General features: G+C 47.4%; 48 protein-coding genes and 1 pseudogene (2 of these 49 cut by a window edge). 33 read left to right on the forward strand and 16 right to left on the reverse strand.

Annotation, left to right across the window (positions count from 1 at the left end; genetic code table 11):
• The 10 genes from BACSA_RS14130 to BACSA_RS18965 form a co-directional block, all read right to left on the reverse strand.
• Window positions 1–3,677, reverse strand: the 5' portion of a protein-coding gene (locus BACSA_RS14130; RefSeq protein ID WP_013618715.1) for a hybrid sensor histidine kinase/response regulator transcription factor. 424 nt of this gene lie to the left of the window's left edge; the window shows 3,677 of its 4,101 coding nt (coding positions 1–3,677); the start codon lies at window positions 3,675–3,677; the stop codon falls past the left edge of the window.
• Window positions 3,678–4,114: 437 nt separating this feature from the next.
• Window positions 4,115–5,149, reverse strand: a complete 1,035-nt coding sequence (galE, locus tag BACSA_RS14135; protein ID WP_013618716.1) for a UDP-glucose 4-epimerase GalE — start codon at window positions 5,147–5,149, stop codon at window positions 4,115–4,117.
• Window positions 5,150–5,285: 136 nt separating this feature from the next.
• Window positions 5,286–5,888 carry an electron transport complex subunit RsxA gene (rsxA, locus tag BACSA_RS14140; protein ID WP_013618717.1) on the reverse strand — a complete coding sequence of 201 codons (603 nt, stop codon included), beginning with the start codon at window positions 5,886–5,888 and terminating at the stop codon, window positions 5,286–5,288.
• 19 nt (window positions 5,889–5,907) lie between these two features.
• The gene (rsxE, locus tag BACSA_RS14145) at window positions 5,908–6,492 is read right to left on the reverse strand and encodes an electron transport complex subunit RsxE (RefSeq protein ID WP_013618718.1); all 585 of its coding nucleotides are present in this window, start codon (window positions 6,490–6,492) and stop codon (window positions 5,908–5,910) included.
• Between the two features lie 18 nt (window positions 6,493–6,510).
• Window positions 6,511–7,143 carry an RnfABCDGE type electron transport complex subunit G gene (locus tag BACSA_RS14150; protein ID WP_013618719.1) on the reverse strand — a complete coding sequence of 211 codons (633 nt, stop codon included), beginning with the start codon at window positions 7,141–7,143 and terminating at the stop codon, window positions 6,511–6,513.
• A complete protein-coding gene (locus BACSA_RS14155; RefSeq protein WP_013618720.1) occupies window positions 7,140–8,147 on the reverse strand; it encodes an RnfABCDGE type electron transport complex subunit D in 1,008 nt (335 codons plus the stop codon). Before BACSA_RS14155 ends, BACSA_RS14150 begins: the two co-directional genes overlap by 4 nt.
• A 12-nt stretch (window positions 8,148–8,159) precedes the next feature.
• Entirely contained in the window at window positions 8,160–9,497 is a 1,338-nt protein-coding gene (gene rsxC / locus BACSA_RS14160; protein WP_013618721.1) for an electron transport complex subunit RsxC, read from the reverse strand.
• 5 nt (window positions 9,498–9,502) lie between these two features.
• Window positions 9,503–10,396 carry a Fe-S cluster domain-containing protein gene (locus BACSA_RS14165; protein WP_013618722.1) on the reverse strand — a complete coding sequence of 298 codons (894 nt, stop codon included), beginning with the start codon at window positions 10,394–10,396 and terminating at the stop codon, window positions 9,503–9,505.
• 24 nt (window positions 10,397–10,420) lie between these two features.
• Complete coding sequence (locus tag BACSA_RS14170; protein ID WP_013618723.1) at window positions 10,421–10,840, reverse strand: SoxR reducing system RseC family protein; 420 nt, start codon at window positions 10,838–10,840, stop codon at window positions 10,421–10,423.
• A 101-nt stretch (window positions 10,841–10,941) separates the two neighbouring features.
• Window positions 10,942–11,514: an RNA polymerase sigma factor gene (locus BACSA_RS18965; RefSeq protein WP_013618724.1), complete on the reverse strand. Its 573-nt coding sequence runs from the start codon at window positions 11,512–11,514 to the stop codon at window positions 10,942–10,944.
• Window positions 11,515–11,838: 324 nt separating this feature from the next.
• On the opposite strand from BACSA_RS18965, the gene BACSA_RS14180 reads away from it, so the two are divergent.
• Complete coding sequence (locus BACSA_RS14180; protein WP_013618725.1) at window positions 11,839–12,483, forward strand: DUF3256 family protein; 645 nt, start codon at window positions 11,839–11,841, stop codon at window positions 12,481–12,483.
• Window positions 12,484–12,661: 178 nt separating this feature from the next.
• Complete coding sequence (locus BACSA_RS14185; protein ID WP_013618726.1) at window positions 12,662–13,582, forward strand: peptidoglycan DD-metalloendopeptidase family protein; 921 nt, start codon at window positions 12,662–12,664, stop codon at window positions 13,580–13,582.
• A gap of 158 nt (window positions 13,583–13,740) precedes the next feature.
• Here the strand turns inward: BACSA_RS14185 and dnaG are convergent, their stop codons facing one another.
• Window positions 13,741–15,837 (reverse strand): DNA primase, encoded by a 2,097-nt coding sequence (dnaG, locus tag BACSA_RS14190; RefSeq protein WP_013618727.1) that lies wholly within the window; start codon window positions 15,835–15,837, stop codon window positions 13,741–13,743.
• A 61-nt stretch (window positions 15,838–15,898) separates the two neighbouring features.
• Between dnaG and BACSA_RS14195 the strand changes: the two genes are divergently transcribed.
• Window positions 15,899–16,960, forward strand: a complete 1,062-nt coding sequence (locus tag BACSA_RS14195; RefSeq protein WP_013618728.1) for a carbohydrate porin — start codon at window positions 15,899–15,901, stop codon at window positions 16,958–16,960.
• Between the two features lie 382 nt (window positions 16,961–17,342).
• Here the strand turns inward: BACSA_RS14195 and BACSA_RS14205 are convergent, their stop codons facing one another.
• The gene (locus tag BACSA_RS14205) at window positions 17,343–18,344 is read right to left on the reverse strand and encodes a malate dehydrogenase (protein ID WP_013618729.1); all 1,002 of its coding nucleotides are present in this window, start codon (window positions 18,342–18,344) and stop codon (window positions 17,343–17,345) included.
• Window positions 18,345–18,769: 425 nt separating this feature from the next.
• On the opposite strand from BACSA_RS14205, the gene uxuA reads away from it, so the two are divergent.
• The 26 genes from uxuA to BACSA_RS14340 all read left to right on the forward strand — a co-directional run bounded on the left by uxuA (window position 18,770) and on the right by BACSA_RS14340 (window position 48,370).
• On the forward strand, window positions 18,770–19,963 hold the full coding sequence (uxuA, locus tag BACSA_RS14210; RefSeq protein ID WP_013618730.1) for a mannonate dehydratase: 1,194 nt from the start codon (window positions 18,770–18,772) through the stop codon (window positions 19,961–19,963).
• Window positions 19,964–20,065: 102 nt separating this feature from the next.
• Window positions 20,066–20,584 (forward strand): hypothetical protein, encoded by a 519-nt coding sequence (locus BACSA_RS18970; protein ID WP_013618731.1) that lies wholly within the window; start codon window positions 20,066–20,068, stop codon window positions 20,582–20,584.
• Window positions 20,581–21,537, forward strand: coding sequence for a biotin synthase BioB (gene bioB, locus BACSA_RS14220; protein ID WP_013618732.1), 957 nt, complete (start codon window positions 20,581–20,583; stop codon window positions 21,535–21,537). The genes BACSA_RS18970 and bioB overlap by 4 nt, the downstream gene beginning before the upstream one ends.
• Window positions 21,527–22,852 (forward strand): adenosylmethionine--8-amino-7-oxononanoate transaminase, encoded by a 1,326-nt coding sequence (gene bioA / locus BACSA_RS14225; RefSeq protein WP_013618733.1) that lies wholly within the window; start codon window positions 21,527–21,529, stop codon window positions 22,850–22,852. Before bioB ends, bioA begins: the two co-directional genes overlap by 11 nt.
• 105 nt (window positions 22,853–22,957) lie before the next feature.
• Window positions 22,958–24,130, forward strand: coding sequence for an 8-amino-7-oxononanoate synthase (locus BACSA_RS14230; RefSeq protein ID WP_013618734.1), 1,173 nt, complete (start codon window positions 22,958–22,960; stop codon window positions 24,128–24,130).
• 208 nt (window positions 24,131–24,338) lie between these two features.
• Window positions 24,339–25,004, forward strand: a complete 666-nt coding sequence (locus BACSA_RS14235) for a DUF452 family protein (protein WP_013618735.1) — start codon at window positions 24,339–24,341, stop codon at window positions 25,002–25,004.
• On the forward strand, window positions 24,989–25,741 hold the full coding sequence (gene bioC / locus BACSA_RS14240) for a malonyl-ACP O-methyltransferase BioC (RefSeq protein WP_013618736.1): 753 nt from the start codon (window positions 24,989–24,991) through the stop codon (window positions 25,739–25,741). The genes BACSA_RS14235 and bioC overlap by 16 nt, the downstream gene beginning before the upstream one ends.
• A 101-nt stretch (window positions 25,742–25,842) precedes the next feature.
• Window positions 25,843–26,484, forward strand: a complete 642-nt coding sequence (bioD, locus tag BACSA_RS14245; protein WP_013618737.1) for a dethiobiotin synthase — start codon at window positions 25,843–25,845, stop codon at window positions 26,482–26,484.
• A 92-nt stretch (window positions 26,485–26,576) separates the two neighbouring features.
• On the forward strand, window positions 26,577–26,831 hold the full coding sequence (locus BACSA_RS14250; protein WP_013618738.1) for a prevent-host-death family protein: 255 nt from the start codon (window positions 26,577–26,579) through the stop codon (window positions 26,829–26,831).
• Window positions 26,821–27,159 carry a hypothetical protein gene (locus BACSA_RS14255; protein WP_013618739.1) on the forward strand — a complete coding sequence of 113 codons (339 nt, stop codon included), beginning with the start codon at window positions 26,821–26,823 and terminating at the stop codon, window positions 27,157–27,159. Before BACSA_RS14250 ends, BACSA_RS14255 begins: the two co-directional genes overlap by 11 nt.
• 414 nt (window positions 27,160–27,573) lie before the next feature.
• Entirely contained in the window at window positions 27,574–29,367 is a 1,794-nt protein-coding gene (locus BACSA_RS14265) for an AAA family ATPase (RefSeq protein ID WP_013618740.1), read from the forward strand.
• Between the two features lie 376 nt (window positions 29,368–29,743).
• Window positions 29,744–32,089 carry a TonB-dependent receptor gene (locus tag BACSA_RS14270; RefSeq protein ID WP_013618741.1) on the forward strand — a complete coding sequence of 782 codons (2,346 nt, stop codon included), beginning with the start codon at window positions 29,744–29,746 and terminating at the stop codon, window positions 32,087–32,089.
• Between the two features lie 30 nt (window positions 32,090–32,119).
• Window positions 32,120–33,988, forward strand: coding sequence for a GH32 C-terminal domain-containing protein (locus BACSA_RS14275; RefSeq protein ID WP_013618742.1), 1,869 nt, complete (start codon window positions 32,120–32,122; stop codon window positions 33,986–33,988).
• A 143-nt stretch (window positions 33,989–34,131) separates the two neighbouring features.
• Complete coding sequence (locus tag BACSA_RS14280; protein WP_013618743.1) at window positions 34,132–36,327, forward strand: alpha-galactosidase; 2,196 nt, start codon at window positions 34,132–34,134, stop codon at window positions 36,325–36,327.
• Window positions 36,328–36,339: 12 nt separating this feature from the next.
• Complete coding sequence (locus BACSA_RS14285; RefSeq protein WP_013618744.1) at window positions 36,340–37,503, forward strand: MFS transporter; 1,164 nt, start codon at window positions 36,340–36,342, stop codon at window positions 37,501–37,503.
• A gap of 197 nt (window positions 37,504–37,700) precedes the next feature.
• Window positions 37,701–38,597, forward strand: coding sequence for a carbohydrate kinase family protein (locus BACSA_RS14290; protein ID WP_013618745.1), 897 nt, complete (start codon window positions 37,701–37,703; stop codon window positions 38,595–38,597).
• Between the two features lie 221 nt (window positions 38,598–38,818).
• Entirely contained in the window at window positions 38,819–39,322 is a 504-nt protein-coding gene (locus BACSA_RS14295) for an energy transducer TonB (RefSeq protein WP_013618746.1), read from the forward strand.
• Window positions 39,323–39,461: 139 nt separating this feature from the next.
• Window positions 39,462–42,209, forward strand: coding sequence for a hybrid sensor histidine kinase/response regulator transcription factor (locus tag BACSA_RS14300; RefSeq protein WP_013618747.1), 2,748 nt, complete (start codon window positions 39,462–39,464; stop codon window positions 42,207–42,209).
• Between the two features lie 113 nt (window positions 42,210–42,322).
• Window positions 42,323–43,063, forward strand: a complete 741-nt coding sequence (locus BACSA_RS14305; protein ID WP_041584059.1) for a class I SAM-dependent methyltransferase — start codon at window positions 42,323–42,325, stop codon at window positions 43,061–43,063.
• 114 nt (window positions 43,064–43,177) lie between these two features.
• Window positions 43,178–43,657, forward strand: coding sequence for an arginine repressor (gene argR, locus BACSA_RS14310; protein WP_013618749.1), 480 nt, complete (start codon window positions 43,178–43,180; stop codon window positions 43,655–43,657).
• Window positions 43,658–43,683: 26 nt separating this feature from the next.
• Window positions 43,684–44,250, forward strand: coding sequence for a GNAT family N-acetyltransferase (locus BACSA_RS14315; protein ID WP_013618750.1), 567 nt, complete (start codon window positions 43,684–43,686; stop codon window positions 44,248–44,250).
• Window positions 44,251–44,298: 48 nt separating this feature from the next.
• Window positions 44,299–45,504 (forward strand): argininosuccinate synthase, encoded by a 1,206-nt coding sequence (locus BACSA_RS14320; protein ID WP_013618751.1) that lies wholly within the window; start codon window positions 44,299–44,301, stop codon window positions 45,502–45,504.
• 11 nt (window positions 45,505–45,515) lie between these two features.
• The gene (locus BACSA_RS14325; protein ID WP_013618752.1) at window positions 45,516–45,707 is read left to right on the forward strand and encodes a PspC domain-containing protein; all 192 of its coding nucleotides are present in this window, start codon (window positions 45,516–45,518) and stop codon (window positions 45,705–45,707) included.
• Window positions 45,708–45,715: 8 nt separating this feature from the next.
• Window positions 45,716–46,684 carry an N-acetyl-gamma-glutamyl-phosphate reductase gene (argC, locus tag BACSA_RS14330; RefSeq protein ID WP_013618753.1) on the forward strand — a complete coding sequence of 323 codons (969 nt, stop codon included), beginning with the start codon at window positions 45,716–45,718 and terminating at the stop codon, window positions 46,682–46,684.
• A 223-nt stretch (window positions 46,685–46,907) separates the two neighbouring features.
• Complete coding sequence (locus BACSA_RS14335; RefSeq protein ID WP_013618754.1) at window positions 46,908–47,210, forward strand: GIY-YIG nuclease family protein; 303 nt, start codon at window positions 46,908–46,910, stop codon at window positions 47,208–47,210.
• Window positions 47,211–47,236: 26 nt separating this feature from the next.
• Complete coding sequence (locus BACSA_RS14340) at window positions 47,237–48,370, forward strand: aspartate aminotransferase family protein (RefSeq protein WP_013618755.1); 1,134 nt, start codon at window positions 47,237–47,239, stop codon at window positions 48,368–48,370.
• A 1,351-nt stretch (window positions 48,371–49,721) separates the two neighbouring features.
• Here BACSA_RS14340 and BACSA_RS14345 read toward each other — a convergent pair.
• Window positions 49,722–51,197, reverse strand: a complete 1,476-nt coding sequence (locus BACSA_RS14345) for a RagB/SusD family nutrient uptake outer membrane protein (protein ID WP_013618757.1) — start codon at window positions 51,195–51,197, stop codon at window positions 49,722–49,724.
• 33 nt (window positions 51,198–51,230) lie between these two features.
• On the reverse strand, window positions 51,231–54,026 hold the full coding sequence (locus BACSA_RS14350) for a SusC/RagA family TonB-linked outer membrane protein (protein ID WP_013618758.1): 2,796 nt from the start codon (window positions 54,024–54,026) through the stop codon (window positions 51,231–51,233).
• A 207-nt stretch (window positions 54,027–54,233) separates the two neighbouring features.
• Between BACSA_RS14350 and BACSA_RS14355 the strand changes: the two genes are divergently transcribed.
• The 4 genes and pseudogenes from BACSA_RS14355 to BACSA_RS14370 form a co-directional block, all read left to right on the forward strand.
• Window positions 54,234–54,452 carry a DUF3791 domain-containing protein gene (locus tag BACSA_RS14355; RefSeq protein WP_013618759.1) on the forward strand — a complete coding sequence of 73 codons (219 nt, stop codon included), beginning with the start codon at window positions 54,234–54,236 and terminating at the stop codon, window positions 54,450–54,452.
• The gene (locus BACSA_RS14360; protein WP_013618760.1) at window positions 54,449–54,922 is read left to right on the forward strand and encodes a DUF3990 domain-containing protein; all 474 of its coding nucleotides are present in this window, start codon (window positions 54,449–54,451) and stop codon (window positions 54,920–54,922) included. The genes BACSA_RS14355 and BACSA_RS14360 overlap by 4 nt, the downstream gene beginning before the upstream one ends.
• Window positions 54,919–55,182: a hypothetical protein gene (locus BACSA_RS14365; protein ID WP_013618761.1), complete on the forward strand. Its 264-nt coding sequence runs from the start codon at window positions 54,919–54,921 to the stop codon at window positions 55,180–55,182. The genes BACSA_RS14360 and BACSA_RS14365 overlap by 4 nt, the downstream gene beginning before the upstream one ends.
• 410 nt (window positions 55,183–55,592) lie before the next feature.
• Window positions 55,593–56,042: pseudogene (locus tag BACSA_RS14370) on the forward strand (transposase); the annotation flags it as partial.
• Between the two features lie 334 nt (window positions 56,043–56,376).
• Here the strand turns inward: BACSA_RS14370 and BACSA_RS14375 are convergent.
• Window positions 56,377–57,174 (reverse strand): hypothetical protein, encoded by a 798-nt coding sequence (locus BACSA_RS14375; protein ID WP_013618763.1) that lies wholly within the window; start codon window positions 57,172–57,174, stop codon window positions 56,377–56,379.
• 30 nt (window positions 57,175–57,204) lie between these two features.
• Window positions 57,205–57,671 carry the end of a RagB/SusD family nutrient uptake outer membrane protein gene (locus BACSA_RS14380; RefSeq protein WP_013618764.1) on the reverse strand. It continues 1,075 nt past the right edge of the window, so only the last 467 of its 1,542 coding nucleotides appear in the window; its start codon lies beyond the right edge, outside the window; its stop codon occupies window positions 57,205–57,207.

A 57,671-nucleotide genomic window follows, 5' to 3' on the forward strand; every position in this document is an offset into this window, starting at 1 on the left:
GCAGGAGTGACATTCCGCAGATATTCACGGCTATGTATCAGATTTTCGACTGTATGGCGCAGAATTTTCATATTGAAAGGTTTGGTCAGGTAAGCGTCGGCTCCAGTTTCCAGCCCCTCAATGTTGTCTTCATCGCGCGTCTTGGCAGTAAGCAGAATAATAGGAATATGCCTCTTGTGGAGATTCTGCTTCACCATACGGCATAGTGTCAGGCCATCCATTTCGGGCATCATGACATCACTGATAATAAGGGCAGGCTCCTGCTTGAAAATCACTTCCAACGCTTCTTTTCCATTGCTGCAAGTACCCACATGGTAGTCGGCGGCAAGTTCGCGGCTAATGTAATTGCGTATCTCTTCATCATCTTCCACGACAAGAATGTAATGCTTGACACGGGCATTTACCCGTCCAGCCGGCTGTTTATCCTCTGCAAGAGCTGTCGCAGGCAACTGAACGTATGAATTACTTACCTCGTGAATGGTCTCGTCCGGAAGTGGCAAAGCCGCCATTTCATCTTTATGCAGATGTTCGTTACCGGCAGGGATGCGTACGATGAAACGGCTTCCTTTTTCCCCATCGGGCTTGTTCTCGGCATGAATATGGCCGTGATGCAACTCGACCAGCGAACGGGTAAGATGCAGTCCGATGCCGGTACCTTTGTACGAGTCTTCCGTACTCGCTTGATAGAAACGTTCGAATATCCGTTCCAAGTCCGAAGGGGTAATGCCCTTACCGGTATCGGCAACCACAATCTCTACATAGCGATGCAGCGGTCCGTTCGTAGCGTTGTCTTCGCCATAGGATGCTGAAATTTCTACATGCCCGCCTTCGGGAGTGAACTTAAACGCATTCGAAAGTAGATTGAGAATGACTTTATCAAAGTTGGCGATATCCAACCAGACTTTCATCTCTGTCAGGTCGTTATGACGAAAATCCAACGTAATGTGTTTTTGTGCAGCCACCTCGGCAAACATGTCACATAAATCTCTGATGAATCCTAACAACTCCACTTCCTGATAGGTGAGTTTCATTTGATTCTTCTCGATTTTACGTATATCCATCAATTGATTGATCAGGCGCAAAATACGTTCGGAGTTTCGGTAAATGACGCGGTATATTTTCTGCCGTCCCTCATCCCTGTCATTGTGCATCAGTTGCTGCAAGGGGCTGATGATGAGTGTCATCGGTGTGCGTATCTCGTGCGAGATGTTAATAAAGAAACGTTGCCTGGTCTCGTTGATTTCTTCGCGATGAATATGTTCCAACATTTTTTGCTGGGTACGGTAGTGGTTGCGTAAGAGCAGATAGGCACAGATAAGCGCTGCGATGGCAATCAGCACATAACCTGTTTTAGCCCAAACGGAAGCCCACCAGGCCGGACTGATGTGAATCGTAATCTCCCGGGAATCAGACTCGGTCAGGTAATCTTTCGCTTTGATGCGAAAATGGTAGGTTCCTGCCGGCAAGTCCACAAATGAAATGCGGTTGGCATCGGCAGGCAATTCGTTCCATACCGTATCGTTCATGGCATAGTAGTAAGTAAGCCTGCGGGCTGTATTCAGTTCGACGGTAGAAAACTCAATGCTGAACGAGTTGTCGCGGTAAGACAGATAAAAATCATCGGCTTTGTGCACAGGGACACTGATGACTTCGTGCCTGCCCGAACGGGTTCCCACCCGCACAGGCTGGTCATGCAGATAGAAATCAGTGATACGAAGCTGCCATTTCTTATCTGGGACAATGATATCTTGCGGATTGAAATAAGTGACACCGTTGATACCCCCGAACCAGAGAGAACCGTCCTTACTGCGGAAAACGGCATTCTTGCAGAATTCATTGCCTTGAAGCCCGTCGTGAACCGTATAATTGACAAAGCGCCGTTGGGGCAGGAAGAAGCGTGACAATCCCCGGTTAGTACTTATCCAAAGGCAATCACGGCCATCGAACAAAATACCATAGACCGAATTATGCGGCAAACCATTGGCTGTGGTATAAGTGGTCTGTTCCTGCTTCTTCCGGTTCCAACAAATAAGTCCGTCCGAAGTGCCCACCCAAAGATTGCCTTCCCGATCTTCGCAAAGCGTGTAGATAATATGCGTCCCAAGCGTAAAAGAGACATTCAGGTCCTCTGTTTTTAAATCCACGCAGTAAAGCCCGTTATAGGTTCCTACATAGAGGCAGTTGTCCGTAGCCGAGTAAAGCAGACTACACGCCCAGTCATTGGTGATTTTCCCCTCCAGTTGAGGATAATTACGCAGTTTCCGGTTGCGCAGGTCATAACAAAACAGACTTCCGCCCATGGTGGCTATCCATACCCGCTTGTCGCCATCCTCGGCAAAAGCATAAACATTGCGTACTGCCTCCCACTTCTTATTTCCCGGTTCCCGCAAATAGGTGCAACGTCCGCTTTGGGTATCCAGAAAGGCTGCGCCATTCACAAATGAACCTAACCAAAGATTGTGTTCGGAATCTTCATAGATGCTCATGAGAATAGGGGGGACAGAATGGGGCGTATTATTCGGAACATAATGCCGTCCCTGCTTGCCAGACTGTGTAAGTGCATAGAGGCCATCGTTATCCGTTCCTACGTACATTGTCCCATCACTGCTCTGATAAAGTGAAGTCACACAATGGGATCCGATCAGATTCCGGCTGACAGACTTGTAACCCAAGTATTTGAATCCGTTAGGGTGGGTAGGAATCATCATCACCCCTTTCTGATAAATGGCCAGCCAGTAATTTCCGGTACGGTCTTGAAACATGAAATGCACTTTTGCCCGATGGGAGTCAATCCGGTCATCTTCTATCAGAAAGTCGGACAGCTGGTTGCCTTGAATGTCGAGTTGCTTTAATCCTTCCCCGTCCGTGCATATGTATAAGGTGTTCTGATCTGTACAGTAGATAGAACGTACCGATAACTTTTCGTCTGACAAATAAGAGAGGGAAACAAAGGTGTCCTGTTTTTTGTCATAACGGAACAAACCGTTACGCGGGCTTCCTCCATAGATGTTGCCCCATTTGTCTTCACATAGGGTCAAAATGGCGAAAGCGTGCTGGCCTTCATCGTAATGCCTTACCTGATTATCCGGTGACACCCGGTATATGCCGTCGCCTTCCTTGACCAGCCACAGATTGCCTGATTTATCTTCAAGGGCATATTCTAACATCTCGGTAGGTACGCCTGCGGGCAATTTAGCCCATTGTATATGGAGTTCACCATCGGGTGTGATGTCCAGTTTGACCAAACGATTACCGGTCGCCCATATTTCCCCGTTCTTCCGCTGTAAGATATGAGTAATGAAGCTTGTGAATGGGGCTCCGCTTTCATCAGTAGCCAATCGGGAGAACGTATCTGTCGCTTCATCATACAATTGCAAGCCGGCATAGGTTCCTACAATCAGCCTTCCTTTGTCATCTTCGAATATAACTTTCACATAGTTGTGTGCCAACGAATGCTCATTGCCCGGTTCATGGCGGTAGACCGTGAATTTGACACCATCATAACGGTTGAGCCCGTCTTCCGTGGCAATCCATATCATGTTGTTGTGATCCTGATAGATAAAATTAATCAGGCTGCTTGACAATTCCTCATCGGTCGTAAACAGACGGTGCGACTGAGCAAAGGAAGCGACCAGACTACTTAAAAGAAAAAGTAGGGTTAACACGATGTTTTTCATTCTGTTATCATTTAAGGTGCTTACTTAATAAAAATTATCCAAGCACAAAAATAATGAAAATACAGGAATCAGTCTCTATAATTTCTCTCTAATTTCAAGTTTCCGAGAACAGCTAAAGCATTTGCTGTCTCCATATCCCGACAAAAGGCAATGCACGTGCAACTTCTTCCTGTGGCAACCGGCAGGAGACATCAGTTTCCGGCAAGCAAAGCTGCAAAAAAACGCTTCGGGAATGAGGATAAAAAAGACAGCATATATACTGCATCAATGGTACGATTAGTAATCGTAATGCTGCACGATTAGTAATCGTCATGCTGTACGATTAGTAATCGTACCACCAACGCAGCTATATCTATCGTGTGAGTCTGTCTAAAAGATATAGGTTCTGACTTCTTTTAACTCCCGACTCACCTCCATAGTCAACGGTTAATCGGCTATTATTGGATTCCGTTCTCACGCAATTTCAATTGCCAATCCCATGCCGAACGCAGGGTAGCCTCCAACGAAGTTTCGGCTTTCCAGCCTAATTCCTGGTTTGCGTAAGTCGGGTCTGCCCATACCTGTTCGATGTCTCCGGCACGGCGCTTGCCTATCTGATAATTCAGCTTCACTCCTGTAGAAGCCTCGAAGGCATGAATCAGTTCCAAAACCGAAACACCTTTTCCGGTACCGATGTTAAATACTTCTACCTTGTCTTTTTGCTTGTTGTCCAGAATACGGTGCATAGCTGTTACGTGAGCCTTCGCCAAGTCTACTACATAAATGTAATCACGGATACAAGAGCCGTCGGGCGTATTGTAGTCATCACCGAAGACGGTCAGCTTCTCGCGGATACCGATAGCGGTCTGGGTCAGGTAAGGAATCAGGTTCTGCGGAACACCATTGGGCAATTCACCGATAAGGGCTGTCGGGTGTGCACCAATCGGGTTGAAGTAGCGCAACAGGATGGCATGGATGGGAGAACCGGAAGCAATCGTGTCACGAATGATTTCCTCGTTGATTTGTTTGGTGTTGCCATAAGGAGATTCAGCTTTCTTGATAGGAGCTTCTTCTGTAACAGGAAGTTTGTCCGGCTGTCCGTATACCGTGCAAGAAGAAGAGAAAATAATACCTTCTACATTATATTTCGGCATCAGTTCCAACAGATTGATGAGCGATACGATGTTGTTGCGATAATACAATAAAGGCTTCTGAACCGATTCGCCTACCGCTTTGCTTGCTGCAAAATGGATAATACCTTTGATACCCGGATATTTGGCAAATACAGCTTCCAATTTTGCATAATCCAAACAATCCACTTCCTCAAATGCCGGGCGGATTCCTGTAATTTTTTCGATATTATCCACCACATCAGCACGTGAATTTGATAGATTGTCTACGATTACTACATCATACCCATTGTTTTGGAGTTCGACTACGGTGTGCGAGCCTATGTATCCCGTACCACCTGTAACTAAAATTCTTTCTTTCATTTTTATAAGGTATTAATATTAGGTTATTGTTCTCTATTGGCAAAAATAACAAGAAATCTTGAAAAAGAGATGCATTAAAAACAAAAAAAGACGCAGATGAACGATCTGCGTCTCCTTTATTCTCTATGTGTTATCTTTATTCCACTCCAAAAAGAACAGCGAGGCCTTTATCTACTCCGGAAAAGCCCATGAACGCCATGGCAAGAAGCCCGGCAGTTACAAGCGCAATGGACATGCCTTGCATGCCTTTCGGAATATTGACCAAACTAAGCTGTTCGCGAATGCCTGCAAAGACAATCAATGCAAGCGCAAAGCCCAATGCCGTGGCAAAAGCGTATACAACGCCTGTCAGCAAATCAAAGTTCTTTTGGATAACCAGAATAGCAACGCCAAGGATACAGCAGTTCGTGGTAATTAACGGCAAAAACACGCCCAAAGCCTGATACAAAGCAGGAGAAACCTTCTTCAGGATAATTTCCACCATCTGCACCAATGCGGCAATCACCAGAATGAAAGCGATTGTCTGCAGGTAAGCCAACCCGAAAGGGTCAAGCACGAATTTCTGAATGACGTAAGTCACAATCGTAGCCAAAGTCAAGACAAAAGCAACTGCCGCTCCCATACCCATAGCGGTATCTACCTTTTTGGATACGCCTAAAAAAGGGCAAATACCTAAGAATTGTGACAACACAATGTTGTTCACAAAGATGGCAGTGATAAATATCAATATATATTCCATATTCCTGTCTATTTAAAAGTTATGCTTTTTTAAAGCGGTTTACAATAGCAATCAGATACCCCAATGCGATAAAAGCACCCGGTGCCAGCACGAAGACCAACATACCGTATTGCTCAGGCATAATGGTGATATTAAACAACTTGCCTGTTCCCAAGAATTCACGGACTCCACCCAACAGAGTCAGTGCAATCGTAAATCCAAGTCCGATGCCTAATCCGTCGAAGAAAGAGGCTATCGGCGTATTTTTACAGGCAAAAGCCTCCGCGCGTCCCAACAGGATACAGTTCACTACAATCAAAGGGATAAACAACCCCAATGTCGCATAAAGAGCAGGCACATAGGCTTGCATAACCATTTGCAAAATCGTAACGAACGAAGCGATAACCACCACAAAGATAGGAATACGTACCATGTCAGGCACTAAATTCTTAATGGCAGATATCACAAAATTCGAACAAATCAACACAAACATTGTGGCAAGCCCCATTCCCATACCGTTAATGGCAGAAGAGGTGGTTCCCAATGTCGGACACATACCCAAAAGGAGTACAAACGTAGGATTCTCTTTTACAATCCCGTTTATCAAAATCTTCAAATTACTCATAGTCTGCTCCTTTCCTCACTATTTTTCATTACTTGTTTGATTATCGCCTGCCTGCTGTGTCGCACCGCTTGTGGCATCTACTTGCTGGTTCTTATAAACAGCATAAGCATTGTTTACAGCCAGAAGGAATGCGCGCGAAGTGATGGTAGAAGCGGTAATGGCATCTATTTCGCCTCCGTCTTTACTTACGCTCAGCGGAGCGGCTCCCGGGTTCTTTCCGGTTATATCTCCTTTTCCTCCTTTTTTAAACCAATCAGCCGCTTTCGAGCCCAATCCCGGAGTTTCGGCATGGCTTAACAAAGAATAGTCAATGATATTCCCTTCCTTATCGAAACCGACAAGAACCGTTAATGCTCCTCCAAATCCGTTGGCAGAAGCCTCTACAGCCGCTCCGATAGGTTCTCCTCCCTTGGTCGCTTTATAAATTTTATAAGAAGCCCCGTTCAGTTCCACGGTCTCGGGCGCCTCGGCTGGATTATTGTCAAATCCGGGCACAACTACCGCAATAGCGTCACTCAAGGCTTTCGCATTGGCCTGTGCTATCGGCTCTGCCGTAGCATCGTTGACCCATCCTAACAAACCTCCTGCAACGACAGAGAAGCCTGTAAGCGCCAACGCCATATTCTTTAAAGATGATTCAAGCTTTTTCATTTCTTTACTACCTCCCCATAACGTTTAGGTTTACAATAAGTATTAATCAACGGCGTGAACGCATTCATAATCAGAATAGCGAACGACATGCCTTCGGGATAAGCGCCGAACGTACGGATCAATACGGTAAGGAAACCTATCGCAATGCCGTAAATAATCATACCCTTATGGGTCATAGGTGATGTGACATAATCGGTAGCCATAAAGATTGCGCCTAACATCAAACCGCCGGTAAAGAGATGATGTACCGGAGAAGCATAAATAGGATTAGCCAAATGCATCAATCCGGAGAATACAAATACCGTAGCAAGAATCGAAATGGGGATATGCCATGTGATAATCTTTTTCCATAACATATAGATAAGCCCCAAAAGCAAGGCTCCGGCACTGATTTCGCCTAAACATCCCACGCCCATCTGACAACTGTCCGGAATGCCGATTAAGAGGTTAAAGCTACTTGGCAAGTCACTCAGCACAGACGGGTCGCCCGACTTAATGGCTTGCTTCATCAGCGCCAATGGAGTAGCTCCGGTCTCGGCGTCCAAATAAGAAGCCAATTGACCTGTCTGAGGCCAAGAGGTCATCTGTACCGGGAACGAAATAAGCAGGAATACACGTCCCACCAAAGCCGGATTAAACGGATTGCAGCCCAATCCGCCAAAGGTCATCTTACCAATACCGATAGCCACCAACGCACCGATAATGATAATCCATACAGGCAGGTTCGAAGGCAAGTTGAATGCCAGCAATACACCCGTCAGAGCGGCAGAGCCATCCATAATGGTGGTCTGCTCACGTTTCAGAATGTATTTCGTAATAGCCCATTCAAAGAAGACACACGCCGCAACCGAGGTCAGCGTGACGATAAGAGCCCCTAAACCAAAAACGATTAATGATACAAGCAAGGCAGGTATCAATGCAATCAAGACACCGTACATGTTTTTCTGCACGCTGTCGTTGTTATGCACGTGGGGCGATAATGATACGATTAATTTATTAGCCATAATAGTCTACAATTATTTTTTAGCATTGCGTGCACGGATGATTCCGCCCACCTTACCTTTTCCTAAACGAATATAATCCAACATCGGGCGATGTGAAGGACATGTAAACTGGCATGAACCGCATTCGATGCATGACATAATCATTTCATGTTCCACACGTTCCCAGTCGCCATGAGCCGAGCACGTGGCAAGCAAATAAGGCTCCAGTCCCATCGGACAAACGCTCACACACTTGGCACAACGGATACACGGTTGGGGTGCGCCCCGACGTGCTTCCTTATCGTTCATAATCAAGACGCCCGAGCTTCCTTTGCAGATAGGGACTTCGATGTTCATCAGAGCCTTGCCCATCATCGGTCCGCCGCCGATTACCTTGCCGGTATCTTCCGGAAGCCCTCCGGCTGCTTCTATCAGCTGGCTCATCGGAGTTCCCATGCGGGTAAGGAAGTTAGACGGATTCTTCAAGGATTTTCCGGTTACGGTCACGATACGCTCGAAAAGCGGCTTGTTCTTTTGTACGGCTTCATATACGGCATATACCGTACCTACGTTCTGTACGATAGCTCCTACATTGATAGGTATTGCAGGAGGAGCAGGCACCTGCCGCCCGATAATCGCATCAATCAATTGCTTCTCGCCGCCTTGCGGATATTTCACTTTCAAGGGTACCACTTCGATGCCCGGATATCCGGCAGCTTTTTCAGTCAACAACCGAATTGCATCCGGCTTGTTGTTCTCTATGCCGATATAAGCCTGATTTACCTTAGCCGCTTTCATCAAGATGCTCACTCCCACCAAGATCTCATCCGGTTTCTCAAGCATCAGCCGATGGTCGGCGGTCAGATAAGGTTCACATTCTACGGCATTAATAATCACACACTCGGCTTTGCATCCCGGGGGAGGAGTAAGTTTTACATGTGTGGGGAAACAGGCTCCACCCATGCCGACGACTCCCGCGTTCTTGATCTTCGTTACAATTTCTTCGGGAGTCAGGTTGCATTCTTTCACTAACGTCGTGCTGCGGTCGATGGATGCTTCCCATTCGTCACCTTCCACATCAATGAAAATGGCAGGTTTGCGGTATCCGCTCGCATCAACAACATTGTCTATCTTATTCACTTTCCCAGATACAGAAGAGAAGATTGCAGCCGAAACAAAGCCTCCCGCCTCTGCAATCTTGGTTCCGACCTTTACGCTATCACCTTTCTTTACGACAGGGGTAGCTGGGGCACCGATATGTTGGGACAAAGGGAACACTGCCTGCTTCGGAAGTGCAAGCGTTTCTATGGCTTTACCGGCCGACAATTTATTTTCTGCTGGATGAACTCCACCAATTCTAAACGTCTTCACTTTATCTATTGTTTTATGGGTTCTACTTCGTTTGGATTAAGCTCGGCTTTCGGTGCCTCAGGCTCTGCCGGTTTCGCCTTGCGTGGAGGGAAGTTTACGGCAATGATGGCACCCTGCGGGCATTCCGTTTCACATTTGCGGCACGACTTACACTTAGCCGGATCGATGTATGCCAAATTGTTTTCCAACGTAATCGCTTCAAACGGACACACTTTCACACACTTGCCGCACCCGATACATGCAGCGGTACAAGCCTTACGGGCAACCGCACCTTTGTCCTTGTTTACACATTGTACATACACACGGCGGCTGTTCTTGCCTTTCGGACGAATCTCGATAATGTTTCGCGGACAAGCCTTGGCGCAAGCACCGCATGCCGTACATTTTTCTTCATCCACTTCTGGCAAACCTGTTTCCGGATTCATGCGGATGGCTCCGAACTGGCATGCCGATACACAATCGCCGCATCCCAAGCATCCGAAGAAACATCCCGTTTCGCCTCCGCTGGTAGAGTTGGCCACCACACATGAGCGCACGCCGTCGTATTGCGTAAGCCTCGGACGGTTGGCACATGTACCGTTACATCTCACTACAGCTACCTTAGGTTCAGAAGCGGAAACTTCCAACCCTAAAATGCCAGCTACTTTCTCCATAGTAGGCTGCCCGCCTACCGGACATAGTTTCCCTTCCAATGAACCGGCTTTCACACATGCTGCCGCAAAGCCTGAACATCCAGGATACCCACATCCACCGCAATTGGCTTGAGGAAGCACAGCCGCCACTTGCGCAATTCGCGGATCTTCATACACAGCAAACTTCTTTGAAGCGGCATACAGGATTACGGCAGATACCAACCCGATGGCTCCCAATGAAATTACTGCAACCAAAATTAGATTCATAGATATAAAGTTAGTTTATTAATATTATGCAACCGTTTCCAACGTAAAAACAAATGTACGGTCCAGCTTATGCCGGCACATATATATAATAAGGTAATAAGGAATCAAGGCACAAAGGCAAATCAATGCTGACCCGGCTTCATTCCCAGTCAGACGCAAAGCAATGACAAGGGATAAAACCACCACCAGGAACGGAATTACAAAAGCCAGCAATACGGCCTTCATGCTCATAGAAGATGTGCCTACTACCCACACCTTTTCCCCGATTGTGCATGAGAGTCCTTGCTTATTATACACGTCAATCATCTTTTCTTTTGACTCTGACACATGGCAATGGCTTTTCGCACTACATGCCGCGCAAGCTGACGCCTGAACGATTCTCACCTTCAGACGAGAACCGTTAATGCTTTCCACAATACCTAGATGTTTTATGTTATTTGTCATGTTTTGCAAACTGAACTTTACAATACGGGGCAAAAATACTATAAAATTTTGTTTATTGGTAACGCAAACGGTAAAATTTCATGCTAAAAAAAGTAAAAAAGTCAGATTAATGCATCATCATATCCTTTATGCTGCATGCTTTTCTCCAATTTCCGATAAGCTGAGTTCAGCTTTGCTGCTACGGTCGTCTTTTTCATGCCTAGCTTATCCGCAATCGCCTGAAGAGTCATTTTCTCTTTGAACTTCATTTCCACCAATTTTTTCAACTCATCCGGAAGTTCCTCGACCGACCTTTGCAAGTCGAAAAGTTTCTGTTCCCTTGCAAAGGTAGGAAGCATATATTCCGACTCGATGACTTTTACTGCCTCCAAGTCTACAAAAGAAAAAGTGATTTTCTTTTTCCGGCAATAGCTGCACATGTAATTTGCCACTACGCAAGTAAGCCACCCCGAGAATTTCCCGTTTTCATTGTATGTGTTTTTCAATTTCGTACCTACATGGATACAGATATCTTGGAGAACATCGTTTATGTCTTCAGAGTTAGAGAGAAAGCGCCGGACGGCTTGTCGGATTTTAGGAATGTATCGGATTAAAAGTGTGTTAAATGCGGAAACATTTCCGTCGCGATAAAGCGAGACCAGCTGCTCGTCTTCATCAGGTGTTTTCTGTTTCATCGGTGTTAATTGTTTAGTTATTAGATTCAAAAACCCTTTTAAGAAGAAAGCGCCTTTGAAAAGCATAGTCACGCTTCAATCAGTGACATGTCACCCCAAAGAAAACATTTTCTTTATAAATTTACAAAAAAACAAGCTCTTTTTTTACTATTTTACACAATTTCCTCCTTAAAAAGAGAAAAATCGACAAGTTTTATCCCCAAACGGAGCTGTTGTATGTGGATGTGTCAAAATAAAAATCAACATTCATTTTTGCTTAACTATCGTTTTGTCCGGTCGGAAGAAATCCCTATCTTTGGCGGGAAATAAAAAACGACAGTTAAAATGAAGTGGATTATAGGACTTGTGTGCATGCTTTGCAGCGTGAGCATGCAAGCGCAGGATTTAAAATCATTATACATCGCTTTGCCCGATTCGCTTTCCCCTTTGTTGACTAAAGTGAACCGGGAAGATTTCGGCGATTTTCTTGCCAGCAACATGAAAGCGGAAGTGAAAAACCGCTTCGGGCAGACTTCGGAGATGTTGAAGCTGACCGATGATTACCTGTTGGTGCGCATCAGTAAGTCGAGCAAGGAGGAAATGAAATTCTTGCCACTGAACGATTCGGTGAAAGTGGTATGTGTGGTTCGTACGTATGAAGGACCGGTGGCAGACAGCGACATCCGTTTTTATGACACTGCTTGGAAAGAACTTCCGGCAAGCCGATTTTTCACTTTACCTCCTGAAGAGCAATTTTACCGGCAGCCTTTGACGGAAACGGCGGCGGATTCGTTGCGCAATTTACGCTTGTATGCCGATATGTACCTGAAAGAATTGCGTTTGTCCGAGAAAGACCAAAGCCTGACGGTTACTTACACGACTCCTGATTACGTGGATAAAGAGACGGCGGAGAAGCTCAAGGCTTACGTGCTTGAGAAGCCAGTTGTTTATCAATGGTGTAATGGAAAATTCCGGCAGACAGCGCAATAGTGGGAGTAAAATACATGTTTTAAAGCAGAAAACCGCCTATTCTCTTTCTTTTTGGTATAAAAATACCTGAAAAATAGTTAATCGCCTGTGCCCGATTCAGCCAAAAAAGCTATATTTGAAACGCTTTTTTGAAAAATCGCAAGCATTCGTTTGAACAGGTGAATAAATAAGGTATGTAATGATTTTAAAATGTATTAGAACAGTTGCGGTAGCGGCATTGGCATTAGTAAGCGTAAATGTAGCAGGGCAGGACTTGCTGGCACGCCAGGCACCTATCGACAGAAAGCTGAAAGCTGTAGACTCATTGGCGCTGATCCGCCAAATCAAGGCTGAGCAAGCCGTTTATCCTGCTTATAGTTTGTATCCTAATTGGCGGAACGACCGTGTACACGCATACGGCAATACGGTTCAGATTCCCGATACCTTCCGAATTGATTTAACCGGTTTCTGCATGCCCACTACGCATACGAAGATTACCTCAAAGTGCGGTCCGCGCTGGCGCCGTATGCATAATGGGTTGGATATTAAGGTATATATCGGTGATACCATTCGGGCGGCTTTCGACGGGAAAGTACGTATGGTGAAGTATGAGCGCCGCGGTTATGGCAAATATGTGGTTATTCGTCACGACAACGGGTTGGAGACCATTTATGGTCATCTTTCCAAGCAACTGGTGAAAGAAGACGAATACGTAAAGGCTGGCGATGTGATAGGCTTGGGTGGCAATACGGGACGTTCTACCGGTTCGCACCTGCATTTCGAAACCCGTTTCTTGGGTGAGGTAATCAATCCTGAATTCATGTTCGATTTCCCGAAACAGGATATTGTTGCAGACAGTTACCTGTTTATCCGTAATGCAAACCGTTATCCGTACCAGCGTACGCGTGCATTGGCAAATTTGAAGAGCGGAAAGAAAATCGAGAACACAGAATCTTCGCCCTCAGAAAGCGGTGCTATACGCTATCACAAGATACGCAAAGGCGATACATTGGGACGTATATCTCGGATTTACCACGTATCTATCGATCGCCTGTGCAAGATGAACGGCATTAAGCGTACTACAACCTTGCGCATCGGTCAGGTATTGCGTTGTTCATAAATCATTTCGGTGAGAAAAAATATAAAAAGGGGGATTATCCTTGTCTGACAGAGAGGGTAATCCTCTTTTTAAGTGTCCATCTGTGTCTGTCCTGTGTTTTATTAACATGCAAAGTTAATGCCGCGAAAGGTATAATCTGTTTTACCGGACAAGTTCTTTTACAATTTCAGCACCACCCGGTCGCCGGCGTGTTGTGCCATGACGCTTTGGGTTTCTTGCAACTCTTTGTAACGCTTCATGATTTCCAGACACCGTTGCGGGTCGTTGGCTATTTCCGGATTAGCCAGTGCCTGAATGGTATGTTTCATTTCTTCCTCTACGATTGAGAGTTTGAAGTCGAGCAGCAGACGGGGAACCAGTTCGTAGAGCCTTTCTTCATCGCTTACGATTTTTTGTCCTTTCGAATGATATTTGCTCAGTTGATAGCGGTCGCTTACGAGGTCTACAGCCAACTTGCTTACCGCAGGGTCAGGGTGAGCAATGAAATATCGCTCGGGATTGAAATTCGGGTCATTCAGATGTGCTTCACACTCTTGTAAAACCAGACGGTGCAGCGGGTCATAGAATTGTAATTCGTCTTCTTTCAGCCCAGATGCGATGCATTCTGTCACGGTAAACGGTATTTGCTCGCCCGTTTCATTCTCTACGTAACACATCACTTTTTCGCCGTAGCGGATAAGCATCCGTACCAAGTCTTCTTCTTTGGCATAGAATACCTTTTGTTCGTTTCCTTCAGACGGGATGTACGAGGTATAGGGTTCTGTCGGAAAGGGAGCCGGTTCGGAAGGAAAAGGAGCATTTCCGGTTTCGGATGTGGAATCGGCTGCAGGTGTTTCATTTGTCTGGGCTTCGGGAGAAGATTCCGGTACAGAAGCCTGAGGTGTTGCCGTTAACCGCTGTTCGCGTTCTTTTTTGCGCTGTTGTTCTTTAAATTTGGCTTCGCGTGCTTGTTCGATAAGTTTGGCGGTGGCTTCAATCAGCACTTTTTCTTCCATTTGAAGCAGTTGGCTGCATTCGCGGATATAAACCGAGCGGACAATGGCATCAGGGATGACTGAAATGCTTTTTACAATACTTGATATGAGCGAAGCCCGTTTGATTGGGTCTTTTCCCGCTTCTTCCATCAACAGATCGGTTTTGAAGCGGATGAAGTCCACTTCATGGTCGTTGATATATGCCTGATAATCGGTGGCGTTGTGTTTGCGTGCAAAGCTGTCAGGGTCATCCCCGTCAGGAAGCAGGCATACTTTTACGTTCATGCCTTCTTCCAGCAGCATGTCAATTCCTCGGATGCTGGCTTTGATGCCGGCTCCGTCACCGTCATAGAGTACCGTGATGTTATTGGTGAACCGGTGAATCAGGCGGATTTGCTCGGAAGTCAGTGCGGTTCCCGATGAAGCTACTACGTTTTCAATGCCGCTTTGATGCATGGAGATGACATCGGTATAGCCTTCTACCAAAAAACAACGGTCTTGCCGTACAATGGCTTGCTTGGCAAAGTAAATGCCATACAACTCCCGGCTTTTGTGATAGATTTCCGATTCGGGCGAATTGACATACTTCATCTGTACATTCTTGGTGGCTGCGCTTAATACACGTCCGCCAAAAGCAACGACTTTTCCCGAAATGGTATGCACCGGAAAGATGACACGTCCCCAAAAGCGGTCGCGCAACGTTCCGTCTTCTTTCCGGTAACATAATCCGGTTTTTACAAGAAATTCTTCTTTGTACCCTTTCTGAAGGGCGGCACGTGCCAATGCGTCATGATTGTCTGTGCTGTATCCTAACTGGAATTTCTTGATGATATCGTCACGGAAACCACGTCCGCGCAGATAAGTCATGCCGATGCGTTGTCCGTCTATGTTATTATATAAGATATTTTGGAAGTATTCGGAAGCGAACTGGTTTACCACAAACAGGCTTTCCCGTAAACTATGTGCCTGCTTTTCTTCATCGGTCAGTTCGCGCTCCTTTATTTCGATGTTGTATTTCTTGGCAAGCCATTTCAGGGCTTCGTAGTAGGAAAGCTGTTCGTGCTCCATGATGAAATGCACCACGTTTCCTCCCTTGCCGCAACTGAAACATTTGCATACCCCTTTGCTGGGCGATACACTGAATGAAGGGGTCTTTTCGTTGTGGAAAGGGCATAACCCGATATAGTTCACTCCTCTTTTCCGGAGAGTGACAAATTCGGATACCACATCTACAATCTGTGCGGCATCCATGATTCTGTCTATGGTGGCTTGGTCTATCATGATGCGGCAAATTTACAAATAAATTCATTACCTTTGCACCGCAAGTAAATACAAAGATTAAATGATGCGTCGAATTTTAATGGGGCTTGCCGCTTGCTTATGTGGAGCGGTGGCATGGTCGCAAGAAGCTTCTTCCCGTGTGGGATGGAGTTTGACGGCAATGACCGAAGGCGAGTGGAATATGACGAACGGGAATACGTCGTGGGTTAATTATTTGGAAGCCGATGTAAATGTCGGTTTATGGAAGGGAGCCACTTTCGAAGGGATGGCGATTGCTACGTATCAGGCTGGAGGGGCAGTAGATAATGATAATTTAGGATTGTCGAACATCTATGCCGATGAGAACAAACCGTTCCGGCTGATACAGGCTTCGCTGCGTCAGTCATTCGGCGACCGCTTTTTTGTGTCATTGGGGTTGCGCAACGTGGATGTAGATTATTTTACGACTCCGGCAACGGGGCTTTTTACAGGAGCTTCGGATGCCGATTACCCCATTCTTTCTTTGAATTATCCGTTAGCTACCTTTCCGCTTTCGGCAATGGGCATCCATTTGGAATACCTTCCGGCAGAGGGGCTTACATTGAAGGCGAGTGTGTATAACGGGGTGGCAAATGATGATTTCAACCGCCAGTTCCGTTTTTGCCCTGCGAGCGATGGGGTGTTTACGTTGGGGTGCATTTCCTATGAAATTCCTACGAAAGGCGAACAGGCGGCAAGTTATACGTTAGGGTATGTTTATGGGAAAACACCTTCTGATGATGGGAGTGTCCATGAAAAAGAAACCGGTTTTTGGGGTTTGGTAGAGCAGCCGTTAGTTATGTTCGGTAAATCTCAGCTGGTCTTGTTGGGGCAGGGTGCCGCTATGACCAGCCGTGATACGCCATGTAACGGATATTGGGGAGCTGGTCTGGTGATGAACCGCATCGCTCGAAATAATATGACGGCTGGTATTGTGTGTAACCGTTTGCTATTTGCAGACGGAGATGAAACCGACATCGAGTGTACGATTCATTGTCATCTGACTTCGTGGCTTTCCCTGCAGCCGGCCTTACATATTATTCATCACAACAAGCATAATTTTGTAGCCGGGCTGTTACGTTTGTCTTTGGAGTTGGGGAATTAAAAAAATTGAATATCCGCAAACATCCCATGTAGGGGCGTATCGCATGCGCCCGAATGCGTCCCACTTATCCACGCGGATGTCTTCAGGGCGTATGTGATACGCCCCTACAGTCAATTAGGTAAAATGCGGACATTCAGAGCCTGTTTAAATTTTGCTCAGGTTAATTTTGCGAATTGTTTTCGAGGATGTTTTTCTGATTTTATGAGGAGGATAGCGGGCTATCTGACGAATAAAATCGGGAAAACAGACCGGAAACAAACGCAAAAGAACCTGATAGAATATTACTTTATTGGAAAATTTAAACAGGCTCTCATATTAAAAAAATATCCCGCCAGCTTCCGCCGGCGGGATATACTTCTCTTTTCAGAGACTCATCGACTTATTATTTGATGTTCGGGTTCAGCTTGTTCCATTCAGAGATAGCAGGAAGAACGCCCATAGCGATTACTTCGTCACGCAATTCGCAGAGGTGAGCGTAGCTCTTGTCCAAAGCAGCTTGTTCTTCTGCAGTTCCGTTCAGAGCAGCGCAGTGGCAACCGTCAGCAGTGATTGAAGTTTCCCATGCCATCATGATGTGGTCGTACTTATCGTTTGAGATATATGTACCAGCCGGCCAGCGGAATGCCTTGCCACCCATAGCAGCACCAATCATTTCGATAGAAACGTATGCCGGGCTTTGGAATGAAGAACGTCCGCGCAATGCAATGATGTTAGCACCGCCTTTGGTTACTTTCTGTTGGATTTCTGCCCATTGTTCTTTGCTCAGAGCCTCAGTGCCGATGATGTCGGTCAACGGTTTGCCGTTAACTTTAGCAGTAGAAGCGAATACGGCCATTTGTTCGCCGTGGCCACCGTATGTGCGGCAGTTTTCAACAGCGTCCATAGGTACGTTGAAGTATTTAGCCAGTTCACTGCGCAGACGGGTAGAGTCGAGAGCAGCCAAGGTAGTAACCTGTGAAGGTTTCAAGCCTGAGTACAACAACGTAATCAGACCGGTGATATCAGCCGGGTTAAAGATGATAACGATGTGTTTTACATCCGGGCAATATTCTTTTACGTTCTTACCGAATTCTTCAGCGATAGCAGCGTTGCCTTTCAGCAAGTCTTCACGAGTCATGCCTGCCTTACGTGCTGCACCTCCTGAGTTCACGATATATTTGGCACCTGTCAGCGCTTCTTTGATGTCTGAAGTGAAGGTTACGTTTACGCCTTCGAAACCGCAGTGGTACAATTCTTCAGCTACGCCTTCCAAGCCCGGAGCATACGGGTCGTACAAGCAGATGTTAGGAGTCAAACCCATCATAATGGCAGTCTGAGCCATGTTAGAACCGATCATGCCGGCAGCACCAACAATGGTAAGCTTTTCGTTTGTTACAAATTCCATAATTCTATTATTTTAGTTAAGTGATGAATATTCTTTTTTTCTTTCGATGCAAAGATAAAAAAGTTCTTCGGAACTGTGCGCCTTTGTGTCAGGAAATATGGGAAAGAATAGGATGTTTTCAACTTAATTACGGAAATATTTCACTATTTTTAAAAGACCGTCTCTCGTTTTGCTATGAGCACTTGGCAAATGGGAGAGGCAGTTCACAACTGCTCCCGAAAACGAAGATATACTGCATCGGCAAAGTAAGATATCTTCTAAGACGGTTTCAGTTATCTGAAACTGCGGATGCAGTATATCTTCGTTTTCGGAGGCAAATAACAGGGTATGTATTTGCATGTTTCGAATATTCTTGATAACTTTCGCCGTCTTTTTTCAAAGAACTGATAAAACTTACGAACTTAAAAACTCAAGAACTCGTATATATGATGGAAAAAACTTGGAGATGGTTTGGGAAGAAAGATAAGATTACACTTCCCATGTTGCGCCAAATCGGCGTAGAAGGTATTGTGACAGCACTTCATGAAGTGCCCAACGGTGATATATGGACCGAGGAGGCTATTAATGACTTGAAGTCGTACATCGAATCGTACGGGTTGAGATGGTCGGTAGTGGAAAGCTTGCCGGTGTGCGAGGCTATCAAATATGCCGGTCCGGAACGCGACCAACTGATTGAGAACTATAAGGTGAGCCTTGCCAATCTGGGCAAATGCGGCGTGAAGACGGTATGTTATAATTTTATGCCGGTCATCGACTGGGTGCGTACCGACTTGCAGCATCCGTGGGCAGACGGTTCCAGTTCGTTGTATTTCGACCGCGTACGTTTCGCTTATTTCGATACGATGATTCTGAAACGTAAAGGTGCCGAGGCGGACTATACGGAAGAAGAACTGCGCAAGGTGGCTGAACTGGACAAAGTGATTACCGAAGCCGAGAAAGACGAACTGATTGATTCGATTATCGTGAAGACACAGGGATTCGTAAACGGAAATATCAAGGAAGGCGACAAGAATCCGGTGGCTATTTTCCGCAACCTGTTGGCTTTGTATGACGGAATCGACCGTGCTGCGTTGCGTGAGAACATGCGTTATTTCCTGGCTGCCATTATGCCGGTATGCGAAGAATACGGCGTGAATATGTGTGTGCATCCCGATGACCCTCCTTTCCAGATTTTGGGCTTGCCACGTATTGTGACCAATGAAGAGGATATTGCTTGGTTCTTGAATGCTGTAGACAATCCGCACAATGGCTTGACTTTCTGTGCCGGTTCGCTCAGCGCAGGCGAGCATAACGATACGCGTGAATTGGCGAAGAAGTTTGCTTCGCGTACGCATTTTGTACATCTGCGCAGTACGGCGGCTATGCCGGGCGGCAATTTTATCGAAAGTTCGCACTTGGAAGGTCGTGGTCATGTAATCGACTTGATTCGTATTTTCGGACAAATAAAGCCGGGGCTTCCGATGCGTGTAGACCATGGGCGCACGATGTTGGGCGATGAAGACAAAGGCTACAATGCCGGCTATTCGTTCCACGGCCGTATGTTGGCTTTGGCGCAGGTAGAAGGCATGATGGCTGTAGTGGAAGACGAGATGAAACGGAATATTAAAGTGGAATACTGATTATTTTTGAAACGCAGATTTTCGCAGATTAACGCAGATTCATTTTAAATTATTATATTTGCGAAAATCTGCGTTAATCTGCGTTTCAATTAAAATAACGGCATGAAGAAGGTTTGTTTACATAAGGCGTGCAGTATCCGGTTCCGTCGGTGGAGCCGGAAGGGGTATGCCGTGTTCGTGAGTCTGCGCATTGTTGTGACAATCGGGCATGTATGCCGGAGCATTGCCGATGCTGCATTGAGCAAGAACAAATCTTTTTCTGCCGGGAACCGGGAACAGAGAACGTCCGTTGACGAGAGAATGGCGGAAGATGCTGTAGATGACGGTGGCGGAGGAATCTTAGTGTCCGCATCTCAGGTAGTGAATGCCGTATTGCTTCTGTTCTTGATGCAGAGAGTGGTATCGGTTTCGGGTAAATCTGTTGTTTGTCCGGAGCGTTATATACCTTTATATAATATAGGAAGCGGAATGGGAAAGGCTCGCAAGCGGGTTTCTCTCATTCCGCTTTTAATGTTTTTTGAAACGCAGATTAGCGCAGATTTTCGCAGATATAATTATTTTTTATTTGCGAAAATCTGCGCTAATCTGCGTTTCAGCCTAAAGACTTATAAGCTCAAATGATAGAAAGAGTAGAGAAAGCTGTTTACGAAGGGAAGCCGCTTCAGCCCGATGAGGTGCTGAGGGTTGCCGAAGAAACCCCGTTGGACGTGTTGTGTGAGGTGGCACATCGGATTACGGTGAGGTGTGCTTCACGGAAGTTTGATATGTGTTCCATTATCAATGCGAAATCGGGGCGGTGTCCGGAGAATTGCAAATGGTGTGCCCAGTCTGCGTATTATGATACGGGCGTGCAGGTATATGGTCTGGTCTCGGAAGAAGAATGCCTTCGTCATGCCCGTGCCAACGAAGCGCAAGGCGTGAACCGTTTCTCGCTGGTGACCAGCGGCAAGCGTCCTTCGGATAAGGAGATAAAGGTTTTGTGCGAGCGTTTCGCTTATTTGCGTATGCATAGCGGGATACATTTATGCGCTTCGTTGGGTCTTGCCGATGAGGCTCAGTTACGTGCTTTGCATGAGGCGGGCGTTACCCGCTATCATTGCAACCTGGAGACGGCACCTTCTTATTTCGGGAATCTCTGCACCACCCATACGCAGGCAGAGAAAATAGAGACCATCCGGGCGGCGTGCCGCATAGGGATGGAAGTGTGCAGCGGAGGCATCATCGGGATGGGCGAGACGATGCGTCATCGGGTGGAATTGGCTTTTACGTTGCACGGGTTGGATATACAGTCTATTCCACTTAACCTGTTGCAGCCGATAAAAGGGACGCCGTTGGAAAAAGTCGCTCCTTTATCGGAAGAAGAGGTATTGCGCACGGTAGCAATGTTCCGGCTGGTAAATCCCGAAGCTTATCTGCGCTTTGCCGGAGGGCGTTCAAGGTTAAGCGAGGCGTGCGTGAGCCGTGCGTTGTATGCCGGAATCAATTCGGCGATTGTGGGCGATTTGCTTACCACGCTGGGTTCGAAGGTACAAGAAGATGTAGAACGGATAAAAAATGCAGGTTATGAATGTTGATAAACTTGTTGATAAGTTCGACCGCGACCATTTGTGGCATCCTTACACATCGGCGGTCGACCCGTTGCCTACGTACAAGGTAAAACGGGCGGAAGGATGCGTGATAACATTGGCGGACGGTACCCGGCTGATAGACGGCATGTCTTCGTGGTGGTGCGCCGTGCATGGGTACAACCGCCCCGAACTGAACGAGGCTATCGAAAGGCAGTTGAAAGACATGGCACACGTAATGTTCGGCGGCTTGACTCATGAGCCAGCCATTGCCTTAGGCAAGAAGCTGTTGCAGATAGTTCCGCCCTCGATGCGGCACATCTTTTATGCCGACAGCGGTTCGGTGGCGGTAGAGGTTGCGCTGAAAATGGCGGTGCAATACCAATATGCGATGGGACATTCCGGAAAGAGTAATTTTGTGACCATCCGTTCGGGATATCATGGAGATACGTGGAACGCCATGTCGGTGTGCGATCCGGTGACGGGGATGCACAGCCTGTTTGGTCCGGCATTGCCGGTACGCTGGTTCGCACCGGCTCCCGAAAGCCATTTCGGAGGCGAGTGGGACGAAAGCGATATTCTTCCGTTGCGGGGGATTATGGAAAAGCATCACGAAGAACTGGCAGGACTGATACTGGAACCCATCGTACAGGGTGCGGGCGGCATGCGTTTCTATCATCCGCAATACCTGCGCGAGGCGGCGAAGCTGTGCCGTGAATACGGTGTCCTGTTGCTTTTCGACGAGATAGCCACCGGTTTCGGGCGTACCGGAAAACTGTTCGCCTGGGAACATGCCGGCGTAGAGCCGGACATTATGTGCATCGGAAAGGCGTTGACCGGAGGGTATATGACGTTTTCGGCGGTGCTTGCCAATGCAAGAGTGGCGGAAGGCATTTCATCGTGCGAGCCTCGTGTGTTTATGCACGGTCCTACGTTTATGGGCAATCCGTTGGCTTGCTCGGTGGCGTGCGCTTCGATTGACCTGTTGTTGTCGTATGGCTGGCAGGAGAAAGTGGAGCGCATCGAGGCGCAACTGCGCAGGGAGTTGGAACCTGCCCGTATGCTTCCGCAAGTGGCGGATGTGCGGGTCTTGGGAGCCATCGGAGTGATTGAAACGAAACGGGAGGTGGACATGGCATGGATGCAACGCCGCTTTGTGGAGGAAGGCATTTGGATACGCCCCTTTGGCAGGCTGGCATACGTAATGCCTCCCTTCGTCATCTCCCCCGATGAACTGACGAAGCTCACTTCGGGGCTGGTGAAGATAGTGAGTGAAACGAAGCTTGATTCAGATTTGCCTGAAACGCAGATTAGCGCAGATTGACGCGGATTATCTTTTTAGGGAATAGATGACTCAGGAAATAATTAATCTTCAATCTGTGTTAATCTGCGAAAATCTGTGTTTCAATTAGAACAAAACAAACGTAGTATGCAAGAAGAACAGATTTTACACGCATTGGCGCGGGAAGGCAACCTGCGCACCTTGCCCGAAGCGGAACACGATGGGGTATGGATTGGGCAAGACGGACGGCGGATGCTGAACGTTGCGTCGAACGATTATTTGGGGCTGGCTTCCGACAGAGGCTTGCAAGAGGAGTTTCTCCGCGGTGTGCCGGAGAGAGACCGCCTGCTTTCGGCTTCCTCTTCCCGTTTGCTGACGGGCAATTTTGCGGTGCACCGCGAATTGGAAGTGTTGCTTGCCGGACGGTTCGGGCGTGAAAGTGCCTTGACGTTCAGCAGCGGTTATCACCTGAACACGGGCATCCTGCCCGCTGTGGCGGATGGGCATACGCTGATACTTGCCGACAAGCTGGTGCACGCCAGCCTGATAGACGGCATCCGCTTGTCGGCGGCGCGATGCATCCGCTACCGCCATCAGGATTACAGGCAGTTGCAGAGCCTGGTGGAGAAACATCATGCCGCTTTCAGCAGGCTTATCATCGTGACCGAAAGCGTGTTCAGTATGGACGGCGATGTGGCTCCGCTTGCCGCACTGGCGGAGCTGAAGAAGGCTTATCCGAATGTGATGCTTTACGTCGATGAGGCACATGCCGTCGGCGTGCGGGGCAGGCACGGGCTGGGCATAGCCGAAGAGCAGGGCTGTCTGGCGGACATTGATTTCTTGTGCGGCACGTTCGGCAAGGCGCTGGCTTCGGTTGGGGCATACGTAGTGTGCAGCCGTTTGATGCACGATTATTTGGTCAACCGGATGCGGACGCTTATCTTTACCACGGCGCTTCCGCCGCTCAACGTGGCGTGGACCAAATTCGTTTTTTCGCGGCTGGACGGGTGGAAAGACCGCCGCATCCGGTTAGCTTCGATGGCGGAGAAGGTGCGCGGAGCAGTCCGCCGGGCGGGTTATCCTTGTCCTTCGGAGAGCCACATTGTTCCGTTGGTGGTGGGTGAGAGCGAAAAGACTGTCCTCAAGGCGGCGGAGATGCGGCAGAACGGGTTTTATGTCCTCCCCGTCCGTCCGCCCACGGTTCCCGAAGGCACCTCACGCCTGCGCCTGTCGCTCACGGCGGCATTGCCCGAAGCAGAGGTGGAACGGCTGGTAGAAGCCATTGAAGCCCCCTCAATTCCCTCCGAAGGGGGGACTTAAATACATATGTCACGCCGGATTTGCAATCCGGTGTAATCAACTTTGCGGATTTGTAATCCGCATCACCGGCTAATGGTTTCGGATTACAAATCCGATTCTTCAATTACGCCGGATTGCAAATCCGGCGTGACAACAGCTGGAAAGCTTGCTGCACAATGCAGGACGGATTCCCATTAGAATGTAACAAAATGGTTTGTGAAAAAACAATATGGAACAACGATTTATAAAGAAAGAAAACAATCCCCGGCTGCTGCTTTTCTTTGCAGGGTGGGGAAGTGACGAACACCTGTTCAGCCGTCCGGTGGAAGACGGGTACGATTATCTGTTGTGTTTCGATTACCGCACGTTGGATTTCGACTATTCGCTGCTGGACGGTTATCGCGAAATCCGCCTGCTAGCTTGGTCGATGGGCGTGTGGGTTGCCGGACAAATCTTGACAGGCAAGGATTATCCGTGGCAGATGAGGCTTGCCGTAGGCGGTACTCCCTTCCCGATAGATGACCGGAAGGGAATCCCCGAAGCTATCTTCCGCGCTACGCTGGAGAATTTTTCGGATGCGGCGTTGGTGCGTTTCCGCCGGCGCATTTGCGGGACGGCGGAGCAGGTGAAAGAATTTCTGTCGCACGCGCCTTACCGTCCGGTACCGGAATTGCACGAAGAGCTGCAGGCGTTAGAGCAGTACGTGCGCCGTCCGTCCGCTCCTTTCGTATGGGACAAGGCAATCGTCGGGACGGGCGATAAAATCTTTCCTCCTGCCAACCAGCGTGAGGCATGGAGGGGGACTGCGGTCATTGAAAAAGACGTGGCGCATTACGGCGGCGCATTGTTCGACCGCCTGCTTTCGGGAGAGGAGGCTGTATGGACAAGGCACTGATCCGTCATCGTTTTGCCAAGGCTTCGGGCAGTTATCCGCGTCAGGCATTTGTGCAACGCGACATTGCTTTGCGTATGGCAGACCTGATAGGGCGGTATGTGTCGCCGGACTCGCATCGCCGGGTGCTCGAAATCGGATGCGGAACCGGATTGTTCACCCGTGCCTATTTGCACCGCTGGTGTCCGGAGCGGCTGGTGCTGAACGACCTTTGTCCTGAAGTGGAGCCTTATTTCGCCGACTTGCTGGGCGGGCAGGTAAGTTTTGTGGCAAAGGATGCCGAGGCGCTTGATTTCCCTTCCGGCCAGGATTTGATTATGTCGTGCTCGGCACTGCAGTGGTTCGATGCGCCCGAACGTTTCTTGTTGGGATGCCGCAAGCTGTTGTCCGGCCGTGGTTATCTTGCCTTCAGCACCTTCGGTCCCCGCAATGCCGAAGAAATCCGTGCGCTGACAGATGCCGGGCTTCCTTACCGTCCGTTGGACGAACTGAAGGTGGCACTATCCGAGGCATATCACATCGTCCATGCTTCAGAAGCATGTGTGCAGCTTTCTTTCCCGACTCCGCTGGACGTGCTGAGGCATCTGAAAGATACGGGTGTGACAGGCATCCGTCCCTGCCATTGGACACGGGAGAAGCTGGCAGACTTCAGTATGCGTTATGCCGGACGTTATGCGGCATCCGGCGGAGGCGTCACGCTGACGTATCATCCTATATATATAATATGTGTAAAATATTAATATGAACACAGAGGCGCAGAGGCACAGAGTCTTTTATTTTTTAGGAGGAAAATATTCTTTGTGTCTCCGTGTCTCTGTGTTCAGTCTAAAAGAAAGAAACAATGAAAGACAATGTGTATTTTGTAAGTGGCATTGATACCAATATCGGCAAGAGTTATGCCACGGGTTATCTGGCGCGGAAGTGGAACGAAGCAGGCATCCGCACCATTACGCAAAAGCTTGTACAGACGGGTAATGAAGACGTATCGGAAGACATCGCGCTGCACCGCCGGCTGATGGGCACGGGCTGGCTCCCCGAAGATGACGATCGGCTGACGATGCCCGAGATATTCAGTTATCCCTGTTCGCCGCACTTGGCGGCGGAGATAGACCGCCGCCCGATTGATTTCGATAAGATAGAGCGGGCTACGCAAACGCTGAGCGGACGCTATGACGCCGTGTTGCTGGAGGGAGCGGGAGGGCTGATGGTGCCCTTGACCCGCGATTTGCTGACCATTGATTACATTGCCCGGCATCATTATCCGTTGGTGTTTGTTACCTCGGGCAGGCTGGGGAGCATCAACCATTTGTTGCTGAGCCTGGAGGCGGCAGACCGGCGGGGCATCCGTCTGCATACGCTGGTTTATAACCTTTTCCCCGAAGAAGATGATGCACTGATTCGCCAAGACACGGAGGAGTATATCCGGCATTTGCTGAAGGAGAAATATCCGGAGGCGCGTCTGGAAGTGGTGCCGTGCCTCTGACCGGATAAAAACAATGCGTCCAGTTTGGTAACCAATGTTTTTTTCCGTACCTTTGCAGCAGAATAGGAAACGAATAAGGAAGGAGGCGGAATATGATTGTTATCAGTACAAGAGATTTCAGAGCGAATCAGACGAAGTTTCTCGATTTGGCAAAAAGCGGTGAAGACGTAATCTTGAAGTCCCGTTCGTCCGGCAGTTTCAAGTTGATTCCGGTGGAAGATGAGAATGCGGCAGGAAAAAAACGCGATATAACCGATGACATTGTCGCGGCGTTACGTCAAGTAAGGGATCATTTGGACGGGAAAATCAAATTGAAAACTTTAGACGAAGTGATTGATGAACTTTGAGATTATAACTACTGCAGATGTTGATAGGGCTATTAAGAGGCTATCAAAGAAATATAAAGGCTTCGATGAAGATATTAAAGCGTTTCGTGAAGACTTGAAAGCCAATCCGCATCAAGGTGTCGAGATTGCTCCCCACATCCGTAAGGTGCGTATGGCAATTACGGCAAAGGGCAAAGGAAAAGCCGGCGGGGCACGGGTTATTACGTTTGATGCTTTGGTGTCTGAACAAGGCGGAAAGCTGTATTTGCTCTTTATTTATGACAAAGCGGAAGCCTCAAATATCAAAATGAACGTTATCAAAGCGATAATAAAGGAATTAGGTCTATAACGAAAGAATTTATAAAACAACAAAACAATGCAAAGACACAACACAATCGGTTTATCACGTAGCGCTTCTTCGTAGAGGGGCGAGGATGACGTGTGCTTTTGTCGGGCGAATGTTTTTGCTTGGCAAGGCATGGTGTTTTCATACGTGATGGAATTGGCAACCGCTGGAGAGCGGCGGGGGTTGTTGTGTTCTTTGGCTTCGTGTGTATTTGCCTTTCTTCCGGATGGGGAAGAAAGGCTTTTTAATATCCGCATTCCACCCAATTGCCTTGTAGGGGCGTATCGCATACGCTCTGAAGACATCCGCATGGGTTAGTTGATGCATTCGGGCGTATGCGATACACCCCTACATGGGATGTTTGCGGATATTCAAATTTTGTTTTCTTATGTTTCATCTTTCATTGTTTTGTTGTATATGAAAAATCATCAGATTCGCGCGAAGCGCGCCGAGGGGAGTGCGGTTTCTGCTCCCGAATATGCTGTAAATTGTTTGAATGTTGATATTATCCTTGCAAAAGGACGGAGCGACGTGCGTGAATTGTCTGTCCGTCTTTATACTTCCGCTTACCGGCTGATGGGTGTCGCTGCCCGGCAGGCATCCTCAAGCAAGGCGATACGTACGTGGCATTTCGAAGTCTCTTCATCCGATGCCTGGACGGGCGGGACGTATCGGGCTTTTGTTTATGTCAACGGCGTTCCAAGCTGGAAAGCGGAATTGTTTCTTTACACGGGCGAAGGCATTGATTCGAGTGCCCGTTTGGAAAGCCTGGAGCCTTCTTCGCCCGAAATGCTCTTTGCCGGGCGGTTGGCTTTCCGGTCGTGGTGGCCTGTTTTGGAAGGCTTTCATCTTGACGAGGATTTCATCGTCCGTTTCATGGAGCAAATCCGGCTCTTTACGCAAAATATAGAGACGAAGGCATGGGCTTCGGTACCTCCGCTTCAAGTGACGGGCGATGCCGATTGGGCGGAGCGGTTCGCTTCGTTGGTATTGGTTCCTTGCGTTAAGGAGGAATGGGGGAAAGAATGCGTGCTGACCGAGGTGAGCGGGGCGGATGATGATATGCTTTCCCTTCACTTGTTGGAGCGGGTGTGTTATCTGGTAGGTGCCCATATCGCTCCGGATACGGTATTTGTTTTTCACGGAGCCACTCTGACCATGGAATGGCTGAATGCTGATTACTACCCTTATTTCTCGCTCTTCGAGAATGAAGACACGTGTTTCCGTCTGCCCGAAACGCTTCTTACCGAAAGGAAGACGGAGCTTGAAGGCTTCTCTCCGGATGAAACGGAAATGCCGGAAGCGGCAGAAGTACAGGGCGAGGAAAGGAAACCTGCCTTGCAGCGGTTGGAAGAAATGGTAGGTCTTTCGCGGGTGAAAGACGAACTGTGCGAGGCTTGCGCGATGGCTTTGTTCACCCGGCGCCGCAAGGAATTAGGGCTGGAAGTTTCGGCAGAGAATCGTAATCATTTCTTGTTCTTGGGCAGTCCGGGTACGGGGAAAACCACCGTTGCCCGCCTGATAGGGGAAATCTACCATGAAATGGGATTGCTCTCACGTGGGCATACCGTAGAGACGAACCGCGCGAAACTGATAGGCGAGTTCATCGGTCAGACCGAGCAAAAAACCTGTGCCGCGATAGCTGAGGCCCGTGGCGGGGTGCTTTTCATTGACGAGGCTTACACACTTGTTCACGAAGACGATTCGCGCGACTTCGGCAAGGAAGTGATTCATGCTTTGATGACCGTTCTTTCCGAACCGAATCCCGACCTGATAGTCATCCTGGCGGGTTATGAAATGCAGATGCAGGCGTTGTTCCGCCTGAATCCGGGGCTGGACAGCCGCTTCCCGCTCCGCCTTCACTTTGATGACTTCACATCGGACGAATTGACGGAAATGGCGCGGCACTTGTTGGCGGAGCATAACTTCGAACTGAGCGAGGCGGCAGACGTCCGCTTGGCGAAACTGGTAGAAAAAGCCGTCTTGCATAAGGATGAGCATTTCGGCAACGGCCGCTGGGTACACAATCTGGTAGAGCACGGCATCTTGAAGTGCATGGCGAAACGGGTGATGGCGTTGCCGCTTTCCACCGAATCCTCCGAATTGTTCCGCTGGATAGAGGAAACGGATGTCGCCGGAGCCGAACCTGCCTTCCTTTATGAAAACGCCCCGAAGGTTGCATTGGCGAGGCGCATCGGCTTCACCGCTTGAGGCAAGAGGCAGGTTTCTTTTCTGCATCCGGTTGCGTTGGAAAAGCCATTTATGCGTACCGGCAGTCCTCGCCTGTCAGGACTGCAGTTTTGTATAGCCAGTACTGCAGTCCTGACAGCCGAGGACTGCAGTCCTATATAGGAGGACTGGGAGGCACATAGGCATGAGTCGGGCTATGCAGTCATATCCTTTCCGGCAGGCAGGCGTATGACTTTGCGCAAGCGGGTAGCAAGAATGTTTCATCTTTTAGCAAAAATGTTACATGGAAACATATTTGCTTGAAGATGAAACATTTCTTTTATACCGCTTTTGCATTGCTCGCTACATTTGTTGCACAAAAATCATTTATTGTTTGTGCTATTAAAATTGTAATACCATGAAAGCAGGTAAGAAAAAGTTTTCATTTCATCGGATGAGCGCGGCGGTTCTGCTGCTTGCATTAGCTTGTACAAATGCCCATGCGCAAGAAACTAACTCCGCGAAAGACGGTTCTTCGAAAGAGGAAGGGAATCGGAACGTCATGCTGAATGCGGCAAGTGCCAACGGTCCTCGTGAGATTCAGATCGGGCTTCCGTCGGCAGATGTCAATGTGTTGGAAAATGGCATTCCCGTAACTTATGCTACGAACCCGCATAGTGTGAATTCATTGTGGCGTGCTGATGCCAGTTTAAGCCACGTCGGTTTGTTGAAGATTTCAGAAACGGCGATTACAACCGGAAATATCGGTTATGCGGTAAACTCGTTTACCCAATTAGGCCAGAAAGGTTTCCACGGGACTTTAAATTATAAGGCAAACCATTTCGGCATGCAGGAGATATCTTTGAACCTGAACGGGGAGATAGCCAAAGACTGGTTTTACAGTGGAAGTATCTACCAGGACTTTGACCCGGGAACATTTAAAATTAAGTCTACTCCGTTTCAAGACCGTACGCAGATATACAAATTCGCTCTGACAAAACGTTATCATGATAACCGGGGCGAGTTTACGGCTATGTATCATTATAGCAATAGCCATCCGGTATATAATTATGCTACGCAATCGGCTCCTTTTATTTATGTAGGCGATGGAAGTGTAAAGGAATTCGGCAAGTTTGCATTGGGAACGACTTCGTATTTGCCTGTAGATAATGAAATGATGTATCGGGATATGCGGACTGGACAAGTGCATAAGACCAATCTGTATGACGCCACTCAGAATAAGGGAAGCGAGTTTGTTCTGATGAACGACTATAAATGGGATAACGGGTTGCAATGGAAAACGATTGTGAAATATGACCATGCGACGGGCTCATTGGTTTATCAGACCCCGATGTCGCTTGACCAGAACGAAGCGGGCATCAATTATTTGTATGAAGCCGAAGACGGAAGCATGCAGGCATACGATGGCGAGTATGTACAGAGCCGTATGTCGTGTCTGAACCGTGGCTTCATAGACGAATTTATGTTTACGACCGAACTGTCACGCAAGGTGAACAGCGGCACGTGGCGTTTGGGAGTGAACGAATGGTATTATGACGTGGACTATACATCCAATACAACGATGTACGACCAGTCGGTACCGATGGACGGAAGTTATCCGGTCCGTCTGTTCAATGCCGATTATGCTACTTATGCCGACCGTTCATATAGCGGAAATGGCTATTACTATGATTTCAACAAGAACGCTTCAGAATATTATAAAGGACACGAAAACAAACTTGCAATATATTTCACTCATGACTGGGACATAACCGATAACTTTAATTTGTATTATGGTGCACGCTTGGAATATCAGGCGTTGCGAGGCGAAAATCTGGCGGTGAAGGATGCCAACGGTGACTTTGTCGGTCGTTTTGCTAACTATTATATCGGTGCTACAAGTCCGGGTGGCGTGAAGATTGCTCCTACGCCTATCTCGTATGATTGGTTTAACTATGCATTGAGTGCCGCAGCTACATACAAATTGACAAAGCAGTTCGGGTTTACCGGAGATTTTACTTATATCACCCAGCATCCGCGTATTGAAAACTTCGCTCCGGCTACAACGCCGAATACTGATAAGATTTCGGTACCTTTGGGACGGGTAGGTATCTATTACAATAATGACTGGCTGAGCCTGACTTCTTTGTTCTCTTATATTTCGAAGACCAATAACAATTCTACGCTGAACCTGCAGCATGCCGTAAACGGTGTGAATCAGATTATGGCTGCTCCGTTGACTTACGATATCAAGACTTTGGGATGGACTACCGATGTGGTCGCTACGCCGTTCAAAGGTTTCGACCTTCACTTCCTGTTCACTTACCAAAAACCGACTTATAAGAAATACGAGACTTCGGTTACTTTCCCCGACGGTTATGTGGGAAGCATCAATGCAACAGGCAATATCGTAGCCGAGATTCCCCAGGTCATTGTGGAAATTGACCCAAGCTATATGATTACGAAAGACCTGAAAATCTGGACCAGTTTCCGTTATTTCAGCAAGACGTATGCCAATATCAACGATGCTTATTACTTTAACGGACGTTGGGAAACTTTCGGCGGACTGAACTGGCAGGTAAACAAGAAATTGTCTTTGGGCTGTACGGTAGTTAATTTCCTGAACCAGACCGGAGCGAAGGGAAGCATTGCCGGTGCCGAGTTGATTGAGAAGGAAGATGCCGGACAGTATGCAGGTCATGTAATGGCTGGCAGCTATATTCGTCCGTTTACCGTGGAATTTTCCGCACAATTGAAATTTTAATACTATATTTACAACGAAAACAGATACACCATGAAAACGAATTTCATTTCTTTGGCGATAGGAACGATGCTGGCTTGCGGCATTGTCTCTTGCCGGCAGCAAGACAAAGGCTTTACGCTCGAACATCAAGGAGATACGCTTACAACGGTTTATGTGAAAGCTCCGGGAAAATACCTGTTGCTCCCCATCCAGGAGTCAAGCGGGGAAGGAAAAGTGAAATTGGAGACCGGAAGTCCTGCTGATATGGCGATGGATATCCGTCTTGCCGTAGACAGCATTGAGTATTATGTGCCTTTCGAACTTCCGCAAGGCGGGAAAGCAACCGTTTCAATTCGTAAGGTAGCTGCCGATGCTGTATGTTGGGAGCATATCCAATTGACTGATACGTTTGATACAAGCAATACCGATTATTACCGTCCCGTTTATCATCATACTCCGCTTTACGGTTGGATGAACGACCCGAATGGCATGGTATATAAAGACGGTGAATATCACTTATATTTCCAATACAATCCATACGGCTCGAAGTGGGGAAATATGCACTGGGGGCATTCGGTCAGCACCGACCTTATCCATTGGAACCATTTGAAACCGGCTATTGCCCGCGATACACTGGGACATATCTTTTCCGGTAGTACTGTGGTTGATAAAAACAATACGGCTGGTTATGGTGACAATGCCTTGATTGCTCTTTACACATCGGCAAGTGACGAACATGGGCAGATACAATGCATGGCATACAGTACCGACGACGGACGTACCTACACGAAATATGAGAAGAATCCGGTGCTGCTCCCGTTTGACGGCTTAAAGGATTTCCGCGACCCGAAAGTCTTTTGGTATGAACCCGACAAGAAGTGGGTGATGATTGTTTCTGCCGATAAGGAAATGCGTTTTTATGCTTCACAGAATTTGAAGGACTGGGAATATATGAGTGCTTTCGGCAAAGGTTACGGTGCACAGCCCAATCAGTTCGAGTGTCCGGATTTCATTCAGCTGCCTGTAGATGGGGATAAGAATAAGATGAAATGGGTGATGCTGGTCAATATCAATCCGGGATGTATGTTCGGCGGAAGCGCAACGGAATATTTTGTAGGAGATTTCGACGGGAAAGAATTTACATGTGATACGAAACCTGAAACTGTAAAGTGGTTGGATTATGGAAAAGACCATTATGCGGCGGTCTGCATTTCGAATACGGGCGAACGTATCATCTCTATTCCTTGGATGAGCAACTGGCAATACGCCAATGTAACCCCAATCCGCCAATATCGGGGTGCCAACGGATTGCCTCGTGAATTGTCTTTGTACACCAAGGACGGTCAGATTTATGTAGCTGCCGATGTGGTGAAGGAAGTGGAAGCATTGCGTAAGGATGCCCGTTCGTTCGATGCGGTTACGGTAAAAGGCGAACATAAGATTGATGAGCTTGTCCCGCAGACAGATGGTGCATACGAATTGGAAATGGATATCACTCCGGGCACGTCGGGTGTAGCAGGTTTCGACCTGATGAATGCCAAAGGTGAAGCCGCCAAGATTTACTTGGATATGAAGGCAGGCAGGTTGGTGATGGACCGCACGGCAAGCGGTCTGGTCGCTTTCGGGGAGAAATCGGAGCCGCATGCTAAAGAAACAGACGACCACCGTAAGACGATGTCTGTCAATTATCAAAATGATTTTGCGTTGGGAACATGGGCACCGCTTTCTTTGTGCGAAGGCAAGACTTACCACCTGAATGTATTTGTGGACAAATGTTCGGTGGAAATCTTTGTGGACGGAGGCCGTATTGCAATGACCAACCTGGTATTCCCTACCGAGCCGTATAATACGCTCCGTTTCTATACCGAGGGTGGTGAGGCACAAGTTTCAAACATGAAAGTATACAAACTGGGGCTATAATTAATTTCCATATAATTACTATTACGATTTGCAACGACGCAGAGGCGTGGAGGAAATGGCCGGAAAATCAGACTGAATAGAAACTCTACGCTTGTGTGTCGTTGTTTTGTTTGTTGTTTTTTAATAGATTAAATCGAATGGCTATGATGAGACATTTATTGTGTGCTGCAATGGGGCTTGCTTTGGCAGGGAATTCATTAGAGGCAGCCGAAAATCAGGTTATCCGTATTTCTACCAATCATACCGATTTGGTGTTACAGGTGGCAGAGAACGGACGGTTGTATCAGACATATCTGGGTGAGAAATTATTGCATGAAGCCGATTTGAAGGAATTAGACTGGGCGGTACATGCCGCTTCGGACGGGAGCGTCTGCAAACGGGGCTGGGAAGTGTACGGCGGCTCGGGAAATGAGGATTTCTTCGAACCGGCATTGGCAGTGACGCACAACGACGGGAACGCTTCCACTTGGCTCTATTATGTATCATCTTCGGTTAAAGAAGTGGAAGGTGGAACGCAGACCGATATCGTGTTGCGCGATGATGCATATCCGGTAGAAGTTACGTTGCACTATGTGGCATATCCGGAAGAAGATGTCATCAAGACATGGAGTGAAATCGTGCATCAGGAAAAGAAACCGGTTTATCTTTCGGCGTATGCTTCTACGATGCTTTATTTCAACAGGGGCAGTTATTATCTGACCGAGTTTACAGGCGACTGGGCAAAGGAAGCTCAGATGAGCACCGGGCAGCTTCAACCGGGAAAGAAGATTGTCGACACTAAGTTGGGAAGCCGTGCGGCAATGCATGCCAGTCCGTTTTTTATGGTTGGGTTAGATCAGCCAGCCAGTGAAAATCAAGGGGATGTATTGATGGGTACATTGGGCTGGACCGGGAATTTCCGCTTTACCTTCGAGGTTGATAATGTAGGAAACTTACGGATAATTCCGTCTGTCAATCCGTATGCTTCTGTTTATCCCTTAGAGCGTGGAGAGGTCTTTACAACCCCCGAATTTGTCTTTACATACAGTGCCGAAGGAACAGGGAAAGGCAGCCGTAACTTGCAGGATTGGATGCGCAAGTATCAGTTGAAGAATGGAACAGGGGACCGTATGACCTTGCTCAATAATTGGGAAAATACAGCTTTCAACTTCAATCAAGAACTGTTGGCTGAACTGATGCGCGAGGCGAAGGACTTAGGTGTGGATTTGTTTTTGCTGGATGACGGGTGGTTTGGAAATAAATACCCACGTAAAGATGACAAGGCAGGGTTAGGCGATTGGGAAGCTACGCAAGATAAATTGCCCGGAGGCGTGCCGGCATTGATTGAATCTGCCAAACAGGCTGGTGTGAAGTTTGGCATTTGGATAGAGCCGGAAATGGTGAATCCCAAAAGTGAATTGTTCGAGAAACATCCTGATTGGGCGATTCATTACCCCAATAGAGAAAGATATTATTATCGCAATCAGTTGGTATTGGATTTGAGTAATCCGGAAGTGCAGGATTATGTGTGTGGGGTTGTGGATAAGCTGATGAAAGAAAATCCGGAGTTGGCTTATTTCAAGTGGGATTGCAACAGTCCGATAACCAATATTTATTCTCCTTACTTAAAAGAACGCCAGGGACGTTTGTACATAGACCATGTGCGTGGAGTGTATAATGTCATGAAGCGTATACATGCAAATTATCCAGACGTAACCATGATGCTTTGTTCAGGAGGTGGTGCACGTTGTGATTACGAAGCTTTGAAGTATTTCGATGAATTTTGGTGCAGTGACGATACAGACCCTGTGGAACGGGCTTATATCCAATGGGGCTTCTCGCATTTCTTTCCTGCCAAGGCGATGTGTGCCCATGTGACAAGCTGGAACAGGGCGTCTTCTGTCAAGTTCCGTACCGACATGGCTTCGATGTGCAAGCTGGGCTTTGATATTGGTCTTGATGAGTTGAGTCAAGATGAATTGGCATATTGCCGTGCGGCTGTAGCTAATTGGAACCGTCTGAAACCGGCTATTCTTGAAGGAAGCCAATACCGGTTGGTCTCGCCTTATGAAAGCAATCACATGGCGGTCAATTATGTGAGTGAGGATAAAGCCAGCGCCGTGCTGTTCGCCTACGACATCCATCCGCGTTATCAGGAAAAACTGTTGGCGGTCCGTATGCAAGGGCTTGATCCCGAAAAGATGTATCTGGTCAAGGAAATCAATCTGATGCCGGACGCTTCTTCGTCGTTGAAAGCCGACGGTAAGGTATATTCGGGCGATTACCTGATGAAGGTAGGGCTGGATGTTTTCGGTTTCCAGCAAATGCAGAGCCGGGTCATAGAGTTTGTAGCACAATAAAATAGAGGAATTATGACACTCGACAACCAAATCAAGTACGGGAAACTGGTTCCCGTGATGCTTTGCTTCTTCGCCATGGGCTTTGTCGACCTGGTGGGCATCGCATCCAATTATGTGAAGGCGGACCTGGACCTGAGCGATGCGGAAGCGAACATCTTCCCCTCGCTGGTGTTCTTCTGGTTCCTGATATTCTCGGTGCCTACGGGCGTGCTGATGAACCGCATCGGACGCAAGCGCACGGTGCTGCTCAGCCTTATCGTGACGTTCGCTTCATTGCTTCTTCCTTTGTTTGGCGACAGTTATGGCATCATGCTCTGCTCGTTCTCCCTGTTGGGCATCGGCAACGCCTTGATGCAGACCTCGCTCAACCCCTTGCTGAGCAACATCATCGCGGGCGACAAGCTGGCAAGTTCGCTCACCTTCGGGCAGTTTGTAAAGGCAATCGCCTCGTTCCTTGCCCCCTACATCGCCATGTGGGGAGCCACGCAGGCGATACCCGAGTTCGGTATGGGCTGGCGCGTGCTGTTCCCCGTCTACATGGCGGTGGCTGTCGTCGCCATCCTTTGGCTGGGAGCTACCCCGATAGAAGAGGAAGCGCCCGACAAGGCTTCCGGCTTTTCCAGTTGTCTGAAGCTGCTTGGCAGCCCGTTCATCCTGTTGTGTTTCTTGGGCATCATGTGCCACGTGGGCATCGATGTGGGCACCAACACCACGGCTCCCAAGATTCTGATGGAACGCCTGGGCATGCCGCTCGATGATGCAGGATTCGCCACGAGTCTTTACTTCATCTTCCGAACGCTGGGCTGCCTTTCGGGGGCTGTCATTCTTCAGAAAGTGGCATCGAAACCTTTCCTGGGCATCAGCGTGGCATGTATGCTGGCGGCTATGGTGCTGCTGTTCGTTTCGACCGACCTGACGGTGATTTACATCGCCATTGCCCTTATCGGCTTCGGCAATTCGAACGTGTTCTCCATTGTCTTCTCGCAAGCCCTCCTGGCTGTGCCCGACAAGAAGAACGAGATTTCGGGCTTGATGATTATGGGTCTGTTCGGCGGCACGGTCTTCCCGTTGCTGATGGGTTTCGCCAGCGATGCCGTAGGCCAGAGCGGTGCCGTAGCGGTAATGACGGCAGGAGTGATTTATCTGATTATTTATATGTTTAAACTGAAGCGTTAGTTTTTAAGTTCTTGAGTTTGTAAGTTTTGTAGGGGCGTATCGCATACGCCCGAATACGTCCACTAATCCACACGGATGCTTTCAGGGCGTATGCGATACGCCCCTACATGCAATTTGACAAAATGCTTAAGCTCAAGAACTCAAAAACTTAAAAACTCAAAAACTTAAAAACTCAAAAACTTAAAAACTTAAAAGCCATGAACAATACAATCGTAGTAGGAATGGGCGAAGCATTGTGGGACATGCTGCCCGAAGGAAAGAAAATAGGCGGTGCGCCGGCAAACTTTGCGTATCACGTATCGCAGTTCGGACTGGACAGCCGCGTGGTGAGCGCGGTAGGCGAAGACGAGTTGGGCGTGGAGATTCTGAAGAATTTCCATGAAAAGAAACTGAATTGCATGATAGAGACCGTGCCCTATCCCACGGGTACGGTGCAGGTGGAACTGGACCGCAACGGCGTGCCCTGTTACGACATCCGCGAAGGCGTGGCGTGGGACAACATCCCCTTCACTCCGGCACTGGAAGGGCTGGCGCGCCAGACCCGCGCCGTATGTTTCGGCTCGCTGGCACAGCGCAGCGTGGTGTCGCGCGAGACTATCAACCGCTTCTTGGATGTAATGCCCGACGGCGAGGGACAGTACAAGATATTCGACATCAACCTGCGCCAGGGCTTCTATACCAAGGAAATCATCTGCGAGTCGATGCGCAAGTGCAACATCCTGAAGATAAACGACGAGGAGCTGGTCACCATCAGCCGCATGTTCGGCTATCCGGGCATCGACCTGCAGGACAAGTGCTGGATTCTCCTTGCCAAATACAACCTGCGGATGCTCATCCTGACCTGCGGCGTCAACGGCAGCTACGTCTTCACGCCGGGCGAGGTGTCGTTTGTAGAGACCCCGAAGGTGGAGGTTGCCGACACGGTAGGCGCAGGCGATTCGTTTACCGCGGCTTTCGTTGCCTCTATCCTGCGTGGCTTGCCCGTAAACGAGGCGCATCGGCTGGCGGTAGCCACTTCGGCATTCGTCTGCACCCAGAACGGCGCGATGCCCGTGCTGCCCCCGCGGCTGACGGAAGGACTCACCACAGAATAATAAGGAAACGCAGATTAGCGCAGATTCCCGCAGATTAAAAATAAAAAACAATCCGCGTGAATCCGCGCCAATCTGCGTTGATGTAGAGACGATGTGCACATCGTCTCTACGATATTCAATATTTTTTATTTCATTTGCACGGTAAGTTAGAGGGAGAAAACGGAAATTCCAAAAGAATTTGATAATTTTTTGTAGATTTGTCCGTATAAAATTTTGCGCCTATGAAAACGATTCTCTTTTTATTATTATCGCTTGCCCTGCTTTCTTGCCAAGGAGGGAAAAAACAAAATGTTCAACCTGCAGATACGGTTAAGGAAGATGAATTTATAGCCAGCGTTTTATACACTGCACCTCCGTATTATGTGATAGGCAAAGATACAATTTATAATTATGCTACAGACCCCATATTTCCTGTACATACTTCCGATCCCGAAAATCCGCTTTTATCGATAGACCTAAAGAATTATGTGCAAAAGAAGTTAGCCGATGTACACCTTGGTAAAGGAATAGTGGATGTTGCTTTCCTTATTGATAAAAAAGGATATGTCCGTCAGGTAATCATTGAAAAATCGGCGGAAGAGAACGGTGCCAGTCCCGAAGTGGCTGTGCGTATGGACTCCATCGCCTGCAAAGTAATAGCCAATCTGCCCCGCTTCACCGCTCCGGCAACACGAAAGGGTAAGCCTGTGAATTTCTTAAAGAGGTGGACGGTACGGTTTGAGTGACTGAAGCCATGCTTAGATAGTTTTGAAATGCGAGAATCTGCGCTAATCTGCGTTTCAAAAAAAGCCTTCTGTGGTGAATTTGGCGGATTACGCGGAAATGCGTATCTTCGCATCGGTAAGAACTTAAACGGATGATACGATGAGACACAACTGCATATCCTTGGTAAGCTTGTTTCTGCTGCTGGCGCTGTTGGCGGGATGCTCCGGACAGCAACGGCGGTACGTCATCGGCGTGTCGCAGTGCAGCGACGACGAGTGGCGCGAACAGATGAACAAGGAAATCACGCGCGAGGCGTTGTTTTACCCCGAGGCGGAAGTGGTGTTCCGCAGCGCGGGCGATGACAACAAGCGGCAGATACACGACATCGAACTGCTGATGCGCAACAAGGTGGACCTGCTGGTGGTGTCGCCCAACGAGGCGGATGCCATTACGCCGGTTATCGAGAAGGCATACAGCAAAGGGATTCCGGTGATATTGGTCGACCGGAAGATACATTCCAACCAATATACGGCGTATATCGGCGCCGACAATTATACCATTGGTTACAACGTGGGCGAATACATCGCCTCGCGCCTGCAAGGCAAGGGACGGGTGGTGGAGGTGACGGGGCTGCGCGGCTCTACGCCTGCGGCGGAACGCCACCGGGGTATGACGGACGCTTTGCGCGAGTATCCCGACATACGGGTGACGGCTTCGGTGGATGCCGGCTGGAGGCGCGACCGTGCGCGCCTGGTGTTCGACTCGCTCCTGACGCACGCTCCGGAGATAGACATGGTGTTTGCGCACAACGACCGCATGGCGGCGGGTGCCTACGAGGCGGCGGTGAAGTACGGGCGCGAGAAGGAAATGCTGTTTGTGGGCATCGACGCGCTGGCGGGCGAGGGATATGGTGTGGAGCAGGTGGCAAGCGGGCAGCTCGACGCCACCTTTATTTATCCTACCGGCGGCGACCGGGTGATGCAGACGGCGATGGCTATCCTGACGGGGAAGCCTTACGAGCACGACGTTGCGCTCTCTTCGGCGTTGGTCAACAAGGGGAACGCGCGGGTGATGCGGATGCAGACTGGGCAAATCCGCCAGCTGGACGAGAAGATAGACATGCTGGACAAGCGGATAAACCATTTCCTTACCCGTTACGCTTCGCAGCGCATCTTGCTGTACACGTGCGTGGTGATGCTGGCGTTGTTCGGCATCGCCCTGTTTGTCGCCGTGCGGGGCTTCTGGACAAAGAACCGGCTGAACGTGGAGTTGTCCGAGCAGAAGAAACAGCTGGAAGCGCAGCGCGACCAGCTTATCAGCCTTTCCAGGCAGCTGGAGGAGGCGACGCACGCCAAGCTGGCTTTCTTCACCAACGTGTCGCACGACTTCCGCACGCCGCTCACGCTGATCGCCGACCCTATTGACCAACTGGAGGCAAGCCGGAATTTGGACGGGCACGAACGTTCCCTGCTCCGCATCGTGCATAAGAACGTGACGGTGCTGTTGCGCCTCGTCAATCAGATACTCGACTTCCGCAAGTTCGAGAGCGGCAAGCTGAAGATGTACCTTTCGGAGTTCGACATCGCCGGGGAGATGAACGAGTGGACCGAGGCTTTCCGCACGCTTTCCTATCGCAAGCATGTGCATTTCTCGGTGTCGGCTGCCCCTTCCGATGAGGGATATACGATGATAGCCGATGCCGGGAAGCTGGAGCGGATAACGTATAATCTGTTGTCGAACGCATTCAAGTTCACGCCCGAGAACGGACGGGTGGAGCTTGCCTTGTCGCAATTCGAGCACGGGGGGACACGCTGGCTGCGCTATCAGGTCTCGGATACCGGAGTGGGCATTTCCGCCGAGCACGTGCAGCACATCTTCGAGCGTTTTTACCAGATAGACGTGCATTATGCCGGTTCGGGCATCGGGCTGGCGTTGGTGAAGGCTTTCACCGAGATGCACGGCGGCACGGTGAAGGTGGATTCGGCAGAAGGCAAGGGCACCATCTTTACGGTGGAGATGCCGATGAAGCAGGCGGGCACGCTTGCCGAAGGGCTGGAGAAGCAGGCGGTTCCGGCAAGCCTGAAAGAGGGAGCGGTGCTTTCCGCCGGTCAGGGAACGGTGCAGGCGTCTCCGGAAGCGGGCGAAGACGACCGGCGTGAAACGGTATTGGTCATCGATGACAATCAGGATGTGCGCGACTATGTCAGGTTGCTGCTGGAGAGGGAATACCGGGTGCTGGAGGCCTCCAACGGGCAGGAAGGGCTTCAGCAGGCGATGAAATACGTGCCCGATGCCATTATCTGCGACGTGATGATGCCGGTGATGGACGGCATGGAGTGTTGCCGGAGGCTGAAGTCGGAAGTGCAGACCTCGCACATCCCGGTGATGATGCTCACCGCCTATACGATGGACGAGCAGAAGGTGCAGGGATACGAGTGTGGAGCGGATTCGTACATCCTGAAACCTTTCAGTGCCAAGCTGCTGCAGGTGCGCCTGCGGAACCTGATAGATAACCGCCGCCGTCTGCAAAGCTTCTTTGCCGACCGTTCGGCTCTGAAACAGGAGTCAATCAGCGAGGTGGACAAGGGTTTTGTGGAGAAACTGCGCGAGTTGATTGAAGCCCGTTTGGGCAATGCAGGTTTGAGTGTGGAAGACTTGGGCGGAGAATTAGGACTGAGCCGTGTCCAGCTTTACCGGAAGTCTAAAGCGTTGACCGGTTACTCGCCCAACGAACTGCTCCGCATCGCGCGGTTGAAACGTGCAGCTTCGTTGCTGGCTTCTACCGACAAGACCATCGCTGAAATAACGTATGAAGTAGGTTTCAGCGCGCCTTCGTATTTCACCAAGTGCTATAAAGACTACTTCGGCGAAAGCCCTACCGATTTTTTGAAGCGAATGAAGGAGTAAGTCAGAAGGATGCGTTATGCCGGAATGTATTGGTTTATTCCACAAAAATATGTAAGTTTGCTTCCTGTAAATTATCATCTTATTATAAGCTAATTATGAGTACTTGCAATAACATGAATGCACATTGGCTGTCAGCAGACAAAGACCCGATGGGGCAGGCCATATATGACTATTACCAGACCGGACGGGCAGAAAAGCTCCGGGTATTTTCATCCCAGTTTGACGAAGACGAACTGCCTGTAAGCGGCCTGTTCCGCACGTTCGAACAGATGCCGCCCTTAGAGCAAACGGCACTGCGCATGGCGCAAGGGAAAATTCTGGATGTAGGAGCAGGAAGCGGATGCCATTCATGGGCGCTGAAAGGGCTGGGAAAAGAAAGCGTAGCCATCGACATATCCCCCTTGTCGGTAGAAGTCATGCAAAAACGGGGATTAAACGCACATCTGGCAAATGTGTTCGACGAGCGGTTCGCCGGACAATTCGACACCATACTGATGCTGATGAACGGCTCGGGCATTATCGGGAAATTAAAGAATATGCCCGCATTCTTCACACGCGTCAGGCAGCTTTTGGCACCGGGAGGATGCATCCTGATGGATTCCAGCGACTTGCGCTATCTGTATGAGGAAGAAGACGGAAGCTATATGATTGACCTTGCCGCAAACTATTACGGAGAAGTCGACTTCCAGATGCAATACGGAAAGACAAAAGGAGAATCTTTCGATTGGCTCTACATTGATTTTGATACCCTTTCGGCGTATGCTTCACAATATGGATTCCGGACCGAAAAGGTGCAAGAAGGCAGGCATTACGACTATCTTGCCCGGTTGACTTATATGTCGAAAGACGCATAATCATTCATTCAAGCAAGAGGAAATACAATATTTTTAATAAAAATAGTCGGGAGGTTGTATATTGTTTCAATATTATCTGTATCTTTGCACCGAAATGAAGAATAAATATACACGATGAAAAGCAAGAACAACAGACTCGATTCCATCAAGATGATTATCTCCAGCAAAGAAATCGGAAGCCAGGGAGAACTTTTGGCAGAGTTGGAAAAAGAAGGTTTCCAGCTTACCCAAGCCACGCTTTCACGCGACCTGAAACAGCTGAAAGTGGCAAAAGCGGCAAGCATGAATGGCAACTATGTGTATGTTTTGCCCAACAACACCATGTATAAGCGTATCACCGAGCCGCAAAGCGCATCTGAAATGTTACGCCATACGGGCTTCATATCCATTGAATTCTCCGGAAACATCGCCGTCATCAAAACACGGCCGGGATATGCCAGCAGCCTTGCCTATGACATCGACAACAATCATTTTCATGAAATCATCGGTACGATTGCGGGAGACGACACTATCCTATTGGTCTTGCGGGAAGGGATAACGCGCACAAATGTGAAGCAAGCCCTCGAAAACGTGATTACGAACATCAACCAATAACATATAAAGAATAAGGACAAAGACAAATGGACTCAAAACAAATAGACGTAATGGTGGCAGATGCTTCGCACGAAGCATACGTAGACACAATTCTGGAAACCATCCGGGAAGCTGCCAAAGTGCGGGGCACAGGCATTGCCGAACGTACGCACGAATATGTCGCAACCAAAATGAAAGAAGGCAAAGCCATCATTGCCCTTTGCGGGGATGAATTTGCAGGCTTTACTTACATCGAATCATGGGGAAACAAGGAGTATGTAGCCACTTCGGGCTTGATTGTCCACCCTAAATACCGCGGATGCGGACTTGCCAAACGAATCAAACACGCTTCGTTTACGTTGGCACGCCTGCGCTGGCCCAAAGCCAAGATATTCAGCCTGACCTCAGGGGCAGCTGTCATGAAAATGAACACCGAATTGGGATATGTACCGGTAACATTCAACGAACTGACCGATGACGAAGCGTTCTGGAAAGGATGCGAAGGATGCATCAACCACGAGATACTGATGGCAAAAAACCGCAAGTTCTGCATCTGCACGGCCATGTTATACGACCCGGCACTGCATACAGACGATGAACATACAAACTTCTGACAAATGAAGAATTAAGAATGAAGAATTACACATAATAAATATAGCCTTATGGAAGAAAAGAAAAAAGTTGTCGTTGCTTTCAGCGGCGGGCTGGATACTTCGTTCACCGTGATGTATCTGGCAAAAGAAAAAGGATATGAAGTATATGCCGCTTGTGCCAATACGGGCGGATTCAGTGCCGAACAATTGAAAAAGAATGAAGAGAATGCCTATAAATTAGGCGCGGTGAAATATGTCACCCTCGACGTAACACAAGAATACTACGCCAAGAGCCTGAAATACATGATATTCGGGAACGTGTTGCGTAACGGCACCTATCCTATTTCCGTAAGTTCGGAACGCATCTTCCAGGCACTTGCCATTGCCCGCTATGCCAACGAAATCGGTGCACATGCCATTGCGCACGGCTCTACCGGTGCGGGAAACGACCAAGTACGTTTCGACATGACGTTCCTGGTCATGGCTCCGGGAGTGGAAATCATCACCCTGACCCGCGATATGGCATTAAGCCGTGACTATGAAATCAATTACTTGAAAGAGCACGGTTTCGAAGCCGACTTCACCAAGCTGAAATACTCCTATAACGTAGGCATCTGGGGCACTTCCATCTGCGGAGGGGAAATCTTGGATTCGGCACAAGGACTGCCCGAAAGTGCATACCTGAAACAAGTCACCAAGGAAGGAAGCGAACTGCTGAAGCTGGAATTCAAGAAAGGTGAGCTGTACGCTGTCAATGGGGAAGTGTTCGACGATAAAATCAAAGCCATCCAGCGTGTAGAAGAAATCGGAGCACCTTACGGTATCGGACGGGATATGCACGTAGGCGATACCATCATCGGCATCAAAGGGCGCGTAGGATTCGAAGCCGCAGCTCCGATGCTGATAATCGGTGCACACCGCTTCCTGGAAAAATACACGTTGAGCAAATGGCAGCAATACTGGAAAGACCAGGTGGCAAACTGGTACGGCATGTTCTTGCACGAAAGCCAATACCTGGAACCGGTGATGCGCGACATCGAAGCCATGCTGACCGAATCGCAACGCAACGTAAACGGTACGGCTATCCTTGAACTCCGCCCCTATTGCTTCTCTACCGTAGGCGTAGAATCAGAAGACGATTTGGTAAAGAACAAGCTGGGCGAATACGGAGAAATGCAGAAAGGCTGGACGGCAGAAGATGCCAAAGGCTTTATCAAAGTACTCTCCACTCCACTGAGAGCCTATTACGCAAACCATAAAGACGAAATGATGTAAAAAATACAACTATGGAAGGGAAAAAACTGACCCGCCCGCAAAGCAACAAGATGTTGGCGGGCGTATGCGCCGGAATCGCGAACTATTTTAACCTCGACCCGACACTGATCCGTGTAATATACGCGTTGCTCACGGTCTTTACTGCCTTTGCAGGGATAATCGTGTATTTATTATTATGGATAATCATTCCTGAAGATAAATAACAAAGCCCATGATTAAAGTAGGAATTATAGGAGGAGCAGGATATACAGCAGGCGAACTGATTCGCCTGCTTATCAATCACCCTGATGTGGAGATTCATTTCATCAACAGTTCGAGCAATGCCGGAAATAAGATTACCGATGTACACGAAGGACTGTATGGCGAAACCGATTTGACCTTTACCGATGAATTGCCACTGGATGAAGTGGATGTGGTATTTTTCTGTACGGCACATGGTGACACGCGCAAGTTTATGGAAAGCCACAACCTGCCCGAAGACTTGAAGATAATCGACCTGTCGATGGATTACCGCATTGCCGCTGAAGACCATGACTTCGTATACGGTCTTCCCGAACTGAACCGACGCACCATCTGTCATAGCAAGCACATCGCCAATCCGGGATGTTTCGCCACCTGCATTCAGTTGGGGCTGTTGCCCTTGGCAAAACACTTGATGTTGAAAGGTGATATCATTGTAAATGCCATAACCGGAAGTACGGGAGCCGGAGTAAAACCGGGAGCGACTACGCATTTCAGTTGGCGGAACAACAACTTGAGCATTTACAAGCCGTTCACGCACCAGCACCTTCCGGAAATACGCCAGTCGCTGAAGCAATTGCAGAACAGCTTCGATGCAGATATTACGTTCATCCCTTACCGCGGCGACTTCGCCCGAGGCATTTTCGCCACTACAATCATAAAGACGAAGGTAGAATTGCCCGAAATCGTGAAGATGTATGAAGACTATTATGCCGAAGACTCGTTCGTGCATATCGTAGAAAAGAGCATCGACCTGAAGCAAGTGGTCAACACCAACAAGTGTCTGATTCACTTAGAAAAACACGAAGACAAACTTCTCATCGTGTCTTGCATTGACAACTTGCTGAAAGGCGCCAGCGGTCAGGCGGTACACAACATGAACCTGATGTTCAATCTGGAAGAAACTACCGGACTCAAGCTGAAGCCAAGCGCTTTTTAAGTGAAGAATTATAGTCCAAACGGATTGTATTTGTTATATTGAGTGCCCATATCCCATGGGAAATCCATTCGATTATGACAAATATTCATAACACATTGTCATCCTGAGCGTTAGCGAAGGATCTCGTAAACATCCACGTAAATGTATCCAAGATGCTTCACTACGTTCAGCATGACAAATGATTTTTCACATTTCATTCCTGATTAACTATAATAAAAAGCAAATGAATAATATACACCAATATTGGGTTTACATTCTTTCCAACAAGACACGAAGTGTCTTATATATTGGTGTAACAAATAATTTATACAAAAGATTCATTGAACATAAAACAGGAATTATTCCGGGATTCACCTCAAAATATAAATGTCACTATTTAGTTTATTTTGAAGAATACCATGATATAAACGAAGCCATTGTAAGAGAAAAAGAATTGAAAGGTTGGACTAGATATAAGAAAGAAAAACTTATACGAAACAATAATCCTTCACTAAAAAATTTGGCTCAGGAAATGAATTGGGAATAAGAGACAACAATTAAACATTATATAAAATGAAATTATTCGATGTATATCCTCTCTTTGACATTAACATTGTCAAGGGAAAAGCCTGCCACGTGTGGGATGACAAAGGACAAGAATACCTTGACCTGTACGGAGGGCACGCCGTTATCTCCATCGGGCATTCACACCCGCATTATGTGGAAATGATAAGCAAACAAGTTGCTATGCTGGGATTCTACTCCAACTCGGTCATTAACAAGCTGCAACAGGAAGTTGCCGACCGGTTGGGAGCGATGTGCGGCTATGACGATTACCAGCTGTTCTTAATCAATTCAGGAGCCGAAGCCAATGAAAATGCCCTGAAACTGGCGTCTTTCTATAACGGACGCACACGCATTGTTTCTTTCGGCAAAGCTTTCCACGGACGTACCTCGCTGGCGGTAGAAGTGACCGACAATCCGAAAATCATCGCTCCTGTCAACGCCAACCAACATGTTACCTACCTGCCGCTAAATGATATAGAAGCCATGAAAGCCGAACTGGCAAAAGGCGATGTCTGCGCCGTTATCATTGAAGGTATTCAAGGGATAGGCGGCATCCGGATACCCGATACAGACTTTATGAAAGCTTTGCGCCAAACTTGCGACGCAAACAACACCGTACTGATTCTGGACGAAATCCAGTCGGGTTACGGTCGAAGCGGCAAGTTCTTCGCTCACCAATACAGTGGCATCCGCCCCGATATCATTACTGTAGCCAAAGGAATCGGCAACGGTTTCCCCATGGGAGGCGTACTCATCAGTCCGAAATTCAAACCCGTTTACGGACAATTAGGCACGACTTTCGGCGGTAATCACCTGGCTTGTGCCGCAGCAATTGCCGTACTGGATGTCATAAAAGAAGAGAAGCTGATAGAAAATGCGGCAAAAGTCGGCACACATTTATTAGAAGAACTGAAGTGTTTCAAGGGCATCAAGGAAGTGCGCGGATGTGGTCTGATGATAGGGCTGGAATTTGAAGAGCCTGTTAAAGAGCTGCGTACGAAACTGCTCTTCGAGCAAAAAGTTTTTACAGGTGTAAGCGGAACCAATGTCATCCGTCTGCTTCCTCCTCTCTGCCTCAGCATGAACGAAGCGGATGAGTTCCTCACTCGCTTGCAAAATGCGATGAAAACAATAAGGTAATAAATTTGCATAGTAGCACTACCTGTCTAAGGGAATGAAGTGAAGTATCTTCAATGTCTACGAGATGCTTCACTTCGTTCAATATAACAAAATAGAAAAATAAATAAAAAATCCCCCGTTAGAGGACGAGGGAACCTAATGTTTTCACAACGGAATAATCCTTATTGTGATTTGCTTCAAATTAGTGAGAACAAAGTTAAGGAAAAAGTTTGAAAAGACAAATTTTGTCGCAAAAAATTCATAGCTTTGGGAAAAATATATAAAGCTATGAAACCAAAACACATCGTGCCGAGGCCCCTTCAGGCATAGGCGTAATTGTTTTCAATAGTTCAAATATATTAATTTGAAAGCAAATCACAACTGCTTTCAGAAACTGGATACGGCTTTGGTAGAAGTCAAATCGGTAAGTGTAATATTATGAAAAACACGGACGCTTGTATCGGCTGATGAGGGCGTTCATGTTGTGTAGCGTGTATGCTTGTATGAAGCAATACGGGCGCATGTGTTCTGTATGGATATGATATTAGCTGGCGGGTGCAAGTTCCCAATGAATCTTAATAGCGGAAATCATATTGCCAAGATCAAGAATGTCTGAATCTGAATGAAGCTGGCGGTAAGTACATAGTCTGACGGACAGAAACTTCATATAAGGCATATAACTGTGGGTAAGATTGCTAAACAAACTAAACCTTATAGCAATATTCGGAACGGTTGGTGTAAATGGAACAGATATAAGATGGAAAGTCAATATCCTTACCCGAGGAGGTCTTACGGACATACCGAATATTTTTACAAAATGTATGGAGTAATGCTTGCCGCGATAAGCCGGCAGAAGTCATAGTAATGGGGTAGATATGTTCCATGAAGGACTGGCCTGACAATTAAACGATAGTTACTGAAAGTTGCCTTATGAAAGAATGCAGAAAACATCAGCCGCTAATGTCTGCCCTCAAAGGGACAGGATGGAATCCGACAGGTATGAGGAAGTGCAGACTTTCGCTGGATTGGGTACTACCATCTTACACAGATAAAGTGTCTTTGTATTGAAACAGACGAATGGTTAAGGTGACGGATACGTATGTATAGTTGAACATCATGGAAGATAGTCAAGACCAGAGTGGAGAGCCTAAAGAAATATGATGCCCTTGATTGTCAGGTATATCAGTGGGGAGACATTCACCTTGGCTATTGGTGTGTAGCGAACAACCGCTTGCTAACTTCCGCAATGTCTAATAATAGGAAGCGCCGTATGCGGAACGGACGTACGGTGGTGTGAGAGGTTGGAAAACGAAAGTAGGAAGAAAACCATTTCGTTTTCCTCCTACTCGATTATTAGGTTTGTTTTAAAAACTTATTTCGGCAATGTTCCAGACCAATCGTTTTGTTCTACGCCAAATCCGGAATTGACTTCTGCAGCAGGAATCGGGAATATCAAATCTGAAATTTTGTAATTGCTATAAGTAAATGCTATATTCGGTGCTTGTATAGCAAATACATCTGCTGCTTCGTCCCAACGGCGCAAGTCATACAGACGTAAACCTTCTTGGAACAATTCGCGGGCACGTTCGTCTTTGATGAAAGACAGCAGTTCGTCAGCTGTTGCGGGCAGATTGTCTACGGAAGTAATGTCTGCGTTTCGTTTCGCTACAGTCAGAAGAGAATTGCGTGCGCTGTTCACATCACCTGTTTTTGCATCAGCTTCTGCCATAATCAGGTACATTTCCGGAGCATTGACCAAGTAGTTGGTTGCATATGCAGGGTTGCCGCTAGAATGTTGTGAATATTTTCCTCCCGTAAATACAGGAGCGGCACTTGTAGATTCGTCAGACCATCCGAAGATAGATGTACGGCAATCGTTTTCTCCATACATTGCCTGCAGTTTCGGGCTCGGGCTGAAATTATAGGTGGACCATAATGTTCCGCTTGAGTTAGCCGACCAGTTATCGGTTTGAGTAATAGCTAATGAAAGCAGGCTTTCTGTATTTGAAGTATTGTCACTGAACAATGCGGCGTATGCTGTAGCATCGTATGTTAAAGTAGTGATGCCTTTTTCATTCAATGCTTGTTGTGCATACTGTTTCGCTTCACTCCAGTTCTCCAGATACAGGTTGGTTCTTGCCAATAATCCGTAAACGGCTGCTTTATTCATGTATAGGATAGAACCACGGTCACCTCCGGCTGCATCGAAATGGCTGATTGCGTTGTCGAAATCAGACAAAATCGCCGTATAAGTTTCACCAATGGTAGAACGGCTTACTTGGGTTAGCGCTTCAATCGGTGCTTGATCGATTACGACGATACCCGGCTCTGACGAGAAGTCACTGCCGTTCACCTTTACCTGATGGGCATAAATGTTAACCATCATCAATTCAGCATAACCCCGCAAAGCGTATGCTTCTGCCATGCATCGGTCTAATTGGGTTTTTTCTTCGTCATTGCTTCCTTCATATAAAGCTTGCGATGCTTGGATGACACGGGTTGCGTTGTCCGCTACCTTATAACCATATTCCCAAATGTCCTGTAAGTAGGTATCGGTATCAACCACGGTATAAGTATAGATATTGTTAAAGTGGTTGGTCTTTGAGTTCCAATAAGCTATATCGGTCGGTATATCACCGATACTGATAGCATAATTCCCGGCAAAGTTATAATAGAAAAGGTTATAATAGGTACCGTTCAATGCCGTTGAAATGTTGTTTACGCTCGATAAACCTCCTTCCGAATCAATTCCGTTGTAGTAATCCGTTTCCAGAAAACTTTCACCACAACTCGAAAGACTGAATCCGAGGGTTGCTATAGCAAAGGCTTTCAATATATTCTTTTTCATATAAATCTCTCTTTTTAAATTATTCTTCAATCATTAGAATGTCAACTGGATACCTCCGATGAATGTGCAAATTGCAGGATATTGCCATGCGATTACACCATTGGCTGACGTTTCGGGGTTATAACCGATGAAGTCGTTTGATGCGAAAGTATAAAGGTTATCTACCGAGATATATGCACGCAGTTTTTGGATAAACGCTTTGGTTGTCCATTTTTGCGGGAGGGTATATCCCAATGTGACGTTGCTGATTCTCAAATAGCTTCCGTTATACAAGAAACGGGAAGAATATTGAGTCGCATTGTTCGGATCTTGGTAAATATATTGCGGATACTTGGCGTCTTTGTTTTCCGGAGTCCAAGAGTTAAGTGCCACGTCTTCAAGCGGTGTGCGCAATGACATGCCGAAGCCGGTAAATACAGCACCTGAATCGTAAACCTTACCTCCTACACGATAGTTGAAGTTGATATTGAAATCTAAATCTTTCCATTTCAAGTTCGTTCCGAAACCTCCCAATATTTTCGGGTCAGCATCTCCTACGTAACGTTTTGATGCGGCATTATAATCCGATGTAGTCTCGTTGCCTGTTTCGTTCAGGTACCAAAGGGGCTTACCGGTTTCGCGGTCAACGCCTGCATATTCTTTCATATAGAACTGGGTATAAGGACGTCCCTCTTCGACAATTTGGAAAGTATATTCCAAAGGATCGTCGGTAGAAAGCTTGATAACCTCATTCTTGTTCCAAGTCAGGTTGGCAAAGAAGTTCCAGTTGAAGTCTTTTCGCTGCATCAATGCTGCGTTTACAGAAAATTCAACGCCCCGGTTGCGGATTTTACCGATGTTTTGGTAGGTTGTCGAAATACCAGTCGTCATTGACAGAGGTACTTCAAACAAAGCGTCCGATGTAATTGAGTTGTAGAAGTCAAACGTAAAGTGCAAGCGGTGCAATAAAGAAAGGTCAAAGCCGATATCAAACTTCTTCGATACTTCCCATGTCAAATCCGGATTGGATATGCTGGTCGGGATCATACCCGGAATCTGATTGTAGTTATAACCTGCTGAATAGAAACCGCGGGCAGCATACCAGTCGATATCCTGATTACCTACCGTACCGTATGAAGCGCGAAGAGTCAGGTTGTTGATGATGTTGTTGTCTTTCAAGAAATCTTCACCTGTCATGCGCCATTTAGCACCTACTGACCAGAAGTTACCCCAACGGTGGTTGGCACCGAATACAGACGAACCGTCACGACGATATGATCCGGACAAATAATACTTGTCGGCATACGAATAGTGCGCATCCATGAAATAAGAAGCCAAGCGTGCCTCTTGTTTATAATACTCAGAGCCTTGGTCTGTACCGGCAGTGGTCAGGTCACGCATACCGTCTGCAGAGAACGGGAAGTCTGACTTAGCGAAATATTCGTAATGATAGCTCTTTTTCTGCATTTCTTGTCCCAACATAACGCTCACGTTGTGCTTTTCATCGAATACATAGTTCCAACCCAGAATGTTGTTCCAGGTAATGACGGTATTCTTAGAATTATACAACTGACCCAATCCGTTGTAGTCCATACCTTGTGGATTATATTGGGCACTCCAATACTGATATTGATTCAGTTCGTTCAAGTTTACACCCAATGTCGTTTTTGCGTAAATGCCTTTGCCGAAATCAATCTGGAAATAGGGGTTCAGATTGATGGTTTGCATTTTGTTTTCGTTCAATTCACCGGCAGTTTCGTCCATTAATGCCATTGGGTTATAATTATTGATATTCGCATAGTTGCCTTCGCTGTCATAAACCGGATCCATCGGGGTCATGCTCGAAATGGCTGCTACTACCGGACTACTCATAGAACCACTTGTAGAAAGCGAGAATCCATTTTGGGTAGAATAGCTATAAGAGGTATTAACGCCAACTGTGGCCCATTTGAATTTGCTGTCCAAGTTCAAACGTCCAGAGAAACGTTCGAAATCAGCGCTTTTAACCAAACCTTCCGTATTCAAATAGCCTAGGCTGACATAATATCCGGTAGAACCGCTACGGCCCTGCATACTTAAATTATAGTCTTGATAGTAACCTTTGCGGGTAATTTCGTCCATCCAGTCTGTAGATGTTTTGCGGTCCCAGCCGAAATATTCGTCTGCCAGATAATTATAATTGTCCTGCCACTCTCCGCCTTGTGCTGCGGTCAGACCGTCTGCAAAGAGGTTCATGGTTTGTTCGGCATTGGCAAAATCCATATTGTTGTTCGCCATGCTCACAAAGCCTTGCTTTACATCCAAGTTGATATTGAATTTGCCTTCTTTTCCTTTCTTAGTTGTGATGACAATCACACCATTGGCTGCGCGTGAACCGTAAATAGCAGTTGCTGCAGCATCTTTCAATACTGTAACGCTTTCGATATCAGACGGATTCAACATAGACATCGGGTCGACAGAGTTATTGCTGCTAGCAGTCAGTGAGCCGTCGTCTGTGTCCGAATCAACCGGCATGCCATCAATGACGTATAGCGGCTGAGTTCCCGAATTTAAGGAACCACGACCACGGATATAGATAGATCCCCATACACCAGGCATACTAGTAGAGTTATTCATCTGTACGCCCGGAACCGCTCCTTCCAATACTTTTACAAAGTTTGCGTCACTCTTTCTCAGAATCGCTTCATTGCTAATCGTAGTGGCAGCACCTGTAAATGCGGCCTTGCGTTGTACGCCATAACCGGTTACCACTACTTCGTCCAATGTCCGGGTGTCCGCCAATAAAACTACATTCACAACAGGTTGAATCTCAACTTCCTGCGTCTGCAGTCCGATGAAAGAAATCACCAAAGTTCCGGCCGAACTTAATAGTATCCATAAACGCCTGTTTATAAACCGATTATAGTAAGTCTGATTATGGCTTGTTCTTTTCCATGATTAACTCATACAGAGTATGAGACGGTTTTGTCTGAACTTTTTCTACCCAAGAAGTATCTGAAAGCGATGAGATAATGGAATTTTTGATTACCTTTGTACGGAACTCAAATACATTTGGTTATGGATGATAAGTATAAGATACCCTACATAAATGCGTGCATACGCGCTTTTGCCAAGCGTTTCAGCCTTTCGGTCAAGAATGCCTTTCTATACCTATACCGGTTTAAGGGCGTGGATTTCCTGAATGACTTTTATAGTGTAGAGCATTTGCAGTCCATTGACGATGCTGTGGATGACTTGATTGTCATCTGTAAAAAAAACGGAGGTCTACTGATATGATGCTTTATCATGGAACTAATGTCGATTTCCAGCAGATAGACATTCGAAAATCCAATCCGTATAAGGATTTTGGTCAAGGTTTCTATCTGACAGATATTTTTGCACAAGCCGAAAATATGGCAGCCAAGAAAGCGCGAATTTTTGGCGGAAATCCGATTGTACAGAAATATCAATTTGATGAAGCGTATCTGTCGGCTCCGTTTCTGCATGTCCTGCTTTTTGAGAAACCCGATAAAGAGTGGGCGGAATTTATTTACCGGAACAGAACAAGGAGTATCCCTGCCTTTTCGCATCATTACGATATTGTGATAGGTCCGATAGCGGATGATGGGGTCGCTTACCTTTTAAGCCGTTACGAAGAAGGTCTTTGCACTTTGGAAGAATTGGCAAAGGAATTAGAATACAAACAATTGAATAGGCAATTCTTTTTTGGAACTTTACGAAGCATTAATTTATTGGACAGAATATGATGACAGCGATTCTGCAAGACTATTTGATTTCACACATAGTCGATAAAATAACAGATTTTTTGATTGCGGATTTCCAATTAGACATACCTTCCGCACTGAATATAGTCTATACTTCTGATACGTTCAGAATACTCTCTGATAAAGAAGCTGACTTATACTGCCAAAGCCCTTCATATATATACGAATGGCTTAAAAGAGAGTTTCTGACGGGGAAACTGGACGATACTGCCGACGGACATTTACAAGTGTTATCCAATTAAGAGCCTGTTTTAAATTTTCCAATAAAGTAATATTCTATCAGGTTCTTTTGCGTTTGTTTCCGGTCTGTTTTCCCGATTTTATTCGTCAGATAGCCCGCTATCCTCCTCATAAAATCAAAAAACATCCTCGAAAACAATTCGCAAAATTAACCTGAGCAAAATTTATAATCAAAAAGAAATGGTTTGCGAATTAGACAAACGGAATTTAAGAGTCAGAAGTGACTCCAACTCTTCTTTATAGTTTCCGATGTTGTCGAAGAAATCCTTAGGGATATTCAGTAAATATAACAAAATTAGCCAACTAATTCATACACAATGTATTGCGAATTAGTTGGCTTTTTTGTATCTTTAGATATTCCCCCGAAAATAAGGTTTGGCAGCCAAAACGGGGGAAATACCCCAACAAAGATATGGCTAAGATACAAAATATTTCGGAAATACAGCCCACTTTGGGCTTTACAGAATTTGATGTTCTGGAAAAATATCGCAAGAGTTTTCATGAGAGTGAACTGGGCAGGCTTCACTCAGTTTTCCCGTTTGACCGTATGGCAAAAGCCATAGGCTTGTCGGAACATCGTCTTGGACGCAGGAACATTTTTAGCCCTCTGGCAAAGATTGCCCTTATGGTCCTGAAAGCCTACACCGGATTCTCCGACAGACAGCTGGTGGAACATCTCAACGGCAACCTCCACTACCAGATGTTCTGCGGAATCATGATAGATCCGGCCTTTCCCATAACCAACTACAAGATAGTCAGTGCCATCCGCAATGAGATAGCATCCCGTCTTGATATTGACTCCCTTCAGGAGATACTGGCCTCCCACTGGAAACCATATCTTGAGAACCTCCACACGTCCATGAGACCTCCCCAGTTAAGGACATGCTCTTTCCATCTTATACCTGCTTGATTTACTTAGGGCATTTCCGTATAGCTATCGGACTTTGACTTGTTCAGTAGTCTTATCCATGCCCGCCAGCCTTATATCAAGTTTCTGTTCGTCAGGCCAGATGTTTGCCGACAGCTTCCTTCAGATTCCAACTCACGATGGACACCCTTGCTCTTGGCTATACACTTTCCCGCTATCGGGCGTGTTACGGACTTGCACCGGTTAGAGAATGTTCGTGCTGGGCGAACGGATAAAAGGCTGCCTCTATGAAGAAGCAGCCTTTTATTTTATGCTACAGAGTCAAAAATCATTCTACACCTGCAGTCGGCAATTGCAAAGTTTCTATTGCCGGAGGAGTAAAACTTCCAGCACTAACGGAAAATTCCAACGTCACAGTAATAACTCCGTTTTCTAAAGTTCCATTTCCTGCTACATAAGCTGTTCCATATCCGTTTATATCGCTACAAGCTGCTTGACGGGCTACTGATACCGTCCGACCATCTGCACCGACTTGGAATACGATGTCATAACCTTTTTCGTATACAGCGATAGCTTTATATAAACTTGGATTTTGGTCAGCTTGCATCACTTCTACAGGGAAAGACTGAGGACTTCCATCTTCAAGAGCGAAGAAAGTAGTTGTATAAGTTCCTGTACCGATTGAAGAATAGGTATAATCACGGTAAATAGTGATAGTCTTTTGCAAGACAGCATCCACCGGAGCGGTTTCCTCTCCCAAAGTTAACACCAAACGATAATTCTCACCTGGAGTGATGTCGCCTACCGTTACATGAATAGCTGCAGTAAATTCGCCGGCTTCAAAATTAACACTCGAAGGCACTTGGATTTCAGAAGGTACAGCACTACCATCAGACATCGAAGCACTTAAAGGGACAGTTGCGGCTTCATCTGATACCGCACGGATAACTTCTACATCAAAACCTTCATAACCTGTTGATGGAAACGAAACACTTTGTGCATTAATGGAAAAGGTTACGCCCATTGTAGTCCCTTCGTAAACAGGACCTTCGTTATCTTGGTCACAGGAAGTGAGCAGTCCCATGACTGCTACACTCAACCCTAAAAAATAATTCTTTAATTTCATGTTGTTATTCTAATTGATTAAGAATTTCTATTATTCATCACCTAACGGGTTTTGATCGGTAGCCGGATTCAGACTTGCGTTACCATCGAATTCACTCTGAGGAATTGTCATCACCCACATATAGTTTTCCGGATTGGTTGTAGGACGTCCGGTAAGCAATGCGTCGGTAGGCCATCCCATATCTGTTGTACGTGTAAATCCTTGTTTCAAACGGCGGATATCCCATACACGTCCGTATTCACCCCACAATTCGATACGGCGTTGGTCGATAATGGCTTCCAGCAATGAGCCGGTGCGGTCTGAAGTCGTTGCACCCAATTCAGTTCCCGTAAGGCTATCAATCGGATAAGTCAAGTCACGTTGTCCCATCAGGTTTCTCAGATATTGGTGTGCCACATCCTCGTTACCCATACGGCAAGCAGCCTCGGCAGCAATCAGGTGCATTTCTTCTACACGCATCCAAATATAATCGCCTTCCCAAGTCTGTGTATTCGATG

This window comes from Phocaeicola salanitronis DSM 18170 (assembly GCF_000190575.1).
Lineage (GTDB): Bacteria > Bacteroidota > Bacteroidia > Bacteroidales > Bacteroidaceae > Phocaeicola > Phocaeicola salanitronis.

What these genes read in the sequence shown, in the direction of transcription:
- galE (WP_013618716.1), bottom strand. Translation starts at nt 5,149, where the DNA reads ATGAAAGAAAGAATTTTAGTTACAGGTGGTACGGGATACATAGGCTCG.
- rsxA (WP_013618717.1), bottom strand. Translation starts at nt 5,888, where the DNA reads ATGGAATATATATTGATATTTATCACTGCCATCTTTGTGAACAACATT.
- rsxE (WP_013618718.1), bottom strand. Translation starts at nt 6,492, where the DNA reads ATGAGTAATTTGAAGATTTTGATAAACGGGATTGTAAAAGAGAATCCT.
- BACSA_RS14150 (WP_013618719.1), bottom strand. Translation starts at nt 7,143, where the DNA reads ATGAAAAAGCTTGAATCATCTTTAAAGAATATGGCGTTGGCGCTTACA.
- BACSA_RS14155 (WP_013618720.1), bottom strand. Translation starts at nt 8,147, where the DNA reads ATGGCTAATAAATTAATCGTATCATTATCGCCCCACGTGCATAACAAC.
- BACSA_RS14165 (WP_013618722.1), bottom strand. Translation starts at nt 10,396, where the DNA reads ATGAATCTAATTTTGGTTGCAGTAATTTCATTGGGAGCCATCGGGTTG.
- BACSA_RS14170 (WP_013618723.1), bottom strand. Translation starts at nt 10,840, where the DNA reads ATGACAAATAACATAAAACATCTAGGTATTGTGGAAAGCATTAACGGT.
- BACSA_RS18965 (WP_013618724.1), bottom strand. Translation starts at nt 11,514, where the DNA reads ATGAAACAGAAAACACCTGATGAAGACGAGCAGCTGGTCTCGCTTTAT.
- BACSA_RS14180 (WP_013618725.1), top strand. Translation starts at nt 11,839, where the DNA reads ATGAAGTGGATTATAGGACTTGTGTGCATGCTTTGCAGCGTGAGCATG.
- BACSA_RS14185 (WP_013618726.1), top strand. Translation starts at nt 12,662, where the DNA reads ATGATTTTAAAATGTATTAGAACAGTTGCGGTAGCGGCATTGGCATTA.
- dnaG (WP_013618727.1), bottom strand. Translation starts at nt 15,837, where the DNA reads ATGATAGACCAAGCCACCATAGACAGAATCATGGATGCCGCACAGATT.
- BACSA_RS14195 (WP_013618728.1), top strand. Translation starts at nt 15,899, where the DNA reads ATGATGCGTCGAATTTTAATGGGGCTTGCCGCTTGCTTATGTGGAGCG.
- BACSA_RS14205 (WP_013618729.1), bottom strand. Translation starts at nt 18,344, where the DNA reads ATGGAATTTGTAACAAACGAAAAGCTTACCATTGTTGGTGCTGCCGGC.
- uxuA (WP_013618730.1), top strand. Translation starts at nt 18,770, where the DNA reads ATGATGGAAAAAACTTGGAGATGGTTTGGGAAGAAAGATAAGATTACA.
- BACSA_RS18970 (WP_013618731.1), top strand. Translation starts at nt 20,066, where the DNA reads ATGAAGAAGGTTTGTTTACATAAGGCGTGCAGTATCCGGTTCCGTCGG.
- bioB (WP_013618732.1), top strand. Translation starts at nt 20,581, where the DNA reads ATGATAGAAAGAGTAGAGAAAGCTGTTTACGAAGGGAAGCCGCTTCAG.
- bioA (WP_013618733.1), top strand. Translation starts at nt 21,527, where the DNA reads ATGAATGTTGATAAACTTGTTGATAAGTTCGACCGCGACCATTTGTGG.
- BACSA_RS14230 (WP_013618734.1), top strand. Translation starts at nt 22,958, where the DNA reads ATGCAAGAAGAACAGATTTTACACGCATTGGCGCGGGAAGGCAACCTG.
- BACSA_RS14235 (WP_013618735.1), top strand. Translation starts at nt 24,339, where the DNA reads ATGGAACAACGATTTATAAAGAAAGAAAACAATCCCCGGCTGCTGCTT.
- bioC (WP_013618736.1), top strand. Translation starts at nt 24,989, where the DNA reads ATGGACAAGGCACTGATCCGTCATCGTTTTGCCAAGGCTTCGGGCAGT.
- bioD (WP_013618737.1), top strand. Translation starts at nt 25,843, where the DNA reads ATGAAAGACAATGTGTATTTTGTAAGTGGCATTGATACCAATATCGGC.
- BACSA_RS14250 (WP_013618738.1), top strand. Translation starts at nt 26,577, where the DNA reads ATGATTGTTATCAGTACAAGAGATTTCAGAGCGAATCAGACGAAGTTT.
- BACSA_RS14255 (WP_013618739.1), top strand. Translation starts at nt 26,821, where the DNA reads ATGAACTTTGAGATTATAACTACTGCAGATGTTGATAGGGCTATTAAG.
- BACSA_RS14265 (WP_013618740.1), top strand. Translation starts at nt 27,574, where the DNA reads ATGAAAAATCATCAGATTCGCGCGAAGCGCGCCGAGGGGAGTGCGGTT.
- BACSA_RS14270 (WP_013618741.1), top strand. Translation starts at nt 29,744, where the DNA reads ATGAAAGCAGGTAAGAAAAAGTTTTCATTTCATCGGATGAGCGCGGCG.
- BACSA_RS14275 (WP_013618742.1), top strand. Translation starts at nt 32,120, where the DNA reads ATGAAAACGAATTTCATTTCTTTGGCGATAGGAACGATGCTGGCTTGC.
- BACSA_RS14280 (WP_013618743.1), top strand. Translation starts at nt 34,132, where the DNA reads ATGATGAGACATTTATTGTGTGCTGCAATGGGGCTTGCTTTGGCAGGG.
- BACSA_RS14285 (WP_013618744.1), top strand. Translation starts at nt 36,340, where the DNA reads ATGACACTCGACAACCAAATCAAGTACGGGAAACTGGTTCCCGTGATG.
- BACSA_RS14290 (WP_013618745.1), top strand. Translation starts at nt 37,701, where the DNA reads ATGAACAATACAATCGTAGTAGGAATGGGCGAAGCATTGTGGGACATG.
- BACSA_RS14295 (WP_013618746.1), top strand. Translation starts at nt 38,819, where the DNA reads ATGAAAACGATTCTCTTTTTATTATTATCGCTTGCCCTGCTTTCTTGC.
- BACSA_RS14300 (WP_013618747.1), top strand. Translation starts at nt 39,462, where the DNA reads ATGAGACACAACTGCATATCCTTGGTAAGCTTGTTTCTGCTGCTGGCG.
- BACSA_RS14305 (WP_041584059.1), top strand. Translation starts at nt 42,323, where the DNA reads ATGAATGCACATTGGCTGTCAGCAGACAAAGACCCGATGGGGCAGGCC.
- argR (WP_013618749.1), top strand. Translation starts at nt 43,178, where the DNA reads ATGAAAAGCAAGAACAACAGACTCGATTCCATCAAGATGATTATCTCC.
- BACSA_RS14315 (WP_013618750.1), top strand. Translation starts at nt 43,684, where the DNA reads ATGGACTCAAAACAAATAGACGTAATGGTGGCAGATGCTTCGCACGAA.
- BACSA_RS14320 (WP_013618751.1), top strand. Translation starts at nt 44,299, where the DNA reads ATGGAAGAAAAGAAAAAAGTTGTCGTTGCTTTCAGCGGCGGGCTGGAT.
- BACSA_RS14325 (WP_013618752.1), top strand. Translation starts at nt 45,516, where the DNA reads ATGGAAGGGAAAAAACTGACCCGCCCGCAAAGCAACAAGATGTTGGCG.
- argC (WP_013618753.1), top strand. Translation starts at nt 45,716, where the DNA reads ATGATTAAAGTAGGAATTATAGGAGGAGCAGGATATACAGCAGGCGAA.
- BACSA_RS14335 (WP_013618754.1), top strand. Translation starts at nt 46,908, where the DNA reads ATGAATAATATACACCAATATTGGGTTTACATTCTTTCCAACAAGACA.
- BACSA_RS14340 (WP_013618755.1), top strand. Translation starts at nt 47,237, where the DNA reads ATGAAATTATTCGATGTATATCCTCTCTTTGACATTAACATTGTCAAG.
- BACSA_RS14345 (WP_013618757.1), bottom strand. Translation starts at nt 51,197, where the DNA reads ATGAAAAAGAATATATTGAAAGCCTTTGCTATAGCAACCCTCGGATTC.
- BACSA_RS14355 (WP_013618759.1), top strand. Translation starts at nt 54,234, where the DNA reads ATGGATGATAAGTATAAGATACCCTACATAAATGCGTGCATACGCGCT.
- BACSA_RS14360 (WP_013618760.1), top strand. Translation starts at nt 54,449, where the DNA reads ATGATGCTTTATCATGGAACTAATGTCGATTTCCAGCAGATAGACATT.
- BACSA_RS14365 (WP_013618761.1), top strand. Translation starts at nt 54,919, where the DNA reads ATGATGACAGCGATTCTGCAAGACTATTTGATTTCACACATAGTCGAT.
- BACSA_RS14375 (WP_013618763.1), bottom strand. Translation starts at nt 57,174, where the DNA reads ATGAAATTAAAGAATTATTTTTTAGGGTTGAGTGTAGCAGTCATGGGA.